58 protein-coding genes and 1 pseudogene are annotated in these 55326 nt (G+C 66.4%); 19 read left to right on the top strand and 40 right to left on the bottom strand.

What is annotated here, in order from left to right:
• Positions 1-86: 86 nt before the first annotated feature.
• On the bottom strand, positions 87-953 hold the full coding sequence (locus tag AAC014_RS15250) for a redoxin family protein (protein WP_339710055.1): 867 nt from the start codon (positions 951-953) through the stop codon (positions 87-89).
• A 16-nt stretch (positions 954-969) separates the two neighbouring features.
• On the opposite strand from AAC014_RS15250, the gene argH reads away from it, so the two are divergent.
• The 6 genes from argH to AAC014_RS15280 are packed head-to-tail and all read left to right on the top strand — an operon-like array spanning position 970 to position 7802.
• Entirely contained in the window at positions 970-2337 is a 1368-nt protein-coding gene (argH, locus tag AAC014_RS15255; protein WP_339710376.1) for an argininosuccinate lyase, read from the top strand.
• A complete protein-coding gene (locus AAC014_RS15260; protein ID WP_339710057.1) occupies positions 2334-2564 on the top strand; it encodes a hypothetical protein in 231 nt (76 codons plus the stop codon). Before argH ends, AAC014_RS15260 begins: the two co-directional genes overlap by 4 nt.
• Complete coding sequence (gene lysA, locus AAC014_RS15265; RefSeq protein WP_339710059.1) at positions 2564-3832, top strand: diaminopimelate decarboxylase; 1269 nt, start codon at positions 2564-2566, stop codon at positions 3830-3832. Before AAC014_RS15260 ends, lysA begins: the two co-directional genes overlap by 1 nt.
• Before the next feature lie 4 nt (positions 3833-3836).
• Positions 3837-6188, top strand: coding sequence for a DUF4175 family protein (locus AAC014_RS15270; protein ID WP_339710061.1), 2352 nt, complete (start codon positions 3837-3839; stop codon positions 6186-6188).
• A gap of 19 nt (positions 6189-6207) precedes the next feature.
• Entirely contained in the window at positions 6208-7080 is an 873-nt protein-coding gene (gene galU, locus AAC014_RS15275; protein WP_339710063.1) for a UTP--glucose-1-phosphate uridylyltransferase GalU, read from the top strand.
• Positions 7056-7802, top strand: coding sequence for an alpha/beta hydrolase (locus AAC014_RS15280; protein WP_339710065.1), 747 nt, complete (start codon positions 7056-7058; stop codon positions 7800-7802). The genes galU and AAC014_RS15280 overlap by 25 nt, the downstream gene beginning before the upstream one ends.
• Before the next feature lie 87 nt (positions 7803-7889).
• Here AAC014_RS15280 and AAC014_RS15285 read toward each other — a convergent pair whose 3' ends face one another.
• From AAC014_RS15285 to AAC014_RS15305, 5 genes are read right to left on the bottom strand one after another with little or no spacing between them, the layout of a single operon-like run.
• Positions 7890-8297 carry a F0F1 ATP synthase subunit epsilon gene (locus AAC014_RS15285; protein WP_339710067.1) on the bottom strand — a complete coding sequence of 136 codons (408 nt, stop codon included), beginning with the start codon at positions 8295-8297 and terminating at the stop codon, positions 7890-7892.
• Positions 8298-9746: a F0F1 ATP synthase subunit beta gene (gene atpD / locus AAC014_RS15290; protein ID WP_339710070.1), complete on the bottom strand. Its 1449-nt coding sequence runs from the start codon at positions 9744-9746 to the stop codon at positions 8298-8300.
• 28 nt (positions 9747-9774) lie between these two features.
• Positions 9775-10659, bottom strand: a complete 885-nt coding sequence (locus AAC014_RS15295; RefSeq protein ID WP_339710072.1) for a F0F1 ATP synthase subunit gamma — start codon at positions 10657-10659, stop codon at positions 9775-9777.
• A 13-nt stretch (positions 10660-10672) separates the two neighbouring features.
• The gene (atpA, locus tag AAC014_RS15300; RefSeq protein WP_339710075.1) at positions 10673-12202 is read right to left on the bottom strand and encodes a F0F1 ATP synthase subunit alpha; all 1530 of its coding nucleotides are present in this window, start codon (positions 12200-12202) and stop codon (positions 10673-10675) included.
• Between the two features lie 6 nt (positions 12203-12208).
• Positions 12209-12772 (bottom strand): F0F1 ATP synthase subunit delta, encoded by a 564-nt coding sequence (locus AAC014_RS15305; RefSeq protein WP_339710077.1) that lies wholly within the window; start codon positions 12770-12772, stop codon positions 12209-12211.
• Positions 12773-13040: 268 nt separating this feature from the next.
• Here AAC014_RS15305 and AAC014_RS15310 point away from each other — a divergent pair, with 268 nt between their 5' ends.
• The gene (locus tag AAC014_RS15310; protein ID WP_339710079.1) at positions 13041-13337 is read left to right on the top strand and encodes a hypothetical protein; all 297 of its coding nucleotides are present in this window, start codon (positions 13041-13043) and stop codon (positions 13335-13337) included.
• Positions 13338-13346: 9 nt separating this feature from the next.
• Here the strand turns inward: AAC014_RS15310 and msrA are convergent, their stop codons facing one another.
• The 4 genes from msrA to AAC014_RS15330 form a co-directional block, all read right to left on the bottom strand.
• On the bottom strand, positions 13347-13922 hold the full coding sequence (gene msrA / locus AAC014_RS15315) for a peptide-methionine (S)-S-oxide reductase MsrA (protein ID WP_339710081.1): 576 nt from the start codon (positions 13920-13922) through the stop codon (positions 13347-13349).
• Complete coding sequence (msrB, locus tag AAC014_RS15320; RefSeq protein WP_339710084.1) at positions 13919-14308, bottom strand: peptide-methionine (R)-S-oxide reductase MsrB; 390 nt, start codon at positions 14306-14308, stop codon at positions 13919-13921. Before msrB (AAC014_RS15320) ends, msrA begins: the two co-directional genes overlap by 4 nt.
• A gap of 11 nt (positions 14309-14319) precedes the next feature.
• Complete coding sequence (gene msrB / locus AAC014_RS15325) at positions 14320-14814, bottom strand: peptide-methionine (R)-S-oxide reductase MsrB (RefSeq protein ID WP_339710086.1); 495 nt, start codon at positions 14812-14814, stop codon at positions 14320-14322.
• 152 nt (positions 14815-14966) lie between these two features.
• Positions 14967-17138, bottom strand: a complete 2172-nt coding sequence (locus tag AAC014_RS15330; protein WP_339710088.1) for a primosomal protein N' — start codon at positions 17136-17138, stop codon at positions 14967-14969.
• A gap of 107 nt (positions 17139-17245) precedes the next feature.
• On the opposite strand from AAC014_RS15330, the gene fsa reads away from it, so the two are divergent.
• From fsa to AAC014_RS15345, 3 genes are read left to right on the top strand one after another with little or no spacing between them, the layout of a single operon-like run.
• On the top strand, positions 17246-17899 hold the full coding sequence (gene fsa, locus AAC014_RS15335; protein WP_339710091.1) for a fructose-6-phosphate aldolase: 654 nt from the start codon (positions 17246-17248) through the stop codon (positions 17897-17899).
• A gap of 42 nt (positions 17900-17941) precedes the next feature.
• Entirely contained in the window at positions 17942-18505 is a 564-nt protein-coding gene (locus AAC014_RS15340) for a DUF484 family protein (RefSeq protein ID WP_339710094.1), read from the top strand.
• Between the two features lie 11 nt (positions 18506-18516).
• On the top strand, positions 18517-19428 hold the full coding sequence (locus AAC014_RS15345) for a tyrosine recombinase XerC (RefSeq protein WP_339710378.1): 912 nt from the start codon (positions 18517-18519) through the stop codon (positions 19426-19428).
• Positions 19429-19433: 5 nt separating this feature from the next.
• On the opposite strand, the gene AAC014_RS15350 is transcribed toward AAC014_RS15345, so the two are convergent.
• Genes AAC014_RS15350 through rsmI form a run of 4 tightly spaced genes read right to left on the bottom strand, consistent with a single transcriptional unit; the run spans position 19434 to position 22237 of the window.
• Positions 19434-20033, bottom strand: coding sequence for a DedA family protein (locus tag AAC014_RS15350; protein ID WP_339710097.1), 600 nt, complete (start codon positions 20031-20033; stop codon positions 19434-19436).
• A gap of 1 nt (position 20034) precedes the next feature.
• Entirely contained in the window at positions 20035-20982 is a 948-nt protein-coding gene (gene gshB, locus AAC014_RS15355) for a glutathione synthase (RefSeq protein WP_339710100.1), read from the bottom strand.
• Between the two features lie 35 nt (positions 20983-21017).
• Positions 21018-21377 carry a YraN family protein gene (locus AAC014_RS15360; RefSeq protein WP_339710103.1) on the bottom strand — a complete coding sequence of 120 codons (360 nt, stop codon included), beginning with the start codon at positions 21375-21377 and terminating at the stop codon, positions 21018-21020.
• On the bottom strand, positions 21374-22237 hold the full coding sequence (rsmI, locus tag AAC014_RS15365) for a 16S rRNA (cytidine(1402)-2'-O)-methyltransferase (protein ID WP_339710380.1): 864 nt from the start codon (positions 22235-22237) through the stop codon (positions 21374-21376). Before rsmI ends, AAC014_RS15360 begins: the two co-directional genes overlap by 4 nt.
• 4 nt (positions 22238-22241) lie before the next feature.
• On the opposite strand from rsmI, the gene AAC014_RS15370 reads away from it, so the two are divergent.
• Positions 22242-23534, top strand: a complete 1293-nt coding sequence (locus tag AAC014_RS15370) for a penicillin-binding protein activator (protein ID WP_339710105.1) — start codon at positions 22242-22244, stop codon at positions 23532-23534.
• Here the strand turns inward: AAC014_RS15370 and hemW are convergent, their stop codons facing one another.
• Genes hemW through rph form a run of 3 tightly spaced genes read right to left on the bottom strand, consistent with a single transcriptional unit; the run spans position 23535 to position 25966 of the window.
• Positions 23535-24662, bottom strand: coding sequence for a radical SAM family heme chaperone HemW (gene hemW / locus AAC014_RS15375; RefSeq protein ID WP_339710107.1), 1128 nt, complete (start codon positions 24660-24662; stop codon positions 23535-23537).
• Positions 24650-25246: an RdgB/HAM1 family non-canonical purine NTP pyrophosphatase gene (gene rdgB, locus AAC014_RS15380; protein WP_339710110.1), complete on the bottom strand. Its 597-nt coding sequence runs from the start codon at positions 25244-25246 to the stop codon at positions 24650-24652. Before rdgB ends, hemW begins: the two co-directional genes overlap by 13 nt.
• A gap of 3 nt (positions 25247-25249) precedes the next feature.
• Positions 25250-25966: a ribonuclease PH gene (gene rph, locus AAC014_RS15385; protein WP_339710112.1), complete on the bottom strand. Its 717-nt coding sequence runs from the start codon at positions 25964-25966 to the stop codon at positions 25250-25252.
• A gap of 108 nt (positions 25967-26074) precedes the next feature.
• Between rph and hrcA the strand changes: the two genes are divergently transcribed.
• Genes hrcA through AAC014_RS15400 form a run of 3 tightly spaced genes read left to right on the top strand, consistent with a single transcriptional unit; the run spans position 26075 to position 28037 of the window.
• Positions 26075-27127, top strand: a complete 1053-nt coding sequence (hrcA, locus tag AAC014_RS15390; protein ID WP_339710114.1) for a heat-inducible transcriptional repressor HrcA — start codon at positions 26075-26077, stop codon at positions 27125-27127.
• On the top strand, positions 27124-27654 hold the full coding sequence (gene grpE / locus AAC014_RS15395; RefSeq protein ID WP_339710116.1) for a nucleotide exchange factor GrpE: 531 nt from the start codon (positions 27124-27126) through the stop codon (positions 27652-27654). Before hrcA ends, grpE begins: the two co-directional genes overlap by 4 nt.
• Positions 27654-28037, top strand: a complete 384-nt coding sequence (locus tag AAC014_RS15400; RefSeq protein WP_339710118.1) for a lipocalin-like domain-containing protein — start codon at positions 27654-27656, stop codon at positions 28035-28037. The genes grpE and AAC014_RS15400 overlap by 1 nt, the downstream gene beginning before the upstream one ends.
• A 60-nt stretch (positions 28038-28097) precedes the next feature.
• Here AAC014_RS15400 and AAC014_RS15405 read toward each other — a convergent pair whose 3' ends face one another.
• The 4 genes from AAC014_RS15405 to AAC014_RS15420 form a co-directional block, all read right to left on the bottom strand.
• A complete protein-coding gene (locus tag AAC014_RS15405) occupies positions 28098-28976 on the bottom strand; it encodes an OmpA family protein (RefSeq protein ID WP_339710120.1) in 879 nt (292 codons plus the stop codon).
• Positions 28977-29337: 361 nt separating this feature from the next.
• Positions 29338-30876: a hypothetical protein gene (locus AAC014_RS15410; protein WP_339710122.1), complete on the bottom strand. Its 1539-nt coding sequence runs from the start codon at positions 30874-30876 to the stop codon at positions 29338-29340.
• A 392-nt stretch (positions 30877-31268) separates the two neighbouring features.
• Positions 31269-31718: a vgr related protein gene (locus AAC014_RS15415; protein WP_339710125.1), complete on the bottom strand. Its 450-nt coding sequence runs from the start codon at positions 31716-31718 to the stop codon at positions 31269-31271.
• A 22-nt stretch (positions 31719-31740) separates the two neighbouring features.
• The gene (locus AAC014_RS15420) at positions 31741-32238 is read right to left on the bottom strand and encodes a copper chaperone PCu(A)C (protein WP_339710127.1); all 498 of its coding nucleotides are present in this window, start codon (positions 32236-32238) and stop codon (positions 31741-31743) included.
• A gap of 255 nt (positions 32239-32493) precedes the next feature.
• Here AAC014_RS15420 and dnaK point away from each other — a divergent pair, with 255 nt between their 5' ends.
• The 5 genes from dnaK to AAC014_RS15445 all read left to right on the top strand — a co-directional run bounded on the left by dnaK (position 32494) and on the right by AAC014_RS15445 (position 37900).
• Entirely contained in the window at positions 32494-34407 is a 1914-nt protein-coding gene (dnaK, locus tag AAC014_RS15425) for a molecular chaperone DnaK (RefSeq protein ID WP_339710130.1), read from the top strand.
• Between the two features lie 63 nt (positions 34408-34470).
• Complete coding sequence (dnaJ, locus tag AAC014_RS15430; RefSeq protein ID WP_339710134.1) at positions 34471-35604, top strand: molecular chaperone DnaJ; 1134 nt, start codon at positions 34471-34473, stop codon at positions 35602-35604.
• 17 nt (positions 35605-35621) lie between these two features.
• Positions 35622-36263, top strand: coding sequence for a glutathione S-transferase family protein (locus AAC014_RS15435; RefSeq protein WP_339710138.1), 642 nt, complete (start codon positions 35622-35624; stop codon positions 36261-36263).
• A 33-nt stretch (positions 36264-36296) separates the two neighbouring features.
• Complete coding sequence (locus tag AAC014_RS15440) at positions 36297-37418, top strand: DUF2157 domain-containing protein (protein ID WP_339710141.1); 1122 nt, start codon at positions 36297-36299, stop codon at positions 37416-37418.
• On the top strand, positions 37415-37900 hold the full coding sequence (locus AAC014_RS15445) for a GDYXXLXY domain-containing protein (RefSeq protein ID WP_339710144.1): 486 nt from the start codon (positions 37415-37417) through the stop codon (positions 37898-37900). Before AAC014_RS15440 ends, AAC014_RS15445 begins: the two co-directional genes overlap by 4 nt.
• Here AAC014_RS15445 and AAC014_RS15450 read toward each other — a convergent pair.
• From AAC014_RS15450 to AAC014_RS15540, 19 genes and pseudogenes are all read right to left on the bottom strand, one after another.
• Positions 37897-38388, bottom strand: a complete 492-nt coding sequence (locus tag AAC014_RS15450; protein WP_339710382.1) for a demethoxyubiquinone hydroxylase family protein — start codon at positions 38386-38388, stop codon at positions 37897-37899. The two genes, AAC014_RS15445 and AAC014_RS15450, sit on opposite strands and share 4 nt — an antisense overlap.
• Positions 38389-38429: 41 nt before the next feature.
• Entirely contained in the window at positions 38430-38894 is a 465-nt protein-coding gene (locus tag AAC014_RS15455; protein ID WP_339710147.1) for a disulfide bond formation protein B, read from the bottom strand.
• A complete protein-coding gene (locus AAC014_RS15460) occupies positions 38887-39843 on the bottom strand; it encodes a divergent polysaccharide deacetylase family protein (protein WP_339710150.1) in 957 nt (318 codons plus the stop codon). The genes AAC014_RS15455 and AAC014_RS15460 overlap by 8 nt, the downstream gene beginning before the upstream one ends.
• Before the next feature lie 56 nt (positions 39844-39899).
• Entirely contained in the window at positions 39900-41219 is a 1320-nt protein-coding gene (locus AAC014_RS15465) for a S41 family peptidase (RefSeq protein ID WP_339710153.1), read from the bottom strand.
• A 93-nt stretch (positions 41220-41312) separates the two neighbouring features.
• Positions 41313-42425 (bottom strand): peptidoglycan DD-metalloendopeptidase family protein, encoded by a 1113-nt coding sequence (locus tag AAC014_RS15470; protein WP_339710156.1) that lies wholly within the window; start codon positions 42423-42425, stop codon positions 41313-41315.
• Positions 42425-42847, bottom strand: coding sequence for a 23S rRNA (pseudouridine(1915)-N(3))-methyltransferase RlmH (locus AAC014_RS15475; protein ID WP_339710159.1), 423 nt, complete (start codon positions 42845-42847; stop codon positions 42425-42427). The genes AAC014_RS15470 and AAC014_RS15475 overlap by 1 nt, the downstream gene beginning before the upstream one ends.
• A gap of 1 nt (position 42848) precedes the next feature.
• Positions 42849-43244 carry a ribosome silencing factor gene (rsfS, locus tag AAC014_RS15480; RefSeq protein WP_339710162.1) on the bottom strand — a complete coding sequence of 132 codons (396 nt, stop codon included), beginning with the start codon at positions 43242-43244 and terminating at the stop codon, positions 42849-42851.
• Between the two features lie 3 nt (positions 43245-43247).
• Positions 43248-43853 carry a nicotinate-nucleotide adenylyltransferase gene (locus AAC014_RS15485; protein WP_339710165.1) on the bottom strand — a complete coding sequence of 202 codons (606 nt, stop codon included), beginning with the start codon at positions 43851-43853 and terminating at the stop codon, positions 43248-43250.
• Positions 43853-44830 (bottom strand): LLM class flavin-dependent oxidoreductase, encoded by a 978-nt coding sequence (locus tag AAC014_RS15490; protein ID WP_339710168.1) that lies wholly within the window; start codon positions 44828-44830, stop codon positions 43853-43855. The genes AAC014_RS15485 and AAC014_RS15490 overlap by 1 nt, the downstream gene beginning before the upstream one ends.
• A gap of 7 nt (positions 44831-44837) precedes the next feature.
• Positions 44838-46094: a glutamate-5-semialdehyde dehydrogenase gene (locus tag AAC014_RS15495; protein ID WP_339710171.1), complete on the bottom strand. Its 1257-nt coding sequence runs from the start codon at positions 46092-46094 to the stop codon at positions 44838-44840.
• Positions 46091-47218 carry a glutamate 5-kinase gene (proB, locus tag AAC014_RS15500; protein WP_339710174.1) on the bottom strand — a complete coding sequence of 376 codons (1128 nt, stop codon included), beginning with the start codon at positions 47216-47218 and terminating at the stop codon, positions 46091-46093. Before proB ends, AAC014_RS15495 begins: the two co-directional genes overlap by 4 nt.
• On the bottom strand, positions 47203-48246 hold the full coding sequence (gene obgE, locus AAC014_RS15505; protein WP_339710177.1) for a GTPase ObgE: 1044 nt from the start codon (positions 48244-48246) through the stop codon (positions 47203-47205). Before obgE ends, proB begins: the two co-directional genes overlap by 16 nt.
• Positions 48243-48809 carry a GNAT family N-acetyltransferase gene (locus AAC014_RS15510; RefSeq protein WP_339710180.1) on the bottom strand — a complete coding sequence of 189 codons (567 nt, stop codon included), beginning with the start codon at positions 48807-48809 and terminating at the stop codon, positions 48243-48245. The genes obgE and AAC014_RS15510 overlap by 4 nt, the downstream gene beginning before the upstream one ends.
• 133 nt (positions 48810-48942) lie before the next feature.
• Positions 48943-49212, bottom strand: coding sequence for a 50S ribosomal protein L27 (rpmA, locus tag AAC014_RS15515; protein ID WP_339710182.1), 270 nt, complete (start codon positions 49210-49212; stop codon positions 48943-48945).
• A 90-nt stretch (positions 49213-49302) separates the two neighbouring features.
• Positions 49303-49656: pseudogene (rplU, locus tag AAC014_RS15520) on the bottom strand (50S ribosomal protein L21); the annotation flags it as partial.
• A 133-nt stretch (positions 49657-49789) separates the two neighbouring features.
• Entirely contained in the window at positions 49790-50113 is a 324-nt protein-coding gene (gene hspQ / locus AAC014_RS15525) for a heat shock protein HspQ (RefSeq protein ID WP_339710186.1), read from the bottom strand.
• 174 nt (positions 50114-50287) lie between these two features.
• A complete protein-coding gene (locus AAC014_RS15530) occupies positions 50288-51439 on the bottom strand; it encodes an FAD-dependent oxidoreductase (protein ID WP_339710189.1) in 1152 nt (383 codons plus the stop codon).
• A complete protein-coding gene (locus AAC014_RS15535; RefSeq protein WP_339710192.1) occupies positions 51436-53172 on the bottom strand; it encodes a hydantoinase B/oxoprolinase family protein in 1737 nt (578 codons plus the stop codon). The genes AAC014_RS15530 and AAC014_RS15535 overlap by 4 nt, the downstream gene beginning before the upstream one ends.
• A 17-nt stretch (positions 53173-53189) precedes the next feature.
• Positions 53190-55238: a hydantoinase/oxoprolinase family protein gene (locus AAC014_RS15540; RefSeq protein ID WP_339710194.1), complete on the bottom strand. Its 2049-nt coding sequence runs from the start codon at positions 55236-55238 to the stop codon at positions 53190-53192.
• Between the last annotated feature and the right edge of the window lie 88 nt (positions 55239-55326).

The raw sequence follows: 55326 nt of genomic DNA on the forward strand, positions 1-55326 counted from the left end.
GGGTTCGGGCACCGCCGACTTTCCGACGCCTCACGGCGTCCGAAACTCTAAACGGCAGCTGACCGTCCGCTTTATGTGTCGACGACTTAGAGAACTTCGCCGCAGCCCTCGTAGCGCTTGCGATCAAGCGTCATGGTGACGGTGTAGGCGTAGGGCTTGCCGCTCATCGCGTCCTCGCAGGCCTTCTTTACGATCGAGACGGCGAGCGACGATTTGCCCTGTGAAACGGCGAAGCTGCTCGTGCCTTCGAGCGCGAGGCGGGCGGGCGCCTTGAACGTCGCGGTCTTCGAACCGTAATCGGCGATCACCTCCACATTGTGGCCGGTTGCGATGTCCATCGTCCAGCCCGGTTCCTGCCCGACCGCATGGAAGCGGACCGGAGGCCCTGACGCGGCCGGTTCGGGAAAGCCGCCCGGCTGATCCCATTCGCGCGGCCCGTTGACGCGCCAGATTTCCTTGCCCGTCGCGTCGTAAAGCACGGTGAAGGGCAGGCCCGGCGCGCCGAGCGTGGTGGCGAGCGCGCCTTCCTCGTCGAGGAGGATGGTCATATGCTGAAGCTTCGCCTTGGCGAGGAAAGGCTTCACCTTCTCCCAGCCCTGCAGATCCTGGCTGATGCCGACCACCGCCATCTCGCCCGCCTTCGCCTTCGCGAGTCCGTCGAGCGCGGGCATTTCGGCGACGCACGGCGCGCACCAGGTTGCCCACAGGTTCACGAGCACGGGTTTGCCGCGATAATCGGCGAGCGTCACCTTGGTGCCGTCCGCGCGCGCAAAGGCCTGCGTCGGCGCGGGGGTTCCGGCCTGTGACGTATCGACCGTGCCGGTCTCCGCTTTCTTTGCCGCCGGAGCCGCACTTTCTTGCGGGGCGAGCGCGTCTGCTTTATCGGCCTCCTTGGCCTTGCCGCAGGCGGAAAGCGGCATGAGAACGAGGATCGCGAACATTACAGACCGCATTGCAAACTCCAATGACATGTGGGGCGGCCGCTTCGCTGAAGGGCCGTCGGCAGTCATGCGCGACATTAATGTTTCCATCGGTGTGGACAAGCGCCTGTGGCGTCAGGACATCGCCGGCAGCCGCGCGCACGCCGCGATGCTGGCGGCGGCGGGCATCCTTTCCAAGGGTGACGCTTCCGAAATCGCGCGCGGCCTCGATGCGATCGAAGCGGAGTATGAAGCGGGCGGTCTTGTAGAAAACGCCGCGCTCGAAGACATCCACATGCATGTCGAGGCGCGGCTGAAGGAAATCATCGGCGAGCCCGCCGGGCGGCTGCACACGGCGCGCTCGCGCAACGATCAGGTGGCGACCGATTTCCGCCTGTGGGTCCGCGATGCGATCGACGCGATCGATGCAGGGCTCGGCGGTTTCCAGAAGGCGCTCCTCATGCGCGCGGAGCAGCACGCGGCGGATGTGATGCCGGGCTTCACGCATCTGCAGACCGCGCAGCCGGTGACGCTCGGCCATCACCTGATGGCGTATCACGAGATGACGCGGCGTGATCGCGGCCGCTTCGCCGATGCGCGGGCAAGGCTCAACGAATCGCCGCTCGGCGCCGCAGCGCTTGCAGGCACGTCGTTCCCGATCGATCGCCAGGCGACCGCGAAGGCACTCGGCTTCGATCGCCCGATGGCGAATAGCCTCGACGCCGTCTCGGACCGCGACTTCGCGCTCGAATTCCTTTCCGCCGCAGCAATGGCAGGGCTGCATCTGTCGCGCCTTGCCGAGGAGATCATCATCTGGGCGAGCCAGCCCTACGGCTTCGTCAAGCTGCCCGATGCTTTCTCGACCGGCTCATCGATCATGCCGCAGAAGCGCAACCCCGATGCCGCCGAACTCGTACGTGCGAAGGCGGGTCTGTTCCTAGGCGCATACCAGCGGCTCGCCATCATCATGAAGGGCCTGCCGCTCGCCTATTCGAAGGACATGCAGGACGACAAGGCGCCGGTGTTCGAGGCGTTCGACACGCTCGCGCTCTGCCTCGCCGCGATGACCGGCATGGTGGAGACGATCACGTTCGATACCGCCCGGATGCGCGCGGCGGCGGGCACGGGCTTTTCCACCGCGACCGACCTTGCCGACTGGCTGGTGCGTGAGGGCGGCGTGCCTTTCCGCGAGGCACATCACATCACCGGGCGCTGCGTCGCGGCTGCCGAGGCGGCGGGCTGCGACCTTGCCGACCTGCCGTTGGAGACGCTGTGCGGTATCGATGCGCGGATCGATGAGCGGGTTTTCGGCGTGCTCACGGTCGATGCGTCGGTCGCGAGCCGGACCAGCTTCGGCGGCACGTCGCCCGCGAACGTGCGCGCGGCGGTTGCGACCGCGCGGGGGGCGGGCGCATGAAGGCGGCGCTTCCACTCCTGCTTCTGCTTGCCGCGTGCGGTGCCAAGGGTCCGCTCGCGTGGCCGGAGGGTGGCCCGCCCGCGCCGCCGCCCGGCGTCAAGGAACCGCTGACGACCGAACAAATGCTCGAGCCGCCTGCGCAGGCCGCGCCCGCGCGCGTCGACGATCCCGTCCGCCGCTCGGAAGAGCGCCGCGACGACGAATTTGATCTGCCGCCGGGGCTCTGATGGACCATTTTGAGCACAGGAACGGCCGCCTGATGGCCGAGGATGTCGACGTGGCCGCGCTTGCGGACGCCGTCGGCACGCCCTTCTATTGCTATTCGTCGGCGACGATCGAGCGGCACTTCACCGTGTTCCGCGATGCGGTGGCGGGTGCAGGCAATGCTCCGCCGCTCGTCGCCTATGCGGTGAAGGCGAACTCGAACCAGGCGGTGATCGCGACGCTGGCGCGGATCGGCGCGGGGGCGGACGTCGTTTCGCTCGGCGAGATGAAGCGCGCGCTCGCGGCGGGCGTCCCGGCCGAGCGCATCGTCTTCTCGGGCGTCGGCAAGACGGCCGACGAGATGGAGGCCGCGATTCACGCGGGCGTCTTTCAGATCAATCTTGAATCGCTGCCCGAGGCGGAGATGCTCTCGGCGGTCGCGGCGCGCATGGGGCGCACGGTGCCGGTGGCGTTCCGTGTGAACCCCGATGTGGACGCGGGCACGCACGCCAAGATTTCGACCGGCAAGGCCGAGAACAAGTTCGGCATTCCGATCGATACCGCGCAGCAGGCGTTTGCGCTGGCAGCGGCACTTCCCGGCATCGAGCCGGTCGGCGTCGCGCTCCATATCGGCAGCCAGCTGACCGATCTTGCCCCGCTGGAGCAGGCGTTCACCCGTCTTGGCGCCCTGATTGCGGAGCTGCGCGCGGCGGGCCACACGGTCAGCCGCGCCGATCTCGGCGGCGGACTCGGCGTGCCCTATGCGGCGCACACGCCCGGACCGCCGCTTCCCGAGGCCTACGGTGCCATGGTCGCGCGCGTCACCGCGGATTGGGACGTGCGCCTCACCTTCGAGCCGGGGCGCGTGATCGTGGGGAACGCGGGCGTGCTCGTCTCGCGCGTCATCCGCGTAAAGAGCGGCGCGACGACCGACTTCGTCATCATCGACGCGGCGATGAACGATCTGCTCCGCCCCAGCCTCTACGACGCGTGGCACGACATCGATTCGGTGATGCAAACGGATGCGCGCATGATCGCCACCGTGGTCGGCCCGGTCTGCGAAACCGGCGACACGTTTGCGGAAGGGCGTGAGATTCCAGCGGTGGAGGCCGGCGATCTGGTCGTATTCCGTACGGCGGGCGCTTATGGTGCAGCGATGGCTTCGACCTACAATTCCCGCCTGCTGACGCCCGAAGTGCTGGTGAAGGGCGACAAGTGGGCGCTGGTGCGGCCGCGCAGCACGATCGAGGATCTGATCGCGCAGGACCGCGTGCCGAACTGGGTAGGGTAGCGCGATGACCGCGCCCGCGCCGCAGCAAGCCTTCCTTGCCGCGATGCGCGCGCCGCTCGCCCTTTCGGGCATCGTTCTCGCCGCAGAGCGCGCGCTGCCGCGCGAGCTTGGCCTTGTGCTCACGCTCTGGCTGCTGTGGATCGCAGCCGCATTGCTTGGGCTCGCACAGGTGCTGCCGGGCACGCTGCGCGTCGCGCTGCTCGCACTCCTCATCGTCGGCAGTGCTGCCTTGCTGGTTCGTGCAGCATGGCGCATCGGCATTCCCACGCCCGCTGCGCGCCGGGCCCGACTGGAGCGAGGCGGCGGGCTCAGCCGGGGGGTGCTTGCGCTCGTCGACGACGCACCCGTCAGCGATCCCGATGGCTTCGCCGCCGCGCTCTGGGACCGTGCGCTGGCCGATGCACGGAAATTTCGTCCACGCCTGGGTCGCCTCGAATGGCAACCGACGCTCGAAACCCGTTACGGGCTCTGGCCGCTCATCGGCACGGCGCTGTTCCTCGGCCTGATGCTCGCGAAGGCGGAAGCGCCGCAGAGGCTGGCGGCCGCCTTCTCGCCATGGTCGACGACGCTCGAAGGCGTGCGTATCGCGGTCACGCTGGAGCCGCCCGCCTATGTAGGCGCGCCGCCGCGCCGTATCGATCTGAAGGGCGGCGCGGGTGCCGCGCTTGATGGCCTCGCCGCAAGCCGGGTGACGATCCGCGTCGAAGGCCTTGAAGGCGCCTGGCATGTCGCCGGACCGGGCATCGATGCAGCGGCGGAAGGTGGGCGCGTGTCCTTTCCGCTGAAACGCGCAGGCGAATACAGCGTGCAACAGGGCGCCAGGCGCATCGCCGCGCTCGATCTTTCGCTCGCCGCCGATATCAGGCCTGCGATCCGTTTCGATGGCGATCCTGGCATCACCCCCACCGGCGCGCTTCGGCTCGGCTTCCGCCTGCGCGACGATCACGGTGTCTCCGCGCTGTCGCTGCGCGTCCGGCGTGGCAAGGACGTGCGTGACGTCGATCTTGAAACGCGCGTGCCGCCCGGCCGGGGCAGCGTCTTCGCCGATCTCACGCCGCATCCGTTCGCCGGATCAACCGTCGAACTGATGTTCGTCGCCACCGACGGCGCGGGGCAAGAGGGCGTGTCGCCGCCCATCCGTATCACGCTCCCACAGCGCCGCTTCGCCAACCCGCTCGCGCAGGCGATCGTCGCCGTGCGCGCCGATCTGCTCGCCGGCGCAAAAAGAAGCATCATAGCGCGCCGCCTTTCGGGGCTGGCGGCAGACCATCCCGCGTATCAGGGCGACCTCGGCGTGTTCGCAGGTCTGCGCGCCGCGACGTGGCGGCTCGTCCACGATACGCGCAAGGACGCGCGGGACAGCATCGCGGCGTTGCTGTGGGACATCGCCACCGATCTTGAAGATGGCGGCGCGACGCAGGCGATGGATGCGATGCGCCGCGCGATGGAAGATCTGGCGCGTGGCATCGGCGCGGGCGATGACGCTTCGCTTGCGGCGATGGCGGACCGGCTGGAAGCTGCGATGAGCGAGTATCTCAGCCGCCAGATCCAAGCCGCACTTGCCGAAGGCGGTGCCCAGCCGCCCTCATCGGCAGGCGGCGCGGGCGCGTCGGTCGATCTCGGTTTCCTCGACCAGATGTTCGCGGACCTTCGTGACCGGCTGGCGGCAGGCGACAAGGCAGGGGCGGCAGAGGCGCTCGCGAACCTTCGTCAGCTCATGGAAACGATCCGCTTCGGCAATGCGCCGCCCGATCCGGCGGCACAGGCCCGCGCCGCCGCCGCTGCCGAGGCCGCACAGGCACTGCGCGCGATCGAGGCGCGGCAGGGCGCGCTGCGCGACGCGACGATCGCCGACATGATCGAGGCCTCGTTCGGAAACGACAGCGGCCTTCGCGAAAATGCTCCGCCGCAGCGCACGCTGGGGTCGGACACCGAAGCGCTCGTCAAACAGTTCGGCGCGGCCGGTGTGCCGGCGCCGCAGCCGCTCGGCGCGGCCGCGAAGGCAATGGGGGAAGCGGCACGCGCGCTCGGCACCGGGGATGCAGGTGGTGCGATCCGGGCGCAAACGCGCGCGCTCGATCTGCTCCGGCAGGCGGCGAACGCGGCGGAGGCGACGGCGCAGCAGATGGCGCAGGCGGCGGGCGCGGGCGCGATGCAGCCGGGCGCGGCAGGCTCGGGCCTCGATCCGCTCGGGCGTCCCGGCACGGGGTTCGGGCAGGGCGCAGTCAAGCTGCCAGACCAGGCGGATGTGCGGCGTATCCAGCAGATACGAAAGATTCTCGAAGAACGCGCAAGCGACCCCTCGCGTTCGGAAGAGGAACGGGGCTATTACCTTAGGCTTCTCAAGCGTTTCTAGGATGGGAGAGCGAGAGCGGATGCGCAAGGTTCGGACAGCGGTGTTTCCCGTCGGCGGTCTCGGCACGCGGTTTCTGCCCGCGACGAAAGCGATGCCCAAGGAGATGCTGCCCGTCGTCGACCGGCCGCTGATCCAGTATGCGGTCGACGAGGCGGTGGCGGCGGGGATCGAGCAGATGATCTTCGTCACCGGCCGTGGCAAGAACGCCATCGAAGACCATTTCGATCGCCACTACGAACTCGAATCCACTCTCGGCGAACGCGGCAAGAGCGAGGTGCTGGCGCAGCTTGAGGGCACGCGCTTTGCAGCCGGGACGATCGCCTATGTCCGTCAGCGCGAGCCGCTTGGGCTTGGCCATGCCGTCTGGTGCGCGCGGCATCTGATCGGCGATAATCCGTTCGCGGTTTTGCTGCCTGACGAGCTGCTTTGGAATCCGGCGCGGCCTTGCCTGAAGGCGATGATCGAGGCGCACGCCGAAGTTGGCGGCAATGTGATCGGTGTGCTCGATGTGCCGCGCGAACACACGCACCGCTATGGCATCGTCTCGCCAGGCGCACAGCGCGGTGCGCTTACCGAAGTGCTCGGCCTCGTCGAGAAGCCGAAGCCCGCCGATGCGCCCTCCACGATGGCGGCGATCGGCCGCTACATCCTCGAACCCGCCATCATGGATAAGCTGGAGGCGCGCAAGCGCGGCGCGGGTGACGAGATACAGCTTACCGACGCGATGGCGGAACTGATCGGCAGTTCGCCTTTCCACGCGCTGCCGTTCGAAGGCACGCGCTATGATTGCGGCGACAAGGCCGGCTACGTGACGGCGAACATCGCGCTTGCGCTCGAACGCGCGGACATCGGCCCGGAAGTGAGGGCGTGGATCGACGCGAACGTGCGTTGATGCCGCCGTCCGGCCTTCAACCGCCGTCGCTCGGGCGCTTTGCGCTGGAGGTGAAGGCCGTGCCGGAACTGTGCCGGTTCGTCATGAAAAGCCGGACGCACGGCCTCGCGAAGGGCGATGGTCATCCCGTGCTGGTGTTTCCCGGCTTCCTTGCCGGCGATGCGCTCACGTGGCCGCTCCGGCGCCGTCTCACGGCGCTCGGCTATTGGAATGCCGGGTGGCGCTTTGGTACCAATCTCGGCCTCAAACCCGGCCTGCTTGCGCAGATGGTGCATTATGTGAAGTCGGTGCATGCCGGGCAGAAGCGCAAAGTGAGCCTCGTCGGCTGGAGCCTCGGCGGGCTCTATGCGCGCGAGATCGCGAAACGCATCCCCGACCGCGTGCGCCTGATCGTAACGCTGGGAACGCCTGCCGCCCGCGACCTCCACGCCAACAACGCGTGGCGGCTCTACGAGCGGCTGAACGACCATAGCGTGGACGCGCCGCCGATCGAAACCAATCTCATGGAGTTGCCGCCGGTACCGGTGACGTCGATCCTGACACCGTTCGACGGCATCGTAGCACCCGAGAGCGCCGACATCGGCAGCGGCCCGACGTGGGAGACGCTGAAAGTGCGCGGCACGCATATCGGGCTTGCGTGGAACGCCGACGTGCTACGCATCGTGGCCGATCGGCTGGCGCAGCCGGAAGCAGGGTGGGGACCTTACCGACCGAAGGGCTGACGGTGCGCGGCTGAACCCCTCAATAGAAAAAGGCCCGGCATTTTCATGCACGGGCCTTTTTCATTCGGCAGTCTTGCAGCTGTGCGCTCAGTTGGTGGCGACGGCCTGCATTGCCTCGTAGCGGGCAACCTGCTTTTCAGCGACGGCACGCTCGATGTCCGTCTTCGCGAGGCGCACGTCCTCGCGGGCATCGGAGAGCTTCTTGGAAACCTCGTCGGCCTTGATCTCCGCGACCGGAACCGCGTTTTCGGCGAGGATGGTGAGACCGCTGTCGTTCACCTCGGCAAAGCCGCCGTCGATGAAGATGCGCGTCGCCGGGCTGCTCGCGCTTTCATAAACCTCGATCGCGCCGGGACGGATCGTGGACATGAAAGGCGCGTGGCCCGCAAGCACGCCGAAGTCACCTTCCGTGCCCGGCACGACCACCATGTGGACGTCGCCGGAACGTAGAAGCCGCTCGGGGCTCACCAGTTCGAAGTGGAGGTTGTCCGCCATTTAGGCTGCTTCCGCCGCCATCTTCTTGGCCTTCTCGACCGCCTCTTCGATGCCGCCGACCATGTAGAAGGCTGCTTCCGGAAGGTGATCGTACTCGCCGTCCACAACCGCCTTGAACGAGCGGACCGTGTCCTCGATCGCGACGAACTTGCCGGGGATGCCGGTGAAGACTTCGGCGACGTGGAACGGCTGCGAAAGGAAGCGCTGGATCTTGCGGGCGCGGCTGACGGTCAGCTTGTCCTCTTCCGAGAGCTCGTCCATGCCGAGAATGGCGATGATGTCCTGCAGCGACTTGTACTTCTGCAGGATTTCCTGAACGCGGCGGGCCGTCTCGTAATGCTCCTGGCCGACGACGCGCGGCTCAAGCACGCGCGAGGTGGAGTCGAGCGGATCGACGGCTGGATAAATGCCCAGCTCCGAAATCGCGCGGCTGAGCACGGTCGTCGCGTCGAGGTGGGCGAACGACGTCGCCGGCGCCGGGTCGGTAAGATCGTCGGCGGGCACGTAGATGGCCTGCACCGAGGTGATCGAGCCCTTGTTGGTGGAGGTGATGCGCTCCTGAAGCTGGCCCATGTCCGTCGACAGCGTCGGCTGATAGCCCACCGCCGAAGGAATGCGGCCGAGCAGCGCCGACACTTCCGAGCCCGCCTGCGTGAAGCGGAAGATGTTGTCGACGAAGAACAGCACGTCCTGGCCTTCGACGTCGCGGAAGTATTCGGCAATCGTCAGGCCCGACAGGGCGACGCGCGCGCGCGCTCCCGGCGGCTCGTTCATCTGGCCGAACACGAGCGCGACCTTGGAGCCTTCCGGCGTCGGGTTGCCGTCGGCGTCCTTGGCGATGACGCCCGCGTCGAGGAACTCGTGATAGAGATCGTTACCCTCGCGGGTGCGCTCGCCGACGCCCGCGAACACCGAGGTGCCGCCGTGCCCCTTGGCGATGTTGTTGATCAGCTCCTGGATGAGCACGGTCTTGCCCACGCCGGCGCCGCCGAACAGGCCGATCTTGCCGCCCTTCGCGTAAGGCGCGAGCAGGTCGATGACCTTGATGCCGGTGACGAGGATCGAGGTTTCCGTCGATTGGTCGACGAACAGCGGGGCCTCGGCGTGGATCGGGGCGCTGAGATCGGTGTTCACCGGGCCGCGCTCGTCGATCGGCTCGCCGATGACGTTGAGGATGCGGCCGAGCGTCTGCGGGCCGACCGGCACGCGGATCTGCGCGCCCGTATCGGTGACGTCCTGGCCGCGCGTCAGGCCGTCCGTCGCGTCCATGGCGATCGTGCGGACCATGTTCTCGCCGAGGTGCTGCGCAACCTCGAGAACGAGGCGCTTGCCCTGGTTCGTCGTTTCAAGCGCCGAAAGGATCGCCGGCAGTTCCTTCTCGAACTGCACGTCGACGACGGCGCCGATGACCTGCGCGATGCGGCCGGTGTTGTTGGTCGTCTTGGCCATGGGTCTCTATCCTTGCCTTCGTATCTGACTAGAGCGCTTCGGCGCCCGAAATGATCTCGACGAGTTCGGTGGTGATCGCTGCCTGGCGCTGCCGGTTGTACTGGATCGACAGGCGGTTGATCATGTCGCCGGCGTTGCGCGTGGCGTTGTCCATCGCGGTCATGCGGCTGCCCTGCTCGGACGCGGCGTTTTCCAGGAGCGCGCGGAAGATCTGCACCGAAAGGTTGCGCGGCAACAGGTCCGCGAGAATGCCTTCCTCGTCCGGCTCGTACTCGACGGCCGCGGAGACACCCGCCGCTGCCTCGCCGCCGCCGGCCTGCACCGGAACGGGGAGGATCTGCTGCTCGGTCGGCTCCTGCACCAGTGCCGACTGGAACTTCGCATAATACATGTAGGCGACATCGAACTCGCCCGCCTCGTAGCGTGCGGCGATGTCATCGGCGATCGGCGCGGCGTGCTCGAACGCGATCTGCTTGACGCCCGCGAACTCGGTGGATGCGATGATCGTGCCGGGGAACAGGCGGCGGATAACGGCGCCGCCCTTCTTGCCGACGAGATAGAATTTCACCGTCTTGCCCGCGGCGATCAGCGCCTGCGCGCGCTGGCGCGCCGCTTTCACGATATTCGCGTTGAAGGCGCCGGCAAGGCCACGGTCCGACGTGCAGACGACGAGGAGATAGGTCTCCTCCTTGCCCGAGCCCGTCAGCATCTTGGAGGTCTGCGGACCCGGCGTGATGCGCGCACCCAGAGAGGCAACGACCGCTTCGATCCGGCTCGCGTAGGGACGGCCCGCCTCAGCGGCTTCCTGCGCGCGGCGCAGTTTGGCGGCCGCCACCATCTTCATAGCCTTCGTGATCTTCTGGGTCGATTTGACCGAGGCGATCCGAAGCTTGAGGGATTTGAGGGTTGCCATCTAGGGTCCGGCCTTATGCGAAGGTCCGCACGAATTCCTTGAGGATTTCGTGCAGCTTGGCCGTGGTTTCGTCGGAGAGCGCGCCTGTCTCGCGGATGCTGCGCAGGACTTCGCCGTTGTTGGCACGCAGATCCGAGAGGAATGCGGCTTCGAAGCGCGTCACGGCGTTCGCCGGGATGCCGTCGAGATAGCCGTTCACGCCCGAGAAGATCGAAGCGACCTGCTCTTCGACCGGCATCGGCGAGAACTGCGGCTGCTTCAGAAGCTCGGTGAGGCGCGCGCCGCGATTGAGAAGCCGCTGCGTCGAGGCGTCGAGATCCGAACCGAACTGCGCGAACGCCGCCATTTCGCGGTACTGCGCCAGCTCCAGCTTGATCGAGCCCGCGACCTTCTTCATCGCCTTGGTCTGCGCGGCGGAACCGACGCGGCTGACCGAAAGGCCGACGTTGATGGCCGGACGCACGCCCTGATAGAACAGGTCGGTTTCAAGGAAGATCTGGCCGTCGGTGATCGAAATCACGTTGGTCGGAATGTAGGCAGACACGTCGCCGGCCTGCGTTTCGATGATCGGAAGCGCGGTGAGCGAACCGTTGCCGTTCGCGTCGTTGAGCTTCGCGGCGCGCTCCAGAAGGCGCGAGTGCAGATAGAACACGTCGCCCGGATAGGCTTCGCGGCCCGGCGGGCGGCGCAGCAGCAGCGACATCTGGCGGTAAGCGACGGCCTGCTTGGAAAGATCGTCGTACACGATGACGGCGTGCATGCCATTGTCGCGGAAATATTCGCCCATCGCGCAGCCCGTGTAGGGCGCGAGGAACTGCAGCGGCGCCGGCTCAGAGGCCGTGGCGGCGACGACGATCGAATATTCCATCGCGCCGTTCTCTTCGAGCGCGCGCACGATCTGCGCCACGGTCGAACGCTTCTGGCCGATGGCGACATAGATGCAATAAAGCTTCTTCGATTCGTCCGTGCCCGCGTTGGCGCCCTTCTGGTTGATGAAGGTGTCGAGCGCGACGGCGGTCTTGCCGGTCTGACGGTCGCCGATGATCAGCTCGCGCTGGCCGCGGCCGACGGGGACGAGCGCGTCGAGCGCCTTGAGGCCGGTCTGCACCGGCTCGTGCACCGACTTGCGCGGGATGATGCCCGGCGCCTTCACCTCGACGAGGCGGCGCTCGGTCGATTCGATGGGGCCCTTGCCGTCAATGGGATTGCCGAGCGCGTCGACGACGCGGCCCAGAAGGCCCCTGCCGACCGGCACGTCGACGATGTCGCCGGTGCGCTTGACGGTGTCGCCTTCCTTGATGGTCGAATCCGACCCGAAGATCACGACGCCGACGTTGTCGACTTCGAGGTTCAGCGCCATGCCCTTGATGCCGCCCGGGAACTCGACCATTTCGCCCGCCTGGACGTTGTCGAGGCCGTGGACGCGCGCGATGCCGTCGCCGACCGACAGCACCTGGCCGACTTCCGAGACCTGCGCTTCGGTGCCGAAGTTCGCGATCTGGTCCTTGATGATGGCCGAAATCTCGGCGGCGCGGATATCCATCTTGCCTTAGCCTTTCATCGCCTGCGCCATCGCGCCAAGCTTGGTACGGATTGAACTGTCGATCATGCGGCTGCCGACCTTCACGACGAGGCCGCCGAGAATGGCGGGGTCGACATTGACGTCGAGCGCCACGTCGCGGCCGAGACCGGATTTCAGCTTTGCCTTCAGCGCGTGCTGCTGCTTCGCGGTCAGCGCTTGCGCGGCCGTGACTTCGGCGGTCACCTCGCCCCGATGGGCGGCGGCGAGGCCGTTATAGTCGCGGATGATCGCGGAAAGCGCGCCGAGGCGGCGGTTTTCCGCAAGCACGCCAAGGAATTTCGTGGTCAGTGGATCGAGATCCAGCGCCTTCGCGACACCCGCCACGGCCTTCGCCGCTTCGCCGCGTCCGATCCGGGGCGACAGCGTCAGCCCGCGGAAGTCTTCCGATTCGGAAAGCGCGGCGCGAACCGCAGCAAGGCTCGTCTCGACAGACTCGATCGCCTTGCCGTCACGGGCCAAATCGAACAATGCGGTGGCGTAACGCCCCGAAAGTCCGTGTGCCCTGCTCCCTGTATTGCCGCCTGTATCCACGCGTCCTCTTGGGTCTCGTTCGGTGTAAGCCCGGATGTCGAATTGCCTGCGCATAGCGAAGGGCACGCGAATGCACCCCCTTCACGACTGGCGGGGGCCGACTAGCACGCACCCCTCCATGTTGCAAGGCAGCAAGAGGCGGCAAAACACGGCCTGACGGGCACGCGACGAAATGCCCACATTGTAAGCCAAAAAAGCACTAAAGGTTGCGATTGTTCATCGGGATGGGCGTATGGAGGGGGCGTCCTTTGCCGAAGGGTTGAATGTCTTGCGTACTGTACGATTCGCGCCCGCCCGCTTCCTTTTGCCGCTCCTGGCGCTGCTGCTTCCGGCGTGCATCGCCCGCACGGCGGTCGACATCGTGACACTGCCCGTCAAGGCGGCGAGTGCCGGGGTCGATGCCGTCACCACCAGCCAGTCGGAGGCGGACGAGAAGCGCGGCCGCGAGATCAGGAAGCAGGAAGAGCGCATCGGGAAGGCCCGCCGCAAGTGCGAGGCTGCCCGCAAGCGCGGCGAATACGACGAGAAATGGTGCCCGATCGCGCAAGAAACCGTGCGCTATTAGCGGGGCATCCTACCCCCACACCGCCTTCAGCCGCCGGTCCTGTCCGCAGCCGTAGCGATAGGCGCGGTAGCGCAGGGCGTTCCGCTTCGCGAAATCCTGATGGTAGCCCTCGGCGGGGTAGAACGGGGCGGCGTCGCGGATCTCGGTCGTCACGGTCTTGCCGAAGTGTTTTTCGATTCGCGCCTTGTCGCCTTCCGCCAGTGTGCGCTGGTCGGCATTCGCGGCGAACACGGCGGTGTGGTAGGAGGCGCCCTTGTCGCAGAACTGGCCGGCCGGATCGAACGGATCGATATTGTGCCAGAAGGCGTCGAGCAGCTTCGCATAGCTCGTTTTCGTCGGATCATAGACGACGCGCACGGCTTCGAGATGGCCCGTGCCGCCTTCAGTGACCTTGCGATACGACGGGTTCTTCACATGCCCGCCCGCAAAGCCCGACACCGCTTCAATGACGCCGGGCTGCTTTTCCATCGCAGCCTCGGCGGACCAGAAACAGCCCATCGCAAAGACGGCCTCCGCGCGCCGCGGGCTTTCGGCGGGTGCGAATGCGGCGGCTGCAAGCAGCGCAAGGGCGAGGGCGCGTTTCATTCGCTTTCCGGTTCGAACGCCAGCGACACGCCGTTGATGCAGTGGCGCTTGCCGGTGGGGAGGGGGCCGTCGTCGAACACATGGCCGAGGTGCCCGCCGCAGTTGCCGCACAGCAGCTCGGTGCGGACCATGCCGTGGCTATGGTCGGGACGTTCGATGATCTCGCCGTCCGCGCGCGTGAAGCTCGGCCAGCCGCAGCCGCTGTCGAACTTGTCGGCGGAACGGTAAAGCACGGCGCCGCAGCCCGCGCAGACGAACTCGCCCTCGCGCTTTTCGTCGTTGAGCGGGCTCGACCAGGGCCGCTCGGTGCCGGCCTCGCGCAGCACGCGATACTGTTCGGAGGTCAGGCGCGCTTTCCATTCAGTTTCAGTCAGTGACGTGTCCATCTTCTGTCCTGTCATGTGGTTCGGGCGGGGACGAAATCGAGCGCGTCGCCATTGATGCAATGCCGCTTTCCGGTGGGCGGCGGCCCGTCGTTGAAGACATGCCCCAGATGCCCGCCACAGCGGCGGCAGAGCACCTCGGTGCGCACCATGCCCAGGGTGAGGTCGCGCTTCGTCAGCACGGCATCTTTCACGGCGCGCGTGAAGCTCGGCCAGCCGGTGCCGCTGTCGTACTTGTCGGCGGAACGGTAGAGCGGCAGCGCGCAGCCCGCGCAGGTGAAGGTGCCCTTGCGCTTTTCCTTCAGCAGGGGGCTCGTGAAGGGGCGTTCGGTGCCCGCTTCGCGCAGGATATAATATTGTTCGCCTGTCAGGCGGCGTTTCCATTCGGCATCGCTATAGCGGACGGGGAAGTCCCAGACCGGCTTCTCGTCCCCGGCAAGCGCCCAGCGGCCCACCAGACCGGCGCCCAGCAAACCGGCGCCCAAACCCAGAAATTCACGTCGGATCATGCACACATCCTCCGTGGGATTATACGTATGAGCCGTCCAAAAGGTTACAAGCTTCTAAAGCATCGTGCGGAAAAGTGGGAACCGGTATTCCGCACGAAACGATGCGACAACAAAGGCAGAGCGCGGTCCTGCGCCGGTTTTCACGCAGCGCTCTAAACGAAACTGTAAGGGTCGATGTCCACAGCGACGCGCACGTTGCGGGGCACTTCCACCCCTCCCAGCCAGTCAGCGATCAGCCCCTGCACGTCCGCCCGCCGCGCGGCGTGGACGAGCAGCCGGTGCCGGAAGCGTCCGCGCAGCAGCGAAAGCGGGGCCGGCGCGGGGCCAAGGATGGTGAGCCCGTCGATGCCCGTCGGCGCTGCGCGGCCGATCGCACGCGCCGTTGCCGCCACCTCCGCCTCGTCCGGTCCGGAAACGATGATCGCCGCCAGCCGTCCGAACGGCGGCATCGCGGCGGCGCGGCGCGCCTCGGTCTCGGCGGCGTAGAAGCCGGGCGCATCGCCTGCAACGAGCGCGGCGAGCACGGGCGCTTCGGGCTGGTGCGTCTGGATATAGACGTGCCCCGGCTTTTGCCCGCGCCCCGCGCGCCCCGCCACCTGGCTGATCTGCTGGAAGCTGCGCTCGCCCGCGCGAAGGTCGCCACCCTTCAGCGCTAGGTCCGCATCGACGACGCCGACGAGCGTCAGTTCGGGGAAGTGGTAGCCCTTGGTGATGAGCTGCGTGCCGATGAAGATGTCGATCTCGCCCGCGAGCGCGCTGTCGACGAGCGCCTTCGCCTGCGCGGGGGAGTGGATCGTGTCCGATGTGACGAGCGCGACGTTCGCGTCCGGGAACAGCGCCGCGACCTCTTCGGCGATGCGCTCCACGCCCGGCCCGCAGGGGACGAGGCTGTGTTCTTCGCCGCATTCGGGGCAGGCTTCCGGCACCGCCTCTACGAGCCCGCAGTGGTGGCATTGCAGGCGTTTGACCAGCCGGTGTTCAACCATCCACGCCGTGCAATTCGGGCATTCGATGCGTGTGCCGCAGTGGCGGCAGAGCGTCAGCGGCGCGTAGCCGCGCCGGTTGAGGAACAGCAGCACCTGTTCACCGCGCGCCAGCGTCGCCTTCATCGCCTCCACGAGCGGCGGCGCCAGCCAGCGGCCCTGTTCGGGCGGCGTGACGCGCAGGTCGATCGCTTCGATGCCGGGCATCTGCGCGCCGCCGAAGCGGCTGGCGAGTTCAAGGTGACGGTATCGGCCGCGCTGCACCTGCGCCAGCGTTTCGATCGCGGGCGTCGCGGTTGCGAGGACGATGGGAATCTCCTCAATCTGCGCGCGCATCACGGCGACATCGCGCGCGTGATAGGGAACGCCGTCCTCCTGTTTGAAGCTCGTCTCGTGCGCTTCGTCCACCACGATCAGCCGAAGGTCGGGGTAGGGGAGGAACAGCGCCGAGCGTGCGCCCACCACCACCTTCGCCGCGCCGCTCGCCGCCGCGCGCCATGCGGTGCGCCGCTCGGATGAGCGGAGGTCGCTGTGCCACTGCACGGGCTTGCAGCCGAAGCGCGCCTCGAACCGGCGCAGGAACGGCTCGGTCAGCGCGATTTCGGGCAGCAGCACGAGCGCCTGACCGCCCGCGTCGAGCGCTGCAGCGACGGCTTCGAGATACGTCTCGGTCTTGCCCGATCCGGTGACGCCGTCGAGCAGGAAGGGTGCGAAATCATGCGCCTTCACTGCGGCGACCAGTGCCGAGGCGGCGGCTTCCTGCTCCGCCTCAAGCACGGGCGGGCCGAAACTTGGGTCGGGAAGCGGCGGCGCGCGGTCCACCGACACCGTCACCGGCTCGATCGCACCTGCCGAAATGAGCCCGCGAATCACCGCGTCGGACACGCCCGACCATTCGGCAAGCTCGCGCACCAGCCCCTGCGCATCGCCGAGCGAAGAGAGTGCGGCCTCGCGCTTCTCCGTCATGCGTTCGGGCAGGATGCCGGAAACCCGGTATTCCGTAACGGTGCGCGCGCCATCGAGCGCGGCGGAAACGGACAGCACCATGCGCAGCACGGCGGCCGGCGGCACGAGGTAGTAAGCCGCCACCCACTCGACGAGCCGCCGCACGCTTGCCGGGATCGGCGGCACAGGCGCGACGCCCAGAATCGGCCGCAGCTTCGTGTCCGCGACCTCCGTCGTCGGCAACCGGTCAGCCTCCCACACCACGCCGTGCAGCTCGCGCGGCCCCAGCGGCACGCGTACGACACTCCCCACCGGCACGCCGTCCGCCGGCGCCCGGTAATCGAGGGGGCCGAGCGCGGCATTGCGGGTGAGAACACGGAGGCGGGGGGCGGGCATCGCGTCCTTATGTAGGGGTGCGCCCGCGAAGGCAAAGCCGCGCTATGGACGCCCTGCGATTCGAATCGCTAAGGGCTGTTCAAACGCCTCTTTCGAAAGCCCGACCCATGAAATTCTTCGTCGACACCGCCGACACCAAGGACATCGCCGACCTCGCCGCCACCGGGCTCCTCGACGGCGTGACGACGAACCCGTCGCTGATCCACAAGTCGGGGCGCGGTTTTGTCGAGGTCGTGACGGAAATCTGCAAGATCGTCGAAGGCCCGGTTTCGGCCGAAGTCGTCGCGCTCGATCACGAGACGATGATGAAGGAGGCCGAAGTTCTCCGCAAAATCGCCGATAACATCGCGATCAAGGTGCCGCTCACCATCGATGGGCTCAAGACCTGCAAGGCGCTCACCAGCGACGGCACGATGGTCAACGTCACGCTCTGCTTTTCGGCGAATCAGGCGCTGCTCGCAGCGAAGGCGGGGGCGACCTTCATCTCGCCGTTCGTCGGCCGTCACGATGACAACGGCCTCGATGGGATGCAGCTGATCAGCGACATCCGCCTCATCTACGACAACTACGACTTCGGGACCGAAATCCTCGTCGCCAGCATCCGTCACCCGATTCATGTGCTCGAATCGGCGAAGATCGGCGCGGACGTGATGACGGCGCCGCCCGCCGTGATCCGCGCGCTCTTCAACCACGTGCTCACCGACAAGGGCATCGCCGGCTTCCTCGCCGATTGGGAAAAGACCGGCCAGTCCATCCTGTAACGCTCAGCTTCTCTTAACCATGTCCGCGATAGAGTCGCGGGCATGGCCGTTCTCGATTTCCAGTCCGAAGCGCTGGTTCGCCTGCGCACCCGTGTCGCTGTTCTCGGCGAGGCAAACAATGATCTGCTCGCCTATGCGCGCGGTCACGCAGGCGCCGTGCAGCAGATCCACGCCGCCGCGCTCGCCGCGCTGGATGCGAGCGACTTCGAGCATCTGATCCACGTCGTCACGCAGGACTGGGTCGATATCCTCCGCATCGATGCCGTCGGCCTGGGGCTCACCACAAGCGGACAGGGCATCCGCGCCAGCGCGAGCGGCGTCCAGTTCATCGATCCCGAGCAGGTTGAGCTCTGGTGCCACCTGCTCCCCGTGGGGCAGGCGCGGAACGTCAAGCACGGCTCGCCGGTTTTCGGCCCCGCCGCCGACCTCATCCGCTCCGAGGCGCTGATCGCTCTGCGGCCCACGCCGCCCGCGCCCACCGGCATCATCGCGCTCGGTTCGCGCACTCCGCACAATTTCGGCGATTATCATGGCAACGAGCTTCTCGCCTTTCTCGGCGATGTGGTTTCGCGCATGATCGCGCGGTGGATGCAGATCGAGCCCTAGAAACGCCTGCGCTGAACCAGCCCGCGCACGCCCGCGTCGCGGAATGGCTCGGCCACCTCGAAGCTGCCGAGCGCCGCTCCGCGCACACACTCCGCGCCTATCAGACGAGCCTCAATGGCTTCGTGCATTTCCTTGGCGGGCATCTGGGTGCTGCGGTTACGGACAGCGCGCTCGCCGCGCTCAGCCTCGCCGATCTCCGCGCCTATCTCGCGCACCGCCGCACCGAAGGTCTCGCCAACGTCTCCGTCGCGCGCGAGGTGGCTTCGCTCCGCAGTTTCTTTCGCTGGGCCAGAAAGCACCGCGGCATCGATTGCAAGGCGATCGCAGGCCTCGCCTCGCCGCGTCTGAAAAAGCGTGTGCCGCGCCCGCTCGCGCCTGCCGATGCCACCGGCGTTGCCGACCACGCGGGCGAGGATGCGCGCGAACCGTGGATCGGCGCGCGCGATACGGCGGTGCTGCTGCTGCTCTACGGCTCGGGCCTCCGCATCGCGGAGGCGCTGTCGCTCACGGGCGACGTGCTTCCGATCGGCGCGGCGATCACCGTCACCGGCAAGCGCGGCAAGACGCGCGTCGTCCCCGTGCTGCCGAAGGTGCGCGAGGCGATCGAGGCCTATCTCGCGCTTGCGCCGTTCACGCCTGCGCCCGGCACGCCGTTGTTCCGGGGCGCGAAGGGCGGGCCGCTGTCGCCGGGGATGATCCGCGCCGCGATGCGCGCCGCGCGCGCCGCGCTTGGCCTGCCGCCCTCAGCGACACCGCACGCGCTCCGCCACAGCTTCGCGACGCATCTGCTGGCGCGCGGCGCGGACCTGCGTTCGATTCAGGAGCTGCTCGGCCACGCCAGCCTGTCGTCGACGCAGGTCTACACGGAGGTCGATGCGGCGCGACTGCTCGATGTTTACCGGCACGCGCACCCGCGCGCTTGATCCGCCTATTCGTGGGGCTTCCAGGTGATGACGCGCCAAAGGTAGCCGGCCACGCACAATACGATCACGGCGGTGCCCACCGGCCCGACATAGGCCTCGATCTCCGCATAATCCTGCCCGAGCTTGAAGCCCGCGACGGCGAGCAGCGCCGTCCATCCCGCGGTGCCGATGGTCGAATAGATGACGAAGCGCTGGAAGTTCATTTCCATGAAGCCCGCAGGCACGGAAATGAGCGATCGGAGCGTCGGCAGCATCCGCCCGAACAGCACGAAGGCCGCGCCGTGCTGGTCGAACCACTTGTGCGCCTTCTCGATGTCGCCGAGGCTGACGGTCAGCCAACGGCCGAAGCGCCGGACAATGGGATCGAAGCGGTGGATGCCGATCTGCTTGGCGAGCAGATACCAGAAGACGTTGCCGAACATCGCGCCCGTGGTGCCGGCCGCAATGGCGCCTATGAGGCTGAACCCGCCTTTCGCGGCTTCAAGCCCGGCGAAAGACATGATGACTTCGCTCGGGATTGGCGGGAACACCGTTTCCAGAAACATCAGGAAGGCGATGCCGAGATAACCACTCTCGGCAATCAGCTGCTGGACCCATTCACCCATATCAGCGGGAAAGCCGCTTCAATATCGCGTCCCAGATCATGCCTGGCGTATCGGTGCCGTTGAAACGGTCGATCGCCACGATGCCGGTGGGTGAGGTGACGTTGATTTCGGTGAGGTTGCCGTCGATCACGTCGATGCCGACGAACAGCAGCCCGCGCCGTTTCAGCTCCGGCCCCAGTCGCGCGCAGATTTCCTCCTCGCGCGCCGTAAGCTGCGTTTTGGCCGCATTGCCGCCCGCCGCGAGGTTGGAGCGAATTTCGCCCGCCTTGGGCAGCCGGTTGATGGCGCCCGCGATCTCCCCGTCGACGAGCACGATGCGCTTGTCGCCGTCGCTCACCTTGGGAAGGAAACGCTGCACCATGAAGGGTTCGCGCCATACGTTCGAGAACAGCTCGACAAGCGCGGGAAGGTTGCCGTCGTCCTCGCCCAGCTTGAACACGGCGGCGCCCGCATTGCCGTGCAGCGGCTTCACGACGATGGCGCCGTGTTTCTTGCGGAATGCCATCACCTCTTCAAGCCGCCGGGTGATCAGCGTCGGCGGCATCAGGTCGGCGAACTGCGTGACGAAAAGCTTCTCGGGCGCGTTCCGCACCTCGCGCGGGTTGTTCACGACCAGCGTTTCGCCGTCCAGCATCTCCAGAAGGTGCGTGGCGGTGATGTAGCCGATGTCGAACGGGGGATCCTGCCGCATCAGCACGACGTCCACGTCGCTGCCGAGGTCGAGGTTGCGCGCCTCGCCGAGTGTGTAGTGATCGCCCGCGACGTTGCGCACGGAAACGGGCCGCGCGTGCGCGATTACGCGCCCGTCGCGCCACGAAAGCTGGTCGGCGAGGTAGTGATACAGCGTGTAGCCGCGCTCCTGCGCCTTCAGCATCAGCGCGAAGCTCGAATCGCCCGCGATGTTGACGCGCTCGATGGGGTCCATCTGGACAGCGACGGTGAGGCTCATGGGCATTCCTTTGATTCGCGAAGGCCGTCTAGCAGCTAAGCCCAATCCCCGTCGACCACGCCTTCGATGTGGCGGGGCAGGCGGCCGCGCGAGATGACCAGCGCGTCGATGCGCGCGCCGTCGCAGCCTGCCATGTAGCGGCCGAGCGCGAGGTTGGCGGCGCGCGCGACACGGCGCAGGCGCGCGGGTTCGAGCGCGGCGGAAGCGTCGGTCTCGTCATTGCGGGCTTTCACCTCCACGAATGCCAGCATCCGGCCGCGTCTTGCGACGATGTCGATTTCGCCCGCCGGGGTCCGCACGCGTTCCCCAAGGATGCGGTAGCCTTTGAGCCTGAGCCACATCGCCGCGATGCGTTCGGCGCGGCGGCCGCGCCGTTCGGCCGCTTGTCGTGTCATGCGTTGTCGCGGAGTTCGAGCGCGCGGGCGTAAACCTGTTTGCGGGGGAGGTCGAGCGCGGCGCTTACCTCCGCCACGGCGGATTTCAGCGGCTGGGTTGCCATCGCGGCAGCGAGCGCGGCGTCAAGCGTGTCGGCGTCCGCCGGGGCGGCGGGTTCGGGCGGGCCGACGACGATGACGATCTCGCCCTTGGGCGGCGCGTCCGCATAGCGCGCGGCGAGTTCGCCGAGCGTGCCCGTCACGGTTTCCTCGAACGCCTTGGTAATCTCGCGCGCCACGGCGGCGGGGCGGTCGCCGAGGCCATCTTTCAGTGCCTCAAGCGACCGCGCAAGCCGATGGCCGGATTCGTAGAACACGAGCGTCGCATCCAGCCCCGCGAATTCCGCGATTGTGTCCGCCGATGCTTTCGCTTTCGCCGGAAGGAAGCCCGCGAACAGGAAGCGGTCGGTGGGTAGCCCCGCGAGCGTCAGCGCCGCAATCGCCGCGCACGGCCCCGGGATCGTCGTCACGCTGATGCCTTCGGCGCGCGCCTCCCGCACCAGCTTGAAGCCGGGATCGGAAATCAGCGGCGTGCCCGCGTCGCTCACGAGTGCAACCGATTCATTTCGCATACGTTCCAGCAGGCGTGAGCGCACGCGGCTGTCACTATGGTCGTGATAGGGTGCCATCGGGCGGTCGCTGCCGATGCGGGCGAGCAGTTTTGCTGTCACGCGCGTATCTTCAGCGGCGATTAAGCCTGCGGACCTCAACACGTCGGCCGCACGGAGCGTTATGTCGCCCAGGTTGCCGATGGGCGTCGCCACGATGTAAAGGCCGGGTTCAAGATCACCGGGTTCAGATTCTGGGGGTAAGGGTGCCATGGACATGTCGATTTACAGCATGGAGGGCCGCGGGCGATTTTGGAATCGCTGTTTTTCCGGCCTGAAGCGGACGGCGCTGCCGATGGTGGCGCTTGCCGCCGCCGCCTGTACGCAAACAGTCCAGAAAGCGCCGCAAGTGGAGGCGCCGCCGGCGCCTGTGCCGGTCGTGGAAGCGCCGAAAGAAATTCCCCAAAACCGCGTCGCTCTGCTGCTGCCGATGTCGGGGGGCACCGCGCGTGTCGGCCAATCGCTGGCGAACGCCGCGAACATGGCGCTGCTCGATGTGAAGAACACGAACATCAAGCTCACCGTCTATGATACCGCGCCCGGCGCCGCCGCTGCCGCGCGCCGCGCGGTTGCGGAGGGCAACAAACTGTTCCTCGGGCCGCTGCTCACGGCGGATGTCACTGCCGTGCGCGGCGTCGCGAAGGCGGCGGGTATCCCGATCATCTCGTATTCGAATGACGCAGAGGTCGCCGGAAACGGGGTTTATATCCTTGGCTTCCAGCCCGATCAGTCGATCGACCGTGTCGTGCGCTATGCGCGCGCGCAGGGCGTGGAGCGCTTCGGCGCGCTCGTGCCGGTCGGCAATTACGGCCAGCGGGCTTCGGGCGCGATGCTGCGCGCGGTGCGCGAATCGGGCGGCAAGGTCACTGCGGTCGAAACCTACGAACGCTCGCGCGCCAAGCTGCAGGCCGCCGTGCGCCGCCTCACCGATTACGAAGCGCGCGTCGCGCGGGCGAGCCAGGGCGGCATCGTGCGCGCCGACGGCACGGTCGCGCCGGTGCAGGACCGTTTGGGGCCGGTCTCTTTCCAGGCGCTGCTGATCGCGGACGGCAGTCAGATCGCGTCCGCCTTCCTCGGCCCGCTCACGCAGTACGGCGCCGGGCCGGGCAAGGTGCGCTACCTCGGCCCCGAGCTCTGGAACGCCGAACCCGGCATCCGCAGCGTTCAGGGGCTGCACGGCGCGTGGTACGCCAGTGTACCCGACACGCGGTTCCAGCAGCTCGCCTCCCGCTACCGGGCGAAGTTCGGCGGCGCGCCCTCGCGGCTCGCCAGCCTCGGCTATGATTCGGTGCTGCTGGTGAATGCGATTGCGGGCGACTGGACGATCGGATCCAGCTTCCCCGAAGCGCGCCTTCGCGATGCGGATGGCTTTGCGGGCGTCGACGGCATCTTCCGGTTCGGCGCCTCAGGCATCGCTGATCGTGGCCTTGAAGTGGGGCAGGTGGGTGCCTCTGGAACGACAGTCGTCTCACCCGCGCCGCGCACCTTCGCGAAGCGTCCGGGGGCCTGATCAGGCCATCAGCCGGGCGATCACCGCATTCAGCAGCGGCTGGCCCGTATGGGTCAGTCGCAAGCGACCGTTCTCACGCGCAACCAGCCCCAGCTGCGTGGTTTCCGCAAGGCCAGCAGGACTGATGACGTCGTCGAGCGCAACGCCCGTGCGCGTCGTGAAGACCGCCTCGTCTAAGCCTTCGAGCAGGCGCAGCCCCATCATCAGCGCCTCGTCGGCGCGCGTGTTGGCTTCGAGTGGGGTTTCGCTCGCCACCGGCGTTTTCAGCCACGTCTCCGGCAGCCGTTCGCGGGTCGTCGCCATGCCGCCGCGTCGTCCGTGCGCGCCGGGGCCGACGCCAACGTAGTCGCCGTAGCGCCAATAGGTGAGGTTGTGGCGGCTTTCCGCGCCCGGTCGCGCGTGGTTCGAAACCTCGTAGGCGGGCAGCCCCGCCGCCGCCGTCATCGCGCGCGTCATCTCGAACATACCGAGCGAGGCGTCTTCCTCGGGCAACGTCAGCCGCCCTAGCCGCGCGCGCGTCGCGAACGCCGTCCCCGGCTCGATGGTGAGCTGGTAGAGCGACAGGTGTTCGGTTCCGAACGCCAAGGCGCGCGTCAGTTCGGCCTCCCATTCCCCGGGCGTCTGCCCCTCGCGCGCGTAGATCAGGTCGAAGCTCACGCGCGGGAAATGCCGCTGCGCCACATCGAGCGCGGCGAGTCCCTCGCCAAGATCATGCGCGCGTCCCAGCGCCTTCAGCGCCGCGTCATCGAGCGCCTGCAGACCCAGCGACACGCGGTTCACCCCCGCCGCGGCGAACCCCGCGAAGCGCCCGGCCTCGACGCTCGAAGGGTTCGCTTCCAGCGTGATCTCGGCGTTCTCGAAGCCCCACAGCCGGTCGGCGGCATCGATGATCGCACCGACCGTTTCGGGCGACATCAATGAAGGCGTGCCGCCCCCGAAGAACAGGCTCGAAAGCCGCCGCCCAGGCGTCAGGCGCGCCTCGTATTCCATGTCGGCGATCAGCGCGTCGCGCCACGCCGCCTCGTCGATGCGCTCGCGCACATGGCTGTTGAAGTCGCAGTACGGGCATTTGGAGACGCAGAATGGCCAGTGGACGTAAAGCGCGAGCGGCGCCGTTATTTCAGACATGCCTCAACCAGTTGCGCAAACGCGCGTGCACGGTGGCTCATCGCGTGCTTCGCGTCCGGCGCCATCTCGCCGAAGCTGATCGTGTGGTCCTCGGGCACGAACATCGGATCATAGCCGAAACCTTGGTCGCCACGCGGCGGCCACACGAGCGTGCCGTGCACATGGCCCTCGAACGTCTCGACGTGACCGTCCGGCCACGCCAGCGACAGCGCGCAGGTGAAGTGCGCGCTGCGGTCCTCGGCATCGCCGAGCGCTTCGTGCACCTTGCGCATCGCGAGGCCGAAATCCTTCTCCGGTCCCGCCCAGCGCGCCGAATAAATGCCGGGATCGCCGCCGAGCGCGTGTACCGAAAGCCCCGAATCATCGGCAAGCGCCGGAAGCCCCGATCCGCGCGCAGCGGCGAGCGCCTTCAGTTCGGCATTGCCGCGAAACGTCGTCTCCGTCTCCTCCGGCTCGGGCAGGCCCGCATCCCCCGCCGACACCGGCTCGATACCGAACAGCGCCAGCAGATCACGGATTTCCCGCACCTTGCCGGGGTTGTGGCTCGCCACGATCAGCGTGCCGGGGAGGAGCTTTCGCGCCATCGCTTAGCGCCCGGTCGCCTTCGCCTGCGCCGCGTAGATCTTGCCGCAGCCGATGCGCGCGAGGCGGAGCATCCGCAGCAGCGTCTCCTCGTCGAACGGGTCGCGCTCGGCGGTGCCCTGCACCTCCACGATGCCGCCCTTGTCGGTCATCACGAAATTGGCGTCGGTCTCGGCGGCGGAATCCTCGGGGTAATCGAGGTCGAGCACCGCCGTGCCTTCATAAACGCCGCAGCTGATCGCGCCCACCTGCGCGCGAATGGGGTCCACCGTCAGCAGCCCGTCCGCCATCAATTTGTCGATTGCGATGCGCAGCGCCACCCAGGCGCCGGAAATCGCGGCGGTGCGCGTGCCGCCGTCGGCCTGCAGCACGTCGCAGTCGATGGTGATCTGCCGCTCGCCGAGCGCCTTCAGGTCCACAATCGTGCGCAGCGAGCGGCCGATCAGGCGCTGGATTTCCTGCGTGCGGCCGGATTGCTTGCCCTTCGCGGCCTCGCGCGATCCGCGCGTGTGCGTGGCGCGGGGGAGCATTCCGTACTCGGCCGTCACCCAGCCTTCGCCCTTGCCGCGCAGGAACGGCGGCACGCGCTCTTCCAGGCTTGCCGTCACCAGCACATGCGTGTCGCCGAACTTCACGAGGCACGATCCTTCGGCGTGGCGCGAGAAGCCGGGGATCATTTCGATGGTGCGCATCTCGTCGGGCGCGCGGCCGGAAGGTCGCATGAAAACTCCTGTACGGGGGAATAGGTTCTGCCGCGCCGTGTACCGGCTCGCGACACCGGGGTCCAGATCACTTGAGAGGGGCGCAGCGCCACCCTACATTGCGCTGCGATGACGAGCGGTCCGACCATATCAGAGCTTTCCGACCGCGCACGCGCCGTGTTCCGGCAGGTGGTCGAGGAATATATCGCTTCGGGCACGCCGGTCGGTTCGAAGACTCTCGCGACGCGCGCCGACAGTCTCGGCCTCTCGTCGGCCTCGATCCGTAGCGTGCTCCACGATTTGGAGCGCGTTGGCCTGCTCGGCAGTCCGCACACCTCGGCAGGCCGCGTGCCCACCGATTTCGGCCTGCGCCTGTTCGTCGACGGCATGATGCAGGCGAGCGAGGCGGGCGCGGAGGAGCGCGCCGCGATCGAAGCCGGTCTCCGCGCGCCCGATCGCGCCGTGGAGGACGTGCTTTCGCGCGCGACTGCGGTCCTCTCCGGCCTCTCGTCCTGCGCCGCCGTGGTCATGGTGCCGCGCACCGAGCGCGTGCTGCGGCAGGCGAGTTTCACGGCATTGTCGCCGACGCGCATTCTCGCGATCCTCGTCGCGGACGATGGCACGGTCGAAAACCGCATCGTCGAAATGGAATATCCGGTGTCCCCCGCGGCGCTCATCGAGGCGGGGAACTATCTGACCGCGCGCCTTGCCGGCTCCACGCTCGCCGACGCCACGGCGCTGCTGAAGCTGGAGATCGAAACCGAACGCGCGCTGATCGACAGCGCCACGCATGATCTCATCGCGCGCGGTATCGCCAGCTGGTCTTCGGACGATGCCGATCGCGCCGTGCTCATCGTGCGCGGCCAGTCGCACCTGCTCGATGATGCGGCGGAGGCGGATTTGCAGCGCGTGCGTTCGCTGCTCGCCGATCTCGACGACAAGGTCGAAATGCTGCGCGTGCTCGACGATGCGCGCGAGGCGCGGGCCATGAAAATCTTCATCGGCTCTGAAAACAAGCTCTTCTCGCTCTCCGGTTCATCGGTTATCGCCGCGCCATACAGCGGCGCCGAAGGCCGGATCGTCGGCGTCGTGGGCGTCATCGGTCCCACGCGCCTTAACTATGCACGCATCGTGCCCATGGTGGACTATACCGCTCGAACACTCAGCAGGCTGATAGGATGATTGAAGACAACGAAAAGCTGACTCCCGAAGAGATCGCCGCCGCCGAACAGCCGGTGGAGACGCCGGAGGCCGACCCGCTCGCCGAGAAGGACGCCGAGATCGCCGATCTCAAGGACCGGCTGCTCCGCGCCGTCGCCGAATCGGAAAACGTCCGCCGCCGTCTTGAGCGGGAGAAGGCGGATGCGGTCGCCTACGCCGTCACCGGCTTCGCGCGCGATCTGCTCGGTGTTGCCGATAACCTCCGCCGCGCGCTCGATGCCGCCGCGAAGGACGATGTCGTGGCCAGCCCGCTGCTTTCGGGCGTCGAGATCACCGAGAAGGAGCTGCTGAAGGCGTTCGAGAAGCACGGTATCGCCCGTGTCGAAAGCGTCGGCCAGAAGCTTGATCCGAACCGGCACCAGGCGATGCTCGAAGTCGTGCAGGAAGGCGCCGAGCCCGGCCAGATCGTTGCCGAGCTGCAAACGGGCTATGTCCTCAAGGATCGCCTGCTGCGCCCCGCGATGGTCACTGTTGCGAAGGAAGCCTGATGGCTGAGCCCGATCCCATCTGCGGCGTATGGCAGCTCGACCAGTGGGTCGAGTTTCGCGACGGCGATCCCTACGTGCTCGATGCGAGCGGGCGCATCTTCTACCATCCCGAGGGCCATGTGAGCGCGATCCTCACGCGGCAGATGGACGGCGCCGACCCGCTCGTCATCGCTTACGCGGGGCGCTGGCAGCGAGAGGGCGACGACGTGCATCACGCCGTCGAGCACGCCACTGTCCAGCGCTGGGTCGGCACGACGCTCACGCGCCGCGTGGTTGAATTCGATCCCAGCGGCGACGGCCGCCTTCTGCTCCGCACGCCCCCCGAAACCAGCCGCTCGGGTGCCGAGTTCTTCCACGACCTCATCTGGGTGCGGGCGGTTTAACCGCAGCGCTTCGCCACCGGGAAAATCGACGGGGTGGGCGCGAAACCCACCCCGAATGCCTCAAATCCCGTCGAGGCCCTTGCTGACCAGAATGTTCACGGCAACGCGGCGGTTCTGTGCCTTGCCTTCGGCGGAGTCGTTGCTTGCCGCCGGATCCGCTTCGGCCATTCCGGTGGGCGTCAGCATACGATACGGCTTCCAGCCGCAGGCCTGCTGCAGGAAATTCACGACCCGCGCGGCGCGCTTCTCGCTCAGAACCTGGTTATATTCCTCGCTTCCCGTGGAATCGGTGTAGCCGACGACAAGCAGCAGCGCGTTGTCCATCGCTTCGGCCTCGCTCGCGGCCGCGCAGAGATCGGTTTTCGCCTGGTCCGACAGCACGGCCTTGCCGGTGTCGAAGTTCACGCTCATCGTGTTTTTCACATTATACTGATCGATATCCGCCACGCGGCCGCGAAGTGCCTCCGTCGCTGCGGACTGCTCGGCAAAGCGCTGGTCGGTCGCGTTGTGGATCATCGACGCGGTCTTGAGGTCCTTGTTCTTGAGCGCGACCTGGCTCGCCACCAGCCCTTGCCCCCACTGCACCGTCTTGATGGTGACCGGCAGACCGTTCAGCAGTGCGTCCAAGGCCAGTTTCTTGCTGCTCGCCCCGAGGAAGCCGCCGCTGGATTTCACCTTCGTCGCCTCGCTGATGAAAACCGTCTGTTTCGCGCCGCCCGGGATGGTGACCAGCATCTTCTGGTCCTTGCGGGCCGCGATGAAGCCTTCGACATCAGGCCCTTCGGGCATCCCCGAAAGGTCGGCCGGCGGATAGGCGTTCACGTCTATGGACGGGTCGGTCGCGCTCATATCCTGCGGCTGCGCATGCAAACTGGCCGGCACCAGGCCGGAAAGCGCAAGCAGCAAGAACATTCTCGGACTTTTGGAAATGACGCTCATCGTGTTGCTCCTTCAAATTCGACCCAACCGACCGCGCGTGGGCGCGCGTGCCGTCCGATCTGCATCTTCCGCGACGCCGTATCCGGCTGCCGGAGTCCCCTCCCTGGCGCCGAACCCGAACGTCACGGATGCCTTGCGTGTTCGGATGCATCCTTCGGACACAACATTGTGGTTAACGCCAGTATTACGGAGACGTTTCGAGAGTCTCATGCGGCGAGCCGATGCCGCGCACGTGCAGAATCGCCCCCGGCCCCTCGAAGGCGCTGGAGACTGTTATCGTCGAAACGGCTTTCTAACGCCGCATTTGGGAGGGGGCCAAGGTGCGCACTTGGGCGCTACACCACCAACCCCATGTGCCGATTCACTCCCGCTTTGCGGCAGCAACGCCTGCGATCGTAATGCCGGCACCCGGCGCTCCAATCGGCGCGGTCGTTGAGAAGGGAGCAACGATCTCCTCGCCGTCGGGGCCGTAGAAAAATGGGGTGAATTCCCCCGTCGGGGTGCCGTTTCGGCTCACTGTGCCGCTTGCCCCGACCATGCCCAGCGTGCCGGCAACGTCGTAATTGCCGAATTCGACTGTGCCGCTTCCGTCCGAGGCCGTGCCTGCCATGCCGAGCACGCCGGTGTAGCTCTGCGCTCCAAAGTCGACAGTGAACTGCGACGTGCCTTTCACGGCGTAGGACGTGGTCGAGGGATACTGTTGGCCAGTGGCATAAAGGACGCCGCTATAGGAGCCCGTGCCGGTTTTGCCAGCAAGCAGGCCGGGCGGGGTCTCTAAGCCGTAGGCGGCATATTGTTCGATTGCCGTTCTGCCACCTGCGAAGGGAACGCTGGTCGAATAGTGAACGAAGCTTGCATAGGTGAGCGCGAGCTCACTGTTGTCCGGCCCCGGCTTGTAAAGCCGCAACTCGACATCCTGCGTGTCGTAGCTGCTGCTGAAACTCTTGCGATAGGTCACGAAATTGGGGTCGCTGCTCGCGACTTTGTCGTTGATCGTGAAATGACCGCCATAAAGGTCGGACGTAGGCGTGCTGTAGCTGAACGTTTCAGAATTCTGTCGGTTTAACTGGCCAACCAGATTGTGCTGGAAGCGCGTATAGAAAAGCTGTGATTTCGTGAGGTTGGTGAGGGTAAGATTTTCCGGGATAACATTCGCGTCTCTCTGCCCGGTGAATCCGCCCACAACTGTCATTCCGGCCGTGTTCGAGCCGGAAAAAGCGCCGCCAAGTTCCTCGCCGGCCGGGCCGTAGAAGCGGCCGCTCAATGTGCCTGCAGCCCCTCCAAATCTACCCCGGTACAGTGCATTGCCCGAGAAACTGCCGTCGCTTGACGACAAGTGTCCCGCGCCGATGAATTCCATGCCGCCGCCGGATTCACTCCCACCCGTCACCAATGTCGTCTCGGTAAGGTAGCTGTGGGTCGAGAATACGCCGGCAGCGAAATCAACGCTGAACTCGCCCTGTCCATTAAAGGATCGCGGTTCCTCCCCGGGGAAAGAGACAGCGCCAAAAGTATCCGTTCGAAATCCTGCGGTGCCCGTTCTGGGAACGCCTGCTGCAGCGGTCGGCAGGCCATAAGTCAGAACGTAAAAGTCCATGTCTTGCCGTGTGTCGGTCAGCACATTGCGCTGCCAGTAGGCCAAGCCGACATATTTGTTGGACGTAGAGCTTGAGTAGGGTGTCGTTACGATCGTCAGATGTTCATGCGCCCCGTCCGGCTTTTCGTAGATGGTCTCCCCATCGGCGTTGGACTTTATGTCTGCTGGCGTGAAATTCTGGCTTCGGCCATCGGCGCTGACGCTATAAGTCTTCGTGTCTGCGTTGTAACTGATCGTCAGACTATTTGGGCGAATTTCTCCGTTGATCCCGGTATTTGTGACGGTATCAAACGAAACCTTCATTCCGGCGGCGTCGCTAACGAAATTCTGGGAAGCTTTCAGGTCTGTGATTATTGTGTTGGTCGGTGCTGGCGGCGGCGGTGGCGGAGTATTGACTCCACCGCTTCCAGAACCGCCGCACGCTCCAAGCAGGAGCAGAGTTGCGGACGGTATTCCAGAATTTTTCGACATAACTCCCCCTAATTCGCAAGCGAAGGCCACTTTTACATGGCAATCAATAGCGGAAAATTAGTTGATTGGGGAAGTTACATATTCGTGAATACTAGTATTTATGAGCGGAGATTGTTTCAAAAGGCGATGATTTGGATGCCTTTTGAAAAGGAGCCGCCGCCTTCCGTCTGCAGGCCGTCTTAACGGATGCGTCTCTCGCTGCTAAGCCGAGCGCGCAGGCCCGGCTAAGCAATCCTCCGCTCCCCGCGCTCCCCCCGAAACGGCAACAACGCATCATAGGTCGCAAGCGGCGGGGTGCCCGGTATCTCGCCGCCCAGGCGTTTCACGTAGGCGTCGCGGACGATTTCCGCCTGCTGCTCCAAACCGTAGTCGGAAAAGCCGAGGCCGGGTTTCAAGGGGAGGTAGTCGTAGCGCGCCAGCGGTCCGCGCCTCAGGATCAGGTTTACGCCCTGCTGGTGCTGCCACACGTGCGTCAGTTCGTGGATGATGAGGCCTTGCAGGAACAGCGATGCGCGGCTGAAATCGTCGCGCCAGGAGGCGTTGTTGGGGTGGAACCAGATGTGCCCGTCGGGCGCCATCACTACCCACGCGGGTTGCAGCCACCACCATTTCGCGCGCCGGAGGGTGACGCGCGTGAGATCGATCGCGTCGCCGAAGGCGCGGCGCGCCATCATGCGTTCACCGTCCGTCAGCGGTCTAATGATGGGTGTGCTCTCCGGCCTTCATCTCTGGCGCGGTTGCGCTCATCGCGTGCGCGGAAACCGCGACGCGGCCGGCCTTTTCGAACACGAATGTCAGCGGTACGCGCGAATCGGGTTTCGTCTCCGGCAGGCCGAACACCATCACGTGCATTGCGCCCGGCTTCAGTTCGATCTTCTGGCCCGGTTTCAAAGGCAGCCCGACGAGCGGGACCATGCGCATCACGCCGTTCTCGGCCTTGCTCGCGTGCAGTTCGAAGCGCGCAGGTTTCGGGCCTTCCACGGCGATCAGCCGATCCGCGAGCGGGCCGCCCGTGATCGTGGCGTACATTGCGGCCGGTCGGCCCGCGACGACGGGCAGGCGGATCCACACATTGCTCACGGCCGGCGGGGTGGGGGGGGCTGCCAGTGCCCGGCCGCCGATCGCCGCCGCCACCAGCAGCAACAGGGCGGTCACACACGCCGCGATTCCAAGGTTTCTGTCGATACGCGCCAAGATCTTGTATCCTTCGCCAGAGGCATCCACGCTCCGCATGAACGCTTCATGCCACAGCTCGGGGCGGTTGCGCCATGCGGCAGCACGTCCTCGTCGCACATGCAAAACGCATCGGCGGCGTGCGCACGCCCTTGTATGGTGCTGGCGCTGTTCTTACATCGCCCGCGTAGATCAACGACGCTGCGGCAAATCTGCGCAGTGGCGGGATCAATTGTTTGTTCCTGCTTGGCATTTGAAAGAGGAAGCACGGGAGATATGGGCAAGGTAATCGGTATCGACCTTGGCACGACCAACAGCTGCGTCGCCGTGATGGAAGGCAGCAAGCCCAAGGTTATCGAGAACGCGGAAGGTGCGCGCACGACGCCGTCGATGGTCGCCTTCACAAAGGATGGCGAGCGTCTCGTCGGCCAGCCGGCGAAGCGCCAGGCGGTGACGAACCCGGACAATACGGTGTTCGCCGTGAAGCGCCTGATTGGCCGCCGTTTCGACGATCCGGTCACCAAGAAGGATATGGCGCTCGTCCCCTATCACATCGTGAAGGGCGGCAATGGCGACGCGTGGGTAAAGGCCGGCGGGGAGGATTACAGCCCGTCGCAGGTCTCTGCCTTCATTCTCCAGAAGATGAAGGAAACCGCCGAATCCTATCTCGGCGAGACCGTCACACAGGCCGTCATCACCGTGCCCGCCTACTTCAACGACGCGCAGCGCCAGGCGACCAAGGATGCCGGCAAGATCGCGGGTCTTGAAGTGCTGCGCATCATCAACGAGCCGACCGCGGCGGCGCTTGCCTACGGGCTTGAGAAGAACGACGGCAAGACGATCGCGGTCTATGACCTTGGCGGCGGCACCTTCGACGTGTCGATCCTCGAGATTGGCGACGGCGTGTTCGAGGTGAAGTCCACGAACGGCGACACCTTCCTCGGCGGCGAGGACTTCGACGCCAAGATCGTCGATTCGCTCGCCGACGGTTTCAAGAAGGACGAAGGCATCGACCTCCGCTCCGACCGTCTTGCGCTGCAGCGCCTCAAGGAAGCGGCCGAGAAGGCGAAGATCGAGCTGTCGTCCGCGCAGGCGACGGAGGTGAACCTCCCGTTCATCACCGCCGACCAGAACGGCCCGAAGCACCTCGTGAAGACGATCACGCGCGCCGACCTTGAAAAGCTAGTCGGCGATCTGGTCGCCCGCACGCTGGAGCCGTGCCGTAAGGCCCTGAAGGACGCCGGGCTCGACAAGGACAAGATCGACGAGGTCGTCCTCGTCGGCGGTATGACGCGTATGCCGCTCGTCCGCGAAGAGGTGAAGAAGTTCTTCGGCAAGGAGCCGCACACGGGCGTCAACCCCGATGAGGTCGTCGCGATGGGCGCCGCCATTCAGGCGGGCGTGCTGCAGGGCGACGTCAAGGACGTGCTGCTGCTCGACGTGACGCCGCTGTCGCTCGGCATCGAGACGCTGGGTGGCGTGTTCACGCGCATGATCGATCGCAACACGACGATCCCGACGAAGAAGAGCCAGGTCTACTCGACCGCCGAGGACAATCAGGGCGCGGTGACGATCCGCGTCTTCCAGGGCGAGCGCGAGATGGCGGCGGACAACAAGGCGCTCGGCCAGTTCGATCTGGTCGGCATCCCGCCGGCGCCGCGCGGTGTCCCGCAGATCGAGGTGACGTTCGACATCGATGCGAACGGCATCGTCAACGTCTCGGCGAAGGACAAGGGCACCGGCAAGGAACAGCAGATCCGCATCCAGGCGTCGGGCGGTCTTTCGGACAATGACATCGAGCAGATGGTCAAGGATGCCGAGAAGTTCGCCGACGACGACAAGAAGCGCCGCGCGAAGGCCGAGGCCCGCAACCAGGCGGACAGCCTCGTCCACTCGACCGAGAAGCAGCTCGCCGAGCATGGCGACAAGGTGGATGCCTCCACGAAGGGCAGCATCGAAACCGCCGTCGCCGCGCTGAAGTCCGTGCTCGACAGTGACGACGTCGACGACATCAACGCCAAGACGCAGGCGCTCGCGCAGGAAGCGATGAAGCTCGGCGAGGCGATCTACAAGGCGGAAGCCGCCGCTGCGTCACCGGAAGGCGATGCACAGGCCTCCGCGTCCTCTCCTTCGGACGAGGACGTCGTCGACGCCGAGTTCTCCGAAGTCGACGAAGACAAGAAGGCGTAAAGTCAGGAACGGCGGTCATCCGGGAACGGGTGGCCGCCGTGCCAGCGGGGGCAGGCCGGGCGTATGGTTGAAGCCGATTACTATGAACTCCTTGGCGTCGAGCGCAGTGCGGACGGAGCGACGATCAAGTCCGCCTACCGTCGCCTCGCCATGCAGTATCACCCGGACAAAAACGGCGGCTGCACGGATTCCGAGGCGAAGTTCAAGGCGATCAACGAAGCCTATGACTGCCTGAAGGACGATCAGAAACGCGCCGCCTATGATCGCTACGGCAAGGCCGCGTTTGAGAACGGTGGCCCCGGCAACGGCGCGGGCGGTGCCGGCTTCGGCGACTTCGCGGACATTTTCGAAGGCATTTTCGGCGAGTTCATGGGCGGCGGGCGCCAGCGGCAGCGCAGCAGCGCCATGCGCGGTGCGGACCTCCGTTTCGACCTGAAGCTCAGCCTTGAGGAAGCCTTCGCGGGCAACACCCGCACCATCGAGATCGATGTCGCCACGGTTTGCGAGCCCTGCAGTGGCTCCGGCGCCGCGCCGGGCGCCACCGCCAACACCTGCGGCACCTGCGGCGGCCACGGCAAGGTGCGCGTGCAGCAGGGCATGTTCCTGATGGAGCGCACCTGCCCGAACTGCCACGGCGCGGGGCGCGTCATCTCCGATCCTTGCAAGGAATGTCACGGCGCGGGCCGCGTCGACAAGCACAAGTCGCTCGACGTGCGCATCCCTGCGGGCGTGGACGACGGCACGCGCATCCGCCTGTCGGGCGAGGGCGAGGCCGGCGCGCGCGGCGGACCTCCGGGCGATCTCTACATCTTCGTGCATCTCGAACCGCACGACATTTTCGAACGCGACGGCACCAATCTCTATGTGAAGGTGCCGGTGCCGATGACGCTCGCGGCGCTCGGCGGCACGGTCGAGGTGCCTTCGATCGATCGCGAGGCGGTGGAACTCAAGGTTCCGGCCGGCACGCAGAGCGGCAAGCAATTCTCGCGGCGCGGCCACGGAATGCCGCCGCTGAACGGGAGCGGCCGCGGCGATCTCATCATCGAGGTCGAGATCGAAACGCCGACGCGGCTGTCGAAGCGTCAGCGCGAACTGCTGGAGGAGTTCCAGGCATTGGAGCCCGAGGCGGCAAGCTGCCCGGAAAGCCACGGTTTCTTCGCGAAGATTCGTGCCAAATGGGATGAACTGACCGATTAGCCGCAGAGGAGAGCGCGATGATCAAGGTTTACGGATCGACACTGTCGCCGTTCGTTCGCAAGGTTGTCGTGGTGCTCGCCGAGAAAGGCCTCAACTACGAGCTGGTGGCCGCGGGACTTCAGTCGCACGATCCCGATTTCCTCTCCGTCTCGCCCTTCGGAAAGATGCCCGCGTTTCGCGACGGCGATTTCGGCATCTCCGATTCCTCGGCGATCATTCACTATCTCGATGCAAAATATCCCGAACACCGGCTCATCCCGCAGACGCCGGAGGATCTTGGCCGAACGGTCTGGTTCGATGAGTTCGGCGACACCATCGTCACCGCCTCCGCCGGGAAAGTGTTCTTCAACCGCGTCGTTGCCCCGCGCTTCCTGAAGCAGGCGGGCAGCGAGGACATGGTGCAGCAGGGCATTGCCGAACTCCCCCGCCTGTTCGACTATCTGGAAGGCGTCGTGCCCGCGCCCGGCGGCTTCCTCGTCGGCGATGCGTTCAGCCTTGCCGATATCGCGGTGGCGAGCCCGTTCGTGAATCTGTCGCACTGCGCGCTCGATGTTGATTGCGCGAAGCATCCCCGGCTTGGCGCATGGCTGCCCACGATCTTGTCCCGGCCGTCTTTCGCGGCGGTCGTGGCGGAAGAGAAGGCGTTTCTCGCCGCCTAGACAGGGTGCCGCGACTTCGTCACAGTCCGTGCCATGTCGCTGGAAAGCAAGCTTGAGGCGTGGGTCGCCGCCGGTCTCATCGATGCCGATGCCGCCGCGCGTATCCGCGCCCATGAGGAGGCGAACGATCGTCCCTACGTGCTCTGGGCGATCGTCGGCCTCGGCCTGTTCGCGCTGGCGCTCGGCCTCGCGCTCATCGTCGCCGCGAACTGGGACGTTATTGCGGACTGGCTGAAGCTCGGCGCTCATCTGGTGCTGACCGCCGCTGCGGCTGTTGCCGTCTGGGTTGGCGCCGCGCGCGGCAATCGCTGGCTGAAGGAAGGCGCGCTGTTCCTGCTCGCCGCGCTCGTCCTCGCGGGCATCGCGCTCCATTCGCAGGTCTATCAGCTCACCGGCCCGATGTGGCAGGCACTCGTGCCCTGGCTTCTCTTGATGACCCCCGCGATGCTACTCGCGGGCAGCACGCGGCTCGTGGCCTATGGCTGGGCGGGTATGCTGCTTGGGACGCTGGCGTCGCTGGCGCTGGAAAACGAGCACGCCGCCGGGCTCTGGTATTTTGTCCACGGCCTCGCGATCGCAGGGCCTGTCCTGCTCATTGGTCTGTCACTGCTTCCGTGGCGCAATCGCCTCAGCTTCGCAGACGGGCTGCGCGAGGTGGGTGTAATCATCTGGCTCGGCGGGGTGAGCTTTGCGCATTTCGTGTGGGCTGGAACGGTAACCTCGACTGAAGCCGGAGAGATGGCCGTGCGCCTTGTCGTTCCGGTCGTCGTCGCAGCAGCGGCTGTCTGGGCCGGTCGCCGCTGGCGAATGATCCCGCAGGCGATGTTGCTGCCGATCATCGCCGCCCCGATGGCGGCACTGCTGCTGGCAACTGTGGTCCCCCACGCAGACGGCTGGCCCGCGCGCCTCGCCGGTGCGCTCATCTACATGGCGATGTGGGGCGTCATCGCCCGCGCCGCGATCGTCTCCGGCTGGCGCGCGCTGTTCGGCGTCGCCATCGCGGCGGTCGGCATCCGCATTTTCATCATCTATTTCGAGCTGTTCGGCTCGCTGGCGACGACCGGCGCCGGGCTCATCATCGGCGGCATCCTCCTCATCGCGCTCGCGCTCGGCTGGCGCCGCGTGTTCGCCCTCGTCGGGAGGACACGTGCATGAAGCGCTGGCTTGCCTTTGCCCTGCTCCTCCCGCTCGTCGGCCTCCTGCTCAGCATTGCCGCGCGCGAGGCGGGGCTTTCGGGCGCGTCCGAATGGCGTATTCCGATCGCAGGCTTCGATCCGCGCGACCCTATCCGCGGCCGCTTCATCCAGTTCCGCTATGACTGGCGCGTAGCTGGCGATCCCGCCGTCTGCACGGGCACGGCCTGTGGTCTTTGCCTGTCCGAACAGGCGGGAGAGATCGTGGCGACGATGGTGGCGCCGGGCACGGCGTGCCCGGCCTATATCGATGTAAACGGCAGCAACATCAGGCGGTTGAACGTCGCACCCGGTCAGGTGCCGGACTTCTCAAGCCGCATCTTCGTGTCAGAGACGAGCGCGCCCAAGCTTGAGGATATGCTGCGCCGCGAGCCGATGGTGGTGGTCGCGCAGCTCACGCGCGGCGGCCGCCTCGTCAACGACAGGCTCGAACCCGCGAACTAGATCCGCTTGGAAATCGCGATCGCCGCCCGGCACCCCGCGCGGATCGCGGCGGAAAGCAGCGGATAGGCGGGCGCCTGCTCGGCGCCGTGCGCAATCGCCGTATCGCGGTGCTCGCGTTCTTCTTCGGCGAATTCCTCGATACGCGCCTTCAGCTCGGGATCGCTGTCGCCAAGCGCTTCGGCCTGCTCGGCATAGTGGCGGTCGATCTCTGTCTCGATCGCGGCTGTGCACGCCATTGCCGCGCGCGGCCCCATCAGCGCGGTCGCCGCGCCGAGCGCATAGCCCGCGACATGCCAGAAGGGCGCCAGCGCCGTCGGCCGGACGCCCCGCTCCACGACCATGCGATTGAACACGTCGAGGTGGTGCTGCTCCTGCGCGCGCATCCGCGCGATCTCGGTGCTGTCGGGATGGCGGTTCCCCATCACCGCGAGTTGCCCCTCATAGATGCGGGCGGCGCCATATTCGCCCGCCTGATCGACGCGCAGCATGGAGGCCGTGTCCGCGCCCCGGTCGCCGGGGAGGGGATGTTTCAGCGTTTCAGGATCAGCCACAGCGCGACTCCTGCGATCAGCCCGGAGAATATGGCATTATATCCGGCCATCGAAATGCCCGCCAGCGACCATGCGATCTGGTCGCACTGCACGACCGGCGTCGCCATCACGTTCGACAAGAAGTCGCCGGAGCCAAGGTCCGTGGCACTGCACGCGCTCGGGCCCTGCCACCAGCGCTGCTCGACGCCCGCGTGGAACACGCCGATGCCCGCCGTAACCAGTTCCGCGAGCGCGGCGAGAAGCAGCAGCGCGCGCTTGCCCGCGCCCGGCACGAACAGCGCGAGGCTGGCGAGGATCAGCGCGATGGCGTGCGGCCAGCGCTGCCAGATGCACATCTCGCACGGGTGCAGCCCGCCGATATGCTGGAATGCGAATGCGCCGCCCAGCAGCGCGGCCGGCCCAAGCAGAAGAAGCAGATGCGCGCCGCGCAGCCGGTCAGCCATTGCTGGCCTTTCGGGCGACGAGGCTGGCGCCCACAAGCGTCACACCTTCCGCTTCCAGCGCCGCCGACCAGCGCTCGATCTCGCTGATCGTCGTGGAGACGGGGCGGGCATAGCCGATCGCATAGCCGCGGCGTTTCGCGGTGGCGACGAGGTCGTCGAGGTTGCGGCGGATGTTCGCCGCGGTTTCCGGCTCGTCGAGGAAGCGGTCGTTGGTGGCTGAAGCGAGGCCTATGGCGCGCGCTTCCTTTTCACCCACGGAGCGCCCGGAGGAGCGCGCGTCCACGTAGAGGAGCCGCTTCGCCTTCAACGCATCGAGCACCGGCCGCATCGCGGCGGCATTTTCGGTGAAGGCGCTGCCCATCATATTGGTGATGCCCATCGGCGCCTCAACGCGAGACAGCGCCCAGTTCAGGCGCCGCACGTTTTCGGCGGGCGCTTCGCCCGTCAGCAGCACATTCTGGCCGGGATTGACGCGCGGGTACGATTTCGGCTGCATCGGCACGGAGAGCCACACCTCGTGCCCGCCCGCCTTCGCGGCCTTGGCAAGGTCGCGCGAGGCGTCGGCGTAGGGCGAAAAGGCGAGGCTGACAGCGGCGGGCAGTCGGTCGATCGCGGCCTTCGCAGCAGTCGCGTTCGGGCCAAGCTCGGTAAGCACGATGGCCACGATCGGTCCTGCCGGGATCGGCGCTGCCGATGCGGCGGGCCGCACAGGCGGTGTTTCACCCGCCGCAAGCCGCGCCTCGTCGATCTCGGGTTTGTCGACGTCGGTGACGGGAACCTGCGCGATTGGCGGCCGCAGCGTGCCCGCTGTCGCAGCGTCCTTCGCTTTCACCTTGGCTTCCGGCGGCAGCACGCGGCGCGGCTGATCGCCCGTTTGCGCGGCGGCGTGGCTCGGCGCGAGGGGCCGCAGCAGCTCGACGAACACGGTCGCAAGGCCAATGAACAGCACGGCGCCGCCAAGCGCGAGCAGCAGTCCCCGGCCCCGACGGGGGGCGATGTCTTCGCTCAGCGGGATACCTCTGCAGTTTGCACCGGCCCCAGCCGGCCGATGATCTTCATCGCATAGTCGAGCTGGTAGTCCTTCACGCCCGCCTTCTCGAGATCGGCGGCGGTCCGCGTGAAGCGCGGGTTTTCCTTGTCGTCTTCCTCGATGATCTTGTTGTCCTTCACCGCGTCGTTGCGCAGGTGCTGGCGCAGGTCCGCCTCGCGGATCACGCGGCGTTCCTTGTAATCGGCGTCCGAAAGCTGCGGCACGGTGATGTCGGGTTCGATGCCCGCTTCCTGCACGGAGCGGCCCGACGGCGTGAAGTAGCGCGCCGTGGTGAGCCGGAGCGCCGTGTCCTGCGTCATCGGGATCAGCGTCTGCACCGAGCCCTTGCCGAAGCTGCGCTGGCCGAGCACGAGCGCGCGGCGGTGATCCTGAAGCGCCCCCGCGACGATCTCGGCGGCGGATGCCGAGCCTTCATCGACGAGCACGACGATCGGCTTGCCCTTCGTGTCGTCGCCTTCGCGCGCGTAGTAGCGCTGCACGTCGCCCTTGCGGCGCCCGCGCTGCGAAACGATCTCGCCGCGCTCCAGGAACGCGTCGGAAACCTCGATCGCCTGATCGAGGAGCCCGCCGGGGTTCGATCGCAGGTCGACCACGAAGCCGAGCAGCTTGCCGCCCGCCTGCTTTTCCATTGCCGCGATCGCCTGTCGCGTCGCTTCGCCGGTCTGCTTGTTGAACGCGGAGATGCGCAGGATGCCGATGTTGTTCTTCACTTCGGACTTCACCGGCTTCAGCGAGATGATCTCGCGCTTCAGCGTCAGCTCCATCGGCTTCTGCTGGCCGGTGCGCACGACGCTGATCTTCACGGTCGTGCCCGGCACGCCCTTCATCTTGTCGACCGCATCATCAAGCGACAGGCCGTAGATGAGTTCCCCGTCGATATGCGTGATGTAGTCGCCTGCCTTGATGCCGGCCCTTGCGGCGGGCGTATCGTCCGTCGGCGCGATCACTTTCACCACGCCGTCTTCCTGGCTGACGGTAAGGCCGAGCCCGCCATATTCGCCCTCAGTCTGCGTCCGCATCCGCTCGAAGTTGCGCATATTAAGGAAGCTGGAATGCGGATCGAGGCTGGAAAGCATCCCGTTGATCGCGCCCTCGATCAGCTTCTCGTCGGTAACTTCGTCTACATATTCGGCACGCACCCGCTCGAACACATCCATCAGCTGGTCGAGCTGGCGATAGGTGCTCGCCGGATTCGCCGCCTGCACGGCGGTCGTCGATGGAATGAGCGCGATCGCCACGGCGGGGATCAGCGTGTGCAAAAGCTTACGAGACATCACTTCTTCCTTGTCGTGACCGGCGGCGCGGCCCTCTCCCAGCGCGTCGGCATCATCATAGCCGCGCGTCGATGAATTGGCGAGTAACGGATTTCAGCCATCGCGACCGGTTTTGCGGACATGTGGCGCGGGATCGATGGGGCGGCCACCCTGCCGGAGTTCGAGGTAAAGCTCGGGCTCCAGCGATCCCATGCGGCCGATCGGCGTTCCGGCCGAAACCGTTTCGCCGACAAGTACATCGACGCGTTCGAGGCCCGACATCATGCTGAGCAAACGCTCGGGATGCTGGACGATGACGATATCGCCGTACGTACGGAACGGCCCGGCGTAGGCGATCCGGCCCTTCGCAGGAGCGACGACCTGCGCGCCTTTGCGCGTTGCGAGTGTGATGCCGCGCGCACGAACGCCGACATGGCTCATGTCAGCGAAGCCTTCCACGATGTTGCCCGCCGCGGGTTGCAGATAGGGGAAGGGGAGCGCCGCGGCGGCCGTCCGGACAGGCCGGGGCGGCGCCAGCCGCCGTGCGTTCGTTCCCGCGCTGTCATCGAATGCGCCCGCGAGACCGCGCAGGTCCATCGCCTTCGCGGCCAGCGTGCGCGCCTGCGCGCGCTCCTCATCGGCCTCGCGATCGAGCGAGTCGCGTTCGGCGCGGAGGTCGGCCTGCAGGCCATCGAGTTGGCGAATCGCCTGCGAAAGCTCGGTGTTGGCGGCGAGCAGCTGCCGCTTCGACGCGACGAGCCGGGCCTGCACGGTGCGGGAGTCGACAAGCGCGCGCCGGTATTCGGCGGTGCGCGTCCGAAGCGCTGGTTGAACGGCTTCCAGAAGCGCGCTGACACGGGCGGTCGTGACGGCGGAGGAGGGTTCGAGAAGCACGAGGCCGGCCGGCCTGCGGCTCAGGGTCTGGAGCACGGCGAGGAGTCGGCTGATCTCGCCATGCTGTGCGGCGAGCCGGGCGCGCTGCTGGCGCCGCAATCGCTCGAGTCGGGTAATTCCAGCCTCGATGGCGCTCACGCGCGCCTCGCCGTCCTGGATGCGCCGGGCAAGGTCGATCGCGGTCTGCCGCGCGGCGCGCGCCCTGTTGTCGGCGGCATCGGCGTCGCGGCGCAGCGCGGCGGCGCGGGAGTCGGCCTTCAGCGCATCCTGTTCCGCCTTGTCCGCGGGCGCTGCCGCGGCGAGGAGCAGGAAGGCGAGGGCCGCGGTTCGCATCAGCCCTCGCGGTGGTAGGGGTGGCCGGCGAGAATGGCCGTTGCCCGGTATAGCTGCTCGGCGAGCATCGCGCGCACCATCAGGTGGGGCCATGTCGTCTTGCCGAAGCTGATGAGGAGGTCTGCACCTTCGCGCGTTTCAGCGTCGTGGCCGTCAGCGGCACCGATCAGGAAGCGGGTTTCGCGCACGCCGTCATCCCGCCAGCGCCCAAGGCGTTCCGCAAACGCCGTGGAAGCGAGGCTTTCGCCGCGTTCATCGAGCGCCACCGTGCGGCAATCGCCGGTCGGTGACGGCACGCGGCCGCCTTTGTCGGGAAGCTCGGTGATGCGAAACGGCCAGTTCATCCGCGCGCGGTAGCGTTCGACGAGATCAGCTTCCGGGCCGCGCCCGATGCGTCCGCGCGCGATGACATGCAGGAGCACCTTAGGCGGTTGCGGCCGCCGCCGGCGTCTTGTCGAAGGCCCACATCTTCTCGAGGTTGTAGAAGCTGCGGACTTCCGGGCGGAACAGGTGAACGATCACGTCGTCCGCATCGATCAGCACCCAATCGGCGGTCGGCAGGCCTTCGATGCGCACAACGCGGCCGAGATCCGCCTTGATCTTTTCGGCAAGCTTCTGCGCCATGGAGGCCACCTGCCGTGTGGAGCGGCCGCTGGCGATGATCATGTGATCGGCGATTTGCGTTTTTCCGCTGAGCGGAATGTCGATGACATCGACGGCCTGATCGTCGTCGAGCGACTTCAGGATGAGGGCGTGCAGCTCTTCGGAGCTTCCGCCTTCATGGTCGCCGGGCGTTGCCGCGGCGCTATTGGGAGACAATCCTTATCCCTTCGGGTTCGTTGCACCAATTCGGCTCGCCCATCCCGGATCGCGCGTGCGGATCGCTGTGGCGGAGGTGGGATCGAGCGGGATCGAAAGGATCACTATCGCCGGCAACTCCCATTCAGCCCAGAGTTTGGCACGCGCTTCGCCGCGAATATGCCGCCGAAGCCACGCCATGGCCGGAGCCCGGCGTGCCCGCCCAATGTAATCGCCCCGCGCCATTACGGCAATCGGCACTTCGCGTGCGATGTCGCGCCAGCGTTTCCAGCGGCTGAACTGCAACAGATTGTCCGCGCCCATGATCCAGATGAAGCGGTGCTGCGGGAACGCGCGCCTCAGTGCGGTGATCGTATCGGCAGTGTAGACGGTGCCCAGCGACGCCTCGATATCCGTGGGACGGATGCGCGGGTGCCGTGCAACACGCCGAGCGCACTCCATGCGCGCGGCAAGCGGGGCCATTCCCGCTTTTTCTTTCAAGGGGTTCTGCGGGCTGACCAGCCACCAGACCTCGTCGAGCGCGAGCCGCCGCAGCGCCTCGATACTGATATGCCGGTGGCCCTGATGCGCCGGGTTGAATGACCCGCCGATAAGGCCGATCCGGGCCACTACAGCCCCGCCGCCTGTGCGGCGATTTCGTAAGAGCGGAGCCGGGCTGCCTGGTCGAAGATCATGCCCGTCACCATCAGTTCGTCGGCGCCGGTTTCGGCTGCGAACGCCTGCATCTGCCGCGCCACGGTCTCCGCGCTGCCTACAGCCGAGCAGGAGAGGGTGCGTGCGAGATGCGCCTGAAGCTCAGCGGGCAGCGATTCGCGGTAGCCGGGGATCGGCGGCGGCAGTTGCCCGCGCTGGCCCGTGACCATGCGCACGAAGGCCTGCTGCTGAGACGTTGCGAGTACGGCGGCCTCCTCGTCCGTATCGGCGGCGATGACGTTGTAGCCGAGCATCAGATACGGTTTGTCGAGGTAGGCAGATGGCTTGAAGTGGTTGCGGTACACCTCGATCGCCTGACTGAGCGCCTGCGGCGCGAAGTGCGAGGCGAAGGCGTAGGGCAGGCCGAGGTGCGCGGCGAGGCTCGCGCCGAACAGGCTGGAGCCGAGAATCCACACATCGACGTTCGCGCCGCCGCCCGGCACGGCAAGCACTGGGCCTTCGTCCCGGAAAAAGGCCATGACCTCCTGCACGTCCTGCGGGAAGCGCTCCGAGGCTGCATGCAGGTCGCGGCGGATTGCCTGCGAGACCATCTGATCGGAGCCGGGCGCACGGCCGAGGCCGAGATCAATGCGACCGGGGTAGAGCGCGTCGAGTGTGCCGAATTGTTCGGCGATCAGCAGCGGCGCGTGGTTCGGCAGCATGATGCCGCCCGCGCCGACGCGAATCGTTGAGGTCGCGCCCGCGATATGGCCGATCAGCACCGAAGTCGCGGCGCTGGCGATGCCGGCCATGCCGTGATGTTCGGCGAGCCAGAGGCGGCGGTAGCCGAGCCGTTCGCCGGTTTGCGCGAGCGCCACGGAATTGGCGAAGGACTGCCGGACGCTGCCGCCTTCGGTGACGGGCGAGAGGTCGAGGATCGAAAGCGGGATCATGCCGCCATCAGGGGCGAACCTGCCCGTTGCCGCGTACCACGGTCTTGTAGGTGGTGAGCCCTTCGAGCGCGACCGGGCCGCGCGCGTGAAGGCGCCCGGTGGCGATGCCGATCTCCGCACCGAAGCCGAACTCGCCGCCGTCCGCGAACTGCGTTGAGGCGTTGTGGATCACGATGGCGCTGTCCACGCCCGCAAGAAAACGGTTCGCGGTCTCGGCGTTTTCGGTGACGATGCTCTCGGTATGTGCGCTGCCGTGGCGAGCGATGTGTTCGGCCGCGCCTGATACGCCGTCCACCACCTTCGCAGAGATGATCGCGTCGAGATACTCGGTGCCCCAGTCAGCTTCGTCCGCCGCCACCACGCGCGAATCGATGGCCTGCACCGCGTCGTCTCCGCGCACCTCGCAGCCCGCGTCGAGCAGCGCTTTCACGACCCGCGCGCCGGTCGCCTGTGCACCTTCGTCGATCAGCAGTGTTTCCGCCGCGCCGCAGATGCCGGTGCGGCGTAGCTTGGCGTTGAGCGCGATGGCTTCGGCCTTGTCCGCGTCCGCGTCGCGGTCGATGTAGACGTGGCAGATACCGTCGAGGTGCGCGAGCACGGGCACGCGCGCTTCGGATTGCACACGCGCAACGAGGCCCTTGCCGCCGCGCGGGATGATGATGTCGATAAGCCCGGCTGCGCCCAGCATCGCGCCGACGGCGGCGCGGTCGGGCGTGTCCACCAGTTGCACCGCATCGGCGGGAAGGCCTTCGCTGGCGATGCCGTCAATGAACGCTGCGTGCAGTGCCTTCGATGTGGCGAGCGCTTCCGATCCGCCGCGCAGGATGCAGGCGTTGCCCGACATCAGGCACAGAGCGCCCGCATCCACGGTGACGTTCGGGCGGCTTTCGTAGATGATGCCGATGACGCCGAGCGGCACGCGCACCTGTTCGAATTTAAGGCCGTTCGGCTGGGTCCAACCCTTGATCGGCGCGCCCACGGGATCGGGAAGGCCTGCCACGGCTTCCACACCCGCCGCGATGCCTTCGAGGCGGGCATCGTCCAGCCGCAGCCTGTCGAGCATCGCTCCCGAGGTGCCGCGCGCCTCTGCAGCCTTCACGTCTTCGGCATTGGCGGCAAGGACCGTGGGAGCGGCGGCGCGGATCGCCTCTGCGGCGGCCTTCAATGCGGCAGCCTTGCGCGCGGTCGGCGTCGCCGCGAGCGTGCGGGACGCGGCGCGGGCGGCGGTGGCCATGTCGGCGATACGGGCTTCGATCTCACTCATAACAATACCAGATGATCCCTGTGTACCATGGCGGAGCGCGGCGCATAGCCGAGGATGTCTGCCTGCGCCTCGGTGCGCTTTCCCGCGATGGCGCGCGCATCGGCGATATCGTAACCCGCAAGGCCCCGCGCAAGCACATGACCGTTTTCGTCGGCGATCTCGATGGCGTCTCCGCGCGCGAACTTGCCGTCCACCTGCCGCACGCCCGCTGCGAGCAGGCTGCCGCCGCGCTGCAAGGCCTTCACCGCGCCCGCATCGATGGTGAGGCGACCGGAAGAGGTGAGGCGGCCCGCGAGCCACGCCTTGCGCGCCCGGCTCGCCGAAACGGCGGCGAACAACGTGCAGCGGCCGGTTTCTTCAAGGCGCGCGAGCGGGTTGAGGCCGGTGCCCTGCGCGATGCCGAGCGGGATGCCGCTCTTGCAGGCGATGCGCGCGGCGGCGACCTTCGCGCCCATGCCGCCGGAGCCCATCGCGGCGCTTTCCCCCAGCGTCACGCGCTTCAGTACGGCGTCGATGTCGTCGACGCGCGCGATCAGTTCCGCGTCCGGATCATTGCGCGGATCGGCGGTGAACAGCCCGTCGATGTTGGAGAGGAGCAGCACGCCGTCCGCCGCTGCGGCCTGGCCGACACGCGCTGCGAGACGGTCGTTGTCGCCGAAGCGGATTTCCTCGGTCGCGACGCTGTCGTTCTCGTTCAGCACCGGCACGACGCCGAGGCCGAGCAGCCGTTCGAGCGTCGCGGCAGCGTTGAGGAAGCGGCGGCGATCTTCAAGATCGCCCAGCGTCAGCAGCATCTGCGCGGCAGTGATGCCCTTGTCGCCGAGCAATTCGGCCCACGCCTGGCTGAGCAGGATCTGACCCGTGGCAGCAGCGGCCTGCGCATCCTCAAGAGAGGCGCGGCCGCCCTTCGGCAGTCCGAGACGCCGCGCGCCGAGCGCGATGGCGCCCGAGGAGACGACGACGATCCGCTGGCCGCGCGCCCGGCGTTCCGCGATGTCGGCAGCGAGGCTTTGTAGCCATTCGCGTCGCAGCGTGCCGTCTTCGTCGACAAGCAGGGCTGAACCCACCTTGACGACCAGAGCTTTGCAGTTGCCGGGCGAAAAGGGACTCAGATCGGTGACCATGCTGCCTGTTTGTCCGCCTCTTTTCGCGCCCCCCGAGCGGGCTCCCCGATCTTACTCAGAAGCGCGTCCAGAACCTCCGTCAAGCCTTCACCGGTGGCAGCGGAAACCAGATGGACTTCGTGCCCGCAGGCCTTTTCCAGCGCACGCAGCTTGGCGGCGCGCCCACGCGGGTCGATGAGGTCGATCTTGCTCAGCGCAACCACCTGCGGCTTGTCCTCGAGCCCAGCACCGTAGGCCTCCAGTTCATCCACAATGGTGCGGTACGCCTTGGTGGGCGAGGGTGCACTCGCATCGACGAGGTGCAGCAGCACGCGGCAGCGCTCGACGTGCCCGAGGAAACGGTCGCCGATGCCGACGCCGTCCGCCGCGCCGGCGATCAGGCCGGGGATGTCGGCAAGCACGAACTCGCGGTCGCGATGCAGAACGACGCCGAGCTGCGGCTTCAGCGTCGTGAACGGATAGGCGCCGACCTTGGCGTTGGCGTTGGTCACGGCGTTGATGAACGTGGACTTGCCCGCGTTCGGCAGGCCGAGCAGGCCCGCGTCGGCGAGCAGCTTCAGCCGCAGCCACACCCACATCTCCTGGCCGGGGATGCCGGGCTGCGACTGGCGCGGTGCGCGGTTCGTCGAGGTCTTGTAGGATGCGTTGCCGCGCCCGCCCATGCCGCCGTGCAGGAAGGTGATGCGTTCGCCCACGGTGGTGAGGTCGGCGAGCAGCGTATGCTCCTCGTCATCGGCCAGAATCTGCGTGCCCACCGGTACGGGGATCACCAGATCCTCGGCCGACGCGCCCGTCTGGTTGCGGCCGGCGCCGCCCGCGCCGCGCGGCGCCTTGAAATGCTGGCGATAACGAAAATCGATCAGCGTGTTGAGGCCCTCAACAGCTTCGAAAATGATGTCGCCGCCCCTACCGCCGTTGCCGCCGTCTGGTCCGCCCTGCTCGATGAACTTCTCACGGCGAAACGATACGGCACCGGGGCCGCCGCCGCCGGAGCGCAGGTAGATCTTTGCCTGATCGAGAAACTTCATGCCGCTTCCCTATACATGCCGACGCGATCTAGCCAGCGTTCGCGTGACAGGCGGTATTCGACCGAATCGATCTCGCAGTCTCGCGCGCGGCAATAGTGAGGCACGATCTCGCCGGTGGGCACAAAGCCGAGCTTTCTCAGAACCTTGCCGGAGGCCGGATTGTCGATGAAGTGGCCCGCGCCGAGCATGTCGTTGCGGGCGCCGAGGAAGGCTGCCGCGATGATCGCCTCGGCGGCTTCGACCGCGATGCCCTTGCCCCAGTGGCGCCGGGCCACCCAATAACCGATTTCTGGAACGGTGATCTTATCGTTCCAGCGTCCGAAGCCGACGCTGCCGACGAGTTCCGGCGCACTGTCCGTGCGCAGGAAGATAAGGCTGCTTGCCTCGCGCGGCGGCGTTTCGGCGTCCTTGGCGATCTTGTCGCGCGCGTCGTCGATGCCGTAGGGCCACGGTGCGGTCGCAAGGTTGCGGACGATCGCCTCGTCGGCGATCGCGGCGGCCAGCGCCTCTGCGTCCTCCGGCCACGCCGGCCTCAGGAACAGCCGTCTCGTACGTGCAAACATCTCTCGCTCCATGCCCGATCGGGAAGGGGAGAAACGAAAAAGGGAGATGGCGACCCATCTCCCTTTCCCTGTGCGTATGCACCAGATTCAGGGGCCGCCTACCCGGCGACCGTATATCAAGCGGGCCGCCTCGCTATTCCGCTGCCATCGACATCGGGTCGACGCTGACGAATTTGCGTCCAAGCTTGCCGTCGTGGAACGCTACGCGGCCCTCGACGAGCGCGAACAGCGTATGGTCCTTGCCTATGCCGACATTACGGCCCGGGTAGAACTTGGTTCCGCGTTGGCGGACGAGAATGTTGCCAGCGAGCACGTCCTGCCCGCCGAAGCGCTTCACGCCAAGACGCTTGCCTGCCGAATCGCGACCGTTACGCGACGAACCGCCAGCTTTCTTATGTGCCATGGTTCAAACTCCTCTTTACTCGGCGTCGGTCTTGGCAGCGGCCTTCTTGGCCGGGGCCTTCTTCGCGGGCTTTTCAGCCGGCTCGGCGGCCGCTTCTACGGCCGGCGCGGCTTCCGCCTTCGCGGCCTTTGGCGCCTTCGCGGCGGTCTTGCCGATCGCGGTGATCTTCAGCACCGTCAGAAGCTGGCGGTGACCGTTGCGGCGGCGATAGCCGTGACGGCGCTTCTTCTTGAAGACAATGACCTTGTCGCCCTTGGGCTGCGCCACGATCTCGGCCGACACGACCTGACCGGCCACGTCCTTGAGTTCGCCGCCCTCGCCGATGGCAAGGATGTCGCCCAACTGGACGGTTTCGCCGACTTCGCCCTTCAGGCGGTCAACGGTGATCTTCTGCTCGGCGGCGACGCGATACTGCTTGCCGCCCGTGCGCACGACTGCGAACATGGCTTTGGCTACCTTAGGCCCAGAAATTGAACAACAGGCACCAGCGCGTGGAACCACGCCGATGCCTGTGGAAAGCGCAGCTAGCTACTGGCCGTGGGCGTGAATGTCAACCGATTCAGCACAGCTTTTGCCATCAATGGCGATGCTGTGATTTCAGTCGATAACTGCCATCGGGCATCCGCTCGAACATTTCGGAAACCGCAGGGTGCAGCACGGGCGCGCCGTTTTCGTCGGGCAGCAGGTTCTGCTGGCTGACATAGGCCACATAGGTTTGATCGTCGTTTTCGGCGAGCAGGTGGTAGAAGGGTTGGTCCTTCGCCGGGCGGATGTCCTCGGGGATCGCTTCCCACCATTCCTCGGTGTTGGCGAACTCGGGGTCGACATCGAAAATAATACCGCGAAACGGGAAAAAGCGGTGCCGCACCACTTCGCCGATGCCGAAGCTGGCGGTGGTCACAGGCTCGCCAAAGGGCGGCAGCAGACGCGGCGTGGGAGCGGCGGCAGGGGCTGTAATAGACTTCGCGGTACGCATAGAGGGGAATATAAGGGCCTTGCGCTGCTCTGCAAAGGCTGACCGTTGGTCTGCGCGGCCCCCTCTCACGCAAAAGCAGTGCTGACGGCGGCGCCCTGCTCAGGCCACAGGCTGCAAATCAAAACGCTCAAGGCCCGTGTCCGCGTAAGAAACGCCTTCGGCGCGTAGCCCCTCCGGACAGTCCTCGTCCCGAATGCGCGCCGCAAGCAGGTGGGCAAGCGCAGGCGCCGTCTGGATGCCGTAGCCGCCTTGGCCGGCAAGCCAGTAGAAGCCCGGCAGGTCGCAGTCCGGCCCGGCGATCGGCAGCCGGTCCGTTGTGAACGTGCGGAGGCCGGCCCAGCTGTGGCGAACGCGGCGGACCTCAAGCGTTGTTGCTGTACAGACCCTGTCGACCGCGACGGCGATGTCCCAGTCGTCTGGCTGCGCATCGCACGGTTCGCAGGCCGTTTCATCCGCAGGCGACAGCAGCAGCGCGCCTGCGTCGGGCTTGAAGTAGAATTCGTCGTCGATATCCATCACGATCGGCCAGCGCGTCGGCGTCATGTCGGTAGGCGGGTCCACGAGGATGGCGGTGCGACGGAACGGCTGCACGTAGCCGGCTCTCGATCCTGCCATGGCGGCGACACGGTCGGCCCATGCGCCGGCTGCGTTCACGACGATCGCGCTGGCGAAAACGCCCGTCGCCGTGCGCAGCGTCCAGCCGCCGCCGCTATGGTCGAGGCCTTCCAGCCCCGACCGTGTGGCCAAAACACCGCCGTTTCGCCGGAATGTGCGCAGATAGCTCTGCAGCAGGGCGTCGACATCGATCGCAAGCGCGCCTGGCTCATAAACCGAGGCCGCCACATAAGGCTCGGCGAGCAGCGGACAGAGGCTGCGTGTGGCGGGGGCATCCATCCATGTCGTGAGAGGCGCGATATCCGGCCTTTCGTGGAAGACTTGTAGGTGGCCGAGCTGGTCCGCGCGCGCGACAAACATGTTTCCGAGTGGCGACACCAGCGCGTGATCGGCGAAGCCGTCGGGCGGTGCCGTCAGAAATCCCCGGCTGGCACGCGACAGGGCGCGAACGGTTTCACCGCCATAGATGGCCGTGAAGACCGCAGCGGAGCGCCCCGTCGCGTGATAACCCGGTTGATCTTCCTGTTCGAGGAGCAACACCCGGTGGGTCGAGGACAGCGCGCTTGCGACAGAGGCGCCGGCCATGCCGGCACCGATCACGGCGATGTCGAACGTCGCCTCGGGAACCGTGGTCATGCCGCGGCCCGCAGCTCCCGCGTTTTCTGCAGGTCGATGGACCATGCTCCACCGTTCTGCTCGATCGCGACGCAGTAAAGCCTGCGCGCGTCTTCGGGGGTGATGAACGCGTTGCGCACATCGCTGAGCACAAGCTCCGGATCGCGTTCGCGCGCCTTGCCCCACGCCCCGCCGCCGCCGGTGATAACGCGGAACAACGTGCCCTCGCCGAACGGCCCGATGGAGCCGACGCGCTCGTTGTAGACGATGGGCTCGCCGCCCACCGGTGTCACGGTAAGGCTGCCGTGATCGCCGTCCGTACCGCCGTTGAAGCCCGCAGCCGTGGTGTCTGCGGTGTTTTCGATGACGAAGGAGGCGTAGACGCCATCGGTGAGACAGCGGTAGTCCTTGCGAACCCCCATGCCCCCCCGGAACTTGCCCACTCCCGCGACCTCCGGCGCGAACTCGAACAGTTCTACGCGGAACGGGTGACGCGTCTCGGTGATCTCGATCGGCGTATTGGGCAGATCGCCGTTGCCGGTGAGCTGGTTGGTCGCACCGTCCCGGTCGATCAGCGCGCCGTTGCCGCCGTGCATCGGATCCATCATCACGAACGGCTTGCCATGGCGCGACTGGCTGCGGGAGAAGAACGCGCCGGTCAGCTGATAGCCTCCGGCCGGGCACTTGTCCGGCACGATATTGAGGAAGCACCGGAACATCATCTCCATCAGGCACTCGATGACATAGCCGTAGGAGTCGGTCGGCGCGGGCCACACCGGATTGACGATCGATTCCGGCGGCAGTTCAAAATCCAGGCATTTGGTGTGGCCGGCGTTGCAGGGATCGAACGGCAGCAGGATGCCCTTCAGCGACGATGCCAATATGCCCTTGGTGCAAGGGGCGGGGAGGTTGATCGGCCCGCGCGCCGTGGGACTCGAACCGTTCAGCGAGAAGTGCACGCGGTCGCCCTGGATCGTGACCTTCAGGCAGACGAGGAATTCGCCGTCTTCCTGAACGCCGTCGCTGTCGAGCCGGATGGAGGCGCCGTATTCGCCATCCGGCAATGCCGCGATCGTCGCGCGCATCGACCGGTCGGTCTGGTCGATCACATAGTCCATCGCCTCGCGGATCGTTTCCGTGCCGTATTTGGCGCACAGCGACTGGATGCGCTCGCAGCCCTGCCGGCATGAGGCGATCTGCGCCTCGAGGTCGCCCTTCACGATTTCCGGCACGCGGACATTGCAGTCGATCAGGTCCCACAGGCCCTGGTTCTTGACGCCGCGCTCCACGATCTTCTGGTGCCGGAAGCAGAGGCCTTCCTGGAACGTGTCCGTCGTGTCCGGGCACCAGCCGCCGGGGTTCTTGCCACCGACATCCGCCCAGTGCGCGGCGGTTCCGCAGAAGGCGACGAGTTCGCCTTCGAAGAACACCGGCATGTAGACGTTGGTGTCGGAAATGTGCGTTCCGGTTTCGAACGGATCGTTGACGATAAGGACGTCGCCTTCCGCGAAATTGCCCTTCCAGCGCGCCATTCCGGCGCGCACGGCTTCCGGGAAGGCTTGGCTGAACACGATCACGCCCGGTGTTTCCGCCCACATGTCGCCGGTTGCCGACATGATGGTGACGCTGAAGTCCTGGACTTCATAAAGCAGTGGATTGAAGGCCGTGCGGATCATGGTCTTCGCCATTTCCTCGGTGGCGGCCACGAGGCGGTTGCGGATGATCTCCGTCAGAACGACGTCTACTTTGCGCATGTTGTGTCTTCCCGCCTTTAGAGAGTGGGTTCGAGAACGAGATTGCCGAAGGTGTCGCAGGTGGACTGCCATCCGGGCGGAACTATCGTCGTCATGGTCCATTCGTTGATGATCGCCGGGCCGGTGACGACCTGACCGGCCGCGAGGGTTTCGCGGTCGAACACGTCGGTCGGCACCGCTTTGCCGGTGCGCGGGAAATAGACGTCCAGCTGCCGCATCGCCGCGCCCTGCGGCCGCTCCGGCATTGGCGCGATCTCCGGCGCGCGGACACGCCCGATCGCGCGGCAGCGGATGGACACGAGTTCCAGCGGGGCATCCGGCTCACCGTGGCCATAGAGGCGGATATGAGATTCGACGAAGCGCCGGCGCGCGCCTTCCAGAATGGACGCGGTATCCTGCCATGCGTCCTCCAGATCGACCGTGATCGTGTATTCCTGATTCTCGAAGCGAAGGTCGAAGCGCTTCACGCGCTCGATATCACCGGCCGCGAAGCCGTACTGGCCGATGCCGCTCGCCGCCCGCGTTTCCAGTTCGTTCATTGTCGCAAGCGCCCCGGCGATGTGCGCGGCGTCGAACGGCATGACCTTGGTGCGGACCTCGTCCTCCATGTAATCGGTGGTGAGGATGCCCCACGCCGAGAAGTTCGCCGGTGCATTCGGCACGATCACCATGGGCACTTCCAGCTCCTCCGCCACCGAGCAGGCGAACAGCCCGCCGCCGCCACCGTAGGCGAGCAGCACGAACTCACGGGGATCGAGACCGCGTTCGACCGTCTTGCTGCGAATGGCGTTCGCCATGTTCGTTTCGGCGATCGAAACGATGCCCTGCGCGGCCGACTGAAGGTCGAGTCCAAGCGGTTCGGCGATCTTCTTTTCGATCGCCGCACGCGCACCTTCGGTATCGAGCTGCATCCGGCCGCCGAGGAAATAGGCGGGATCGAGGCGGCCGAGCGTGAGGTGCGCGTCAGTGACGGTCGGCTCCGTGCCGCCCCGCCCGAAACAGACCGGCCCGGGCGAAGCGCCCGCGCTCTGCGGCCCGACCTGCAGGCCGCCGCGGTGATCGAGCCACGCGATGGAGCCGCCGCCCGCGCCGATCGAGATAACGTCGATCAGCGAGCCGAGGATCGGCCGTTGCGCGATCTCGGCCTGGCTGCGTTCGAGCACACGCCCCTCCTCGATGATCGCGACATCATAGGTGGTGCCGCCGACATCGGTGCAGATGACGTTCGCATAGCCGAGGCGGTCGCATAGAAACTTGGCGCCGATCACGCCGCCCGCGGGGCCGGACATCAGTGTGCGGATCGGCTTCCGTCCGGCCGTCTTGGCGTCCACGACCCCGCCGCTCGATTGCATGATGGCAAGCGAACGCGTGTAGTTCGCGTCCTTCAGCCTCGTTTCTAGATTGGTGAGATAGGTCTGAACCGTGGGCTGGATGAAGGCGTTGAGCACGGTCGTCGAGGTCCGCTCATATTCGCGCCATTCCGACGCGATCTCGTGCGACACGGAGATCGGCAGATGCGGGTGCCGCGCGAGGATGCGCTGCCTTGCCGCGATTTCATGCGCGGGCTGGGCATAGGCGTGCAGGAAGCATATCGCGATGGCCTCCGCGCCGCGCGCCAGCAGCAGGTCGACCTGCGTGTCGACCGCTTCAAGATCGATCGGCGTCAGCACCTCGCCGTCGAAGGTCATGCGCTCCGGTATTTCGAGGCGGAGGAAGCGTTCGACGAGTGGCGACGCAGACTGGTGCAGGAAGTTGTATACGGGCTTCCGGCCGCCGCGGCCCATCTCCAGAACGTCACGGAAGCCTTTCGTGGTCAGCAGGCCGACCTTCGCGCCCTTTTCCTGAACCAGCGCATTCACACCGACGGTCATGCCGTGGAAGATTTGCTGGATGCTGTCGATGTCGACATCGAGACTCTCGATACCCGTGAGGAACTGCTCGTGCAGCCTGTCCGGAATCGAGGGAATCTTTTCCACGCGGGCAGCGCCGGTGGCCTCGTCCATCAAAACGAAGTCCATGAATGTGCCGCCTACGTCCACGGCGACCCTGTAGCGATCCTGTGTCATGCGCTCCCGCTCTCGATAGTTGTCCGCAAGACCCGGCCGGACTTGCGAACGATGAACTCAGTTCATCGAGGGAAGCGGGGTGCGGGTC

This window comes from uncultured Sphingosinicella sp., assembly GCF_963974575.1.
Lineage (GTDB): Bacteria > Pseudomonadota > Alphaproteobacteria > Sphingomonadales > Sphingomonadaceae > Sphingosinicella.

Coding starts and splice junctions, on each gene's coding strand:
- AAC014_RS15250 (WP_339710055.1), bottom strand. CDS start 953: ATGCGGTCTGTAATGTTCGCGATCCTCGTTCTCATGCCGCTTTCCGCC.
- argH (WP_339710376.1), top strand. CDS start 970: ATGTGGGGCGGCCGCTTCGCTGAAGGGCCGTCGGCAGTCATGCGCGAC.
- AAC014_RS15260 (WP_339710057.1), top strand. CDS start 2,334: ATGAAGGCGGCGCTTCCACTCCTGCTTCTGCTTGCCGCGTGCGGTGCC.
- lysA (WP_339710059.1), top strand. CDS start 2,564: ATGGACCATTTTGAGCACAGGAACGGCCGCCTGATGGCCGAGGATGTC.
- AAC014_RS15270 (WP_339710061.1), top strand. CDS start 3,837: ATGACCGCGCCCGCGCCGCAGCAAGCCTTCCTTGCCGCGATGCGCGCG.
- galU (WP_339710063.1), top strand. CDS start 6,208: ATGCGCAAGGTTCGGACAGCGGTGTTTCCCGTCGGCGGTCTCGGCACG.
- AAC014_RS15285 (WP_339710067.1), bottom strand. CDS start 8,297: ATGGCGGACAACCTCCACTTCGAACTGGTGAGCCCCGAGCGGCTTCTA.
- atpD (WP_339710070.1), bottom strand. CDS start 9,746: ATGGCCAAGACGACCAACAACACCGGCCGCATCGCGCAGGTCATCGGC.
- AAC014_RS15295 (WP_339710072.1), bottom strand. CDS start 10,659: ATGGCAACCCTCAAATCCCTCAAGCTTCGGATCGCCTCGGTCAAATCG.
- atpA (WP_339710075.1), bottom strand. CDS start 12,202: ATGGATATCCGCGCCGCCGAGATTTCGGCCATCATCAAGGACCAGATC.
- msrA (WP_339710081.1), bottom strand. CDS start 13,922: ATGAAACGCGCCCTCGCCCTTGCGCTGCTTGCAGCCGCCGCATTCGCA.
- msrB (WP_339710084.1), bottom strand. CDS start 14,308: ATGGACACGTCACTGACTGAAACTGAATGGAAAGCGCGCCTGACCTCC.
- msrB (WP_339710086.1), bottom strand. CDS start 14,814: ATGATCCGACGTGAATTTCTGGGTTTGGGCGCCGGTTTGCTGGGCGCC.
- AAC014_RS15330 (WP_339710088.1), bottom strand. CDS start 17,138: ATGCCCGCCCCCCGCCTCCGTGTTCTCACCCGCAATGCCGCGCTCGGC.
- fsa (WP_339710091.1), top strand. CDS start 17,246: ATGAAATTCTTCGTCGACACCGCCGACACCAAGGACATCGCCGACCTC.
- AAC014_RS15340 (WP_339710094.1), top strand. CDS start 17,942: ATGGCCGTTCTCGATTTCCAGTCCGAAGCGCTGGTTCGCCTGCGCACC.
- AAC014_RS15350 (WP_339710097.1), bottom strand. CDS start 20,033: ATGGGTGAATGGGTCCAGCAGCTGATTGCCGAGAGTGGTTATCTCGGC.
- gshB (WP_339710100.1), bottom strand. CDS start 20,982: ATGAGCCTCACCGTCGCTGTCCAGATGGACCCCATCGAGCGCGTCAAC.
- AAC014_RS15360 (WP_339710103.1), bottom strand. CDS start 21,377: ATGACACGACAAGCGGCCGAACGGCGCGGCCGCCGCGCCGAACGCATC.
- rsmI (WP_339710380.1), bottom strand. CDS start 22,237: ATGGCACCCTTACCCCCAGAATCTGAACCCGGTGATCTTGAACCCGGC.
- AAC014_RS15370 (WP_339710105.1), top strand. CDS start 22,242: ATGTCGATTTACAGCATGGAGGGCCGCGGGCGATTTTGGAATCGCTGT.
- hemW (WP_339710107.1), bottom strand. CDS start 24,662: ATGTCTGAAATAACGGCGCCGCTCGCGCTTTACGTCCACTGGCCATTC.
- rdgB (WP_339710110.1), bottom strand. CDS start 25,246: ATGGCGCGAAAGCTCCTCCCCGGCACGCTGATCGTGGCGAGCCACAAC.
- rph (WP_339710112.1), bottom strand. CDS start 25,966: ATGCGACCTTCCGGCCGCGCGCCCGACGAGATGCGCACCATCGAAATG.
- hrcA (WP_339710114.1), top strand. CDS start 26,075: ATGACGAGCGGTCCGACCATATCAGAGCTTTCCGACCGCGCACGCGCC.
- grpE (WP_339710116.1), top strand. CDS start 27,124: ATGATTGAAGACAACGAAAAGCTGACTCCCGAAGAGATCGCCGCCGCC.
- AAC014_RS15400 (WP_339710118.1), top strand. CDS start 27,654: ATGGCTGAGCCCGATCCCATCTGCGGCGTATGGCAGCTCGACCAGTGG.
- AAC014_RS15405 (WP_339710120.1), bottom strand. CDS start 28,976: ATGAGCGTCATTTCCAAAAGTCCGAGAATGTTCTTGCTGCTTGCGCTT.
- AAC014_RS15410 (WP_339710122.1), bottom strand. CDS start 30,876: ATGAAGGTTTCGTTTGATACCGTCACAAATACCGGGATCAACGGAGAA.
- AAC014_RS15415 (WP_339710125.1), bottom strand. CDS start 31,718: ATGATGGCGCGCCGCGCCTTCGGCGACGCGATCGATCTCACGCGCGTC.
- dnaK (WP_339710130.1), top strand. CDS start 32,494: ATGGGCAAGGTAATCGGTATCGACCTTGGCACGACCAACAGCTGCGTC.
- dnaJ (WP_339710134.1), top strand. CDS start 34,471: ATGGTTGAAGCCGATTACTATGAACTCCTTGGCGTCGAGCGCAGTGCG.
- AAC014_RS15435 (WP_339710138.1), top strand. CDS start 35,622: ATGATCAAGGTTTACGGATCGACACTGTCGCCGTTCGTTCGCAAGGTT.
- AAC014_RS15440 (WP_339710141.1), top strand. CDS start 36,297: ATGTCGCTGGAAAGCAAGCTTGAGGCGTGGGTCGCCGCCGGTCTCATC.
- AAC014_RS15445 (WP_339710144.1), top strand. CDS start 37,415: ATGAAGCGCTGGCTTGCCTTTGCCCTGCTCCTCCCGCTCGTCGGCCTC.
- AAC014_RS15450 (WP_339710382.1), bottom strand. CDS start 38,388: ATGCTGCGCGTCGATCAGGCGGGCGAATATGGCGCCGCCCGCATCTAT.
- AAC014_RS15455 (WP_339710147.1), bottom strand. CDS start 38,894: ATGGCTGACCGGCTGCGCGGCGCGCATCTGCTTCTTCTGCTTGGGCCG.
- AAC014_RS15465 (WP_339710153.1), bottom strand. CDS start 41,219: ATGTCTCGTAAGCTTTTGCACACGCTGATCCCCGCCGTGGCGATCGCG.
- AAC014_RS15470 (WP_339710156.1), bottom strand. CDS start 42,425: ATGCGAACCGCGGCCCTCGCCTTCCTGCTCCTCGCCGCGGCAGCGCCC.
- AAC014_RS15490 (WP_339710168.1), bottom strand. CDS start 44,830: ATGATCCCGCTTTCGATCCTCGACCTCTCGCCCGTCACCGAAGGCGGC.
- AAC014_RS15495 (WP_339710171.1), bottom strand. CDS start 46,094: ATGAGTGAGATCGAAGCCCGTATCGCCGACATGGCCACCGCCGCCCGC.
- proB (WP_339710174.1), bottom strand. CDS start 47,218: ATGGTCACCGATCTGAGTCCCTTTTCGCCCGGCAACTGCAAAGCTCTG.
- obgE (WP_339710177.1), bottom strand. CDS start 48,246: ATGAAGTTTCTCGATCAGGCAAAGATCTACCTGCGCTCCGGCGGCGGC.
- AAC014_RS15510 (WP_339710180.1), bottom strand. CDS start 48,809: ATGTTTGCACGTACGAGACGGCTGTTCCTGAGGCCGGCGTGGCCGGAG.
- rpmA (WP_339710182.1), bottom strand. CDS start 49,212: ATGGCACATAAGAAAGCTGGCGGTTCGTCGCGTAACGGTCGCGATTCG.
- AAC014_RS15530 (WP_339710189.1), bottom strand. CDS start 51,439: ATGACCACGGTTCCCGAGGCGACGTTCGACATCGCCGTGATCGGTGCC.
- AAC014_RS15535 (WP_339710192.1), bottom strand. CDS start 53,172: ATGCGCAAAGTAGACGTCGTTCTGACGGAGATCATCCGCAACCGCCTC.
- AAC014_RS15540 (WP_339710194.1), bottom strand. CDS start 55,238: ATGACACAGGATCGCTACAGGGTCGCCGTGGACGTAGGCGGCACATTC.